A 57,671-nucleotide genomic window follows, 5' to 3' on the forward strand; every position below is an offset into this window, starting at 1 on the left:
GGGGCCAGCGTGGCGGCAGGGCACTTGCACTGCTAATGTCTGGGAACGACTGGTGCTGTGTAGGTTCGTACCCATAAGAACGCTGCCTTTTGAGCCGCGCCCAGGGAGATTGACGGTATGCCGGACACTTCAACTGCAACTGCTGAAATTCGCCTGCTCAACAGCGGCTATTCCCGCGAAGCCCGTTCCTTGCTGTACCAGGCTTATCGGCATGAGCCGACGTTCGCCTACATTTTCGAAGCCGAGCGCCCGGGTTATGAACAACGGGTGCGCGCTACCGTGCGGGAGCTGGTCAAGCAGCACTTTTTTCAAAAACTGCCGGCCATTGGTCTGTTCGTCAATGATCGGCTGATCGGCATTGCCCTGATAGCACCACCGCAGCGGCGACTGGGGATTACCGAAAGCTGGGCCTGGCAGTTGCGCATGTGGCTGAGCACGGGCGTGCGCGGGACGCGACGTTACCTCGACTACCATCACGCCGTGCTGGCGTGCCTGCCCAGTGAGTCGGTGCACGTGCTGCCGTTGTTGGGCATTCATCCGCAATTCCAGGGCAAACATTTCGGCGAGCAGTTGCTGGAGGCCGTGCACAACTGGTGCGCCGAAGACCCGCATTCGTCCGGTGTGGTACTGGACACGGGCAACTCACGCTATCTGGAGTTCTATAAGCGTCAGGGCTATGAGGAAATCGGCGAAGTCGCTGTAGGACCTGTCCTGGAGCACGTGTTTTTTCACCCCAATCCTCAGTCGTTACATGCTGCAACGCCTTAGTACAGAATTATTCAGACATTTCCGAGTTCAAAGAGGCTCCCCAGGTCGTGTAGCATCCGCGCCTATGAAGTTTCCAGGAAGATTTACCAGCGGCTTGATTCTGCTGTTCACAAGCTGCGGCGCCTTGGCGCAAAGCGAATTGGACGTGCGGATCAAACCCTCAAACGACGCGTTGAAAGCCAACATCGAAGGCTATATCGGCGGGGTGGGCGATCGTGATGAAGAAGCCTTGCTGCGGTTCAGCCGTGGCGCCGAGGAGCAGGCGCGTAAAGCTGCCCAGGCCCTGGGCTTCTATCAGCCACGGATAGAGAGTGACGTGAAGGGCGGCAAGAACCCGCGCCTGATCCTCACCATCGACCCCGGCGAACCGGTGCATCTGCGTAACGTGACCATTCGGGTCGACGGCCCTGCCGCCGATCTCAAGACGTTTCGCGTGCCCGTCAGCGACGACCTCAAATCCGGCGCCGTGCTCAACCACGGCCATTACGAAGATGCCAAGCGTCTGATCCAGAACCAGGCCTCGCGCTACGGCTTTTTCAGCGGGCGCTTCACAAGCCAGAAACTTGCGGTAGACCCCCAGGCCGGGGTCGCCGATATCGAACTCATCTACGACAGCGGCCCGCGCTACACCCTTGGCAAAGTCAGCTTTGCTGGCGATACGCCGTTTGACGAAGAATTGCTGCAACGCATGGTGCCGTTCAAAAGCGGCACGCCCTACGACTCCGAACTGATCGCCGAACTCAACCAGAACCTGCAAGGCAGTGGCTTCTTTGAAGGCGTGCGTGTGGACGCCGCACCGGCCGCCTCAACCAATGACATCATCCCGGTGGCCGTGCGCCTGGAAACCCGCAAGCCGCGCACCATGGGCCTGGGCTTGGGTTTTTCTACCGACGTCGGCCCGCGCGGCAAAGCCAACTGGACCCGCCACTGGGTCAACCCACAGGGCCACAGTTATGGCTGGGAGGCCGAGCTGTCGGCGCCCCGGCAAAACGTTGGCCTGTGGTACGACATCCCGCTCGATCCGCCACTGACCGACAAGCTGCGTTTTGCGGGCGGCTACCAGAACGAAGAAATCGCCAACACTGATACGGTCAGTAAATTGCTGACCCTCGGCCCTGAATGGCACAGCAAGTTGCCCAGCGGCTGGACCCGTGTGATTTCGCTCAAATACCAGCGTGAGGAGTATCGGCTGGGCAACGACTCCGGCCTGAGTAACCTGGTGATGCCGGGCGTCAGCTATTCCTACCTGCGCAGCGATAACCGCATCGACCCGCACAATGGCTACCGCCTGCAGTTCGACACCAAGGTCGCCAAAGAAGGGCTGGGTTCCGACACCAACCTGCTTTATGGCACGGCCATGGTCAAAGGCCTCACCACGTTGTGGGACAACCACCGCTTCCTCGCCCGCGCCCAAGTGGGCGGCAGTGCCACCAACGGCTACAAATCGGTGCCGCCGTCGCTGCGCTTCTTTGCCGGTGGTGACCAAAGCGTGCGCGGTTACGAGTACCAGACGTTATCACCCGAGAACGACCGGGGCGATCGCATCGGTGGTCGCTACATGGTGGCCCTGAGCGCTGAGTATCAATATTCCATTGCCGAGAAGTGGCGGATTGCAACCTTCATCGACCAGGGCAATTCCTTTAACAACCTGGACCTGCCCAGCCTGAAAACCGGCGTCGGCGTCGGTATCCGCTGGGTTTCGCCGGTCGGTCCGATCCGTCTCGACCTGGCCCATGCCCTCGAAGATCCGGGCGGCATTCGATTGCACTTTTCCATGGGGCCTGAGCTGTGATGCGTGGTGTAAAAATAGCGGGGCTGGCCGTGGTGGCCATTCTTGCCGTGCTGGTACTGGCCCTGTGGACGGTGCTTGGCACCCAGGCGGGCAGCCGCTGGGCGTTGGGCCGTGTTCCGGGTTTGACGGTAGAAAATTTCCAGGGGCATCTGGGCGGCCGGTGGAGCGCCGACCATGTGTTGTGGCAGCAGGACAACAGTCGCGTCGAACTCCAGGCGCCCCAGTTTGATTGGTCGCCAGCGTGCCTGTTGCGCATGACCCTGTGCATCAATCAACTGGACGTGGAGCAGGTCAGCCTGCAATTGCCGCCGAGTGCCGAGGAAAGCAGCGGGCCAATTCAACTGCCCGACTTGAAGCTGCCGCTAGCCATCCAATTGGGCGACGTTCGCGTTGGTAGCCTGCTGTTCAATGGCAGTGAAGAACTCAAGGGCCTGCAATTGGCAGCGCACTGGACGGCCGCCGGCCTGCAGATCGACTCGGTGCACCTGCAACGGGACGACCTGGTACTGGACCTCGCCGGCCTGCTGCAACCGACTGGCGACTGGCCGTTGAGTGCCACCGGTAACCTGAGCCTGCCCTACGCACCGGGCGGCGCACCGTGGAAGGTGGCGCTCAAGGTTGACGGCGACCTGCTCAAGACCCTCAAGCTCGACGCCGACAGCAGCGGCTATCTGCCCGCAAAACTGACCGGAGAACTGCAGCCCCTGGCGGAAAACCTTCCGGCCCAGGTGCACATCACCGCCGACGGCTTTAAACCCAGCGCCGATCTGCCAGATACCCTGCAACTCAATCAACTGGACCTCACCGCCAAAGGTGACTTGAGCCGCGGCTACCAACTGCTGGGCAAGGCCGTGTTGCCAGCAGAGAAAGGCCCGGTTGACTTGCTGCTGCAAGGCCGGGTCGACGCCAAGGGCGCGCAGATCGCAGGCCTGGACCTGAATGCTGGTGACCAACAAAGCCTCAAGTTGACGGCCCAACTGGATTGGCAGCAGGGTTTCAGCGCCGACGCCAAGATCGACTGGCTGGACTTCCCCTGGCATCGCCTCTACCCGGTGATCGACGAACCGCAAGTCGCGCTGCGTACCTTCAATGGTGAGATTTCCTACAAGGACGGCAACTACCTGGGTAACCTCAAGGCCGACCTCGACGGCCCGGCGGGCAAGTTCAATGTGGTCACGCCGTTCAGTGGCGACCTCAAGCAGATCTTCCTGCCTGAGCTGAAACTCACCGCCGGCCAGGGCAAGGCCGAAGGCCACCTGAACCTTCAGTTTGCGGACGGCATTGCCTGGGATACCGCGCTGGACCTGTCCGCGTTGAACCCGGCGTACTGGGTCGCAGAACTGCCGGGCACCCTGGCCGGACCGCTGCGCAGCAAGGGTGAGTTCAAGAACGAGCAACTCAAGCTGAACGCCGACCTCGACCTCAAGGGCCGCCTGCGTGGGCAAACCGCCGTATTGGCGGCCAAGGCCGAAGGCGCGGGCGAGCAGTGGACCTTGGCCAACCTGGATATCCGCCTGGGTGACAACCGCATCAACGGCAGCGGCAGCCTGCAACAACGGTTGGCTGGGCAGATCGATATCAAGCTGGCGCGTCTGGCCCAGCTCTGGCCGCAACTGCGTGGGCAGGTCAACGGTCGACTCGACGTGGCCGGCAGCCTCAACGCCCCCCAGGGCAAGCTCGCTCTCAAGGGCCAGCAACTGGCATTTGCCGACAACCGCCTGCAAAACCTCACCCTCGACGCCAACCTGGACAGTGCCCAGCGCGCCAAGATCGACCTGAAAGGCAGCGGCATTCAATCCGGCGACACCCAGGTCGGCACCCTGACCGCCAGCGCCCAGGGCGATATCAAGAACCAGAAAGTCCAGCTGGACCTGGCTGGTCCGCTGGTCAAGCTCGCCCTGGCGTTGGATGGCAACCTCGACAAAGGCAACTGGCGCGGGCGCCTGGCCAGCGGCGATGTCCAAGCCGGCGGCCAGGACTGGAAGCTGCAAGCCCCCGCGAAGATCGAACGCATGGCAGATGGCAAGCTGACATTTGCTGCGCACTGCTGGGTATCCGGTCCTGCCAGTTTATGCGGTGAAGACCAGCGGCTGATGCCTGAGCCGAAGCTGCGTTACCACCTCAAGCAATTCCCCATCGACAGTCTGGCGGCGTTCCTGCCCAAGGACTTTGCCTGGCTGGGCAAGCTCAATGCCGACCTGCAACTGGACCTGCCCGACAGCGGCCCCAAAGGCGTGATTGCGGTGGACGCCAGCGGCGGCACCTTGCGCGTCAAGGACAAGGACCAGTGGCTGGATTTCCCCTACGACACGCTCAAGCTGGAAACCACTCTCAACCCCAAGCGTATCGACACCCAGCTGAATTTCCATGGCGGCAAGCTTGGCGAATTGATGTTGCAGGCGCAGATCAACCCGCTGCCGAAGAACAAGCCGATTACCGGCAACTTCAGCCTGGTCGGTCTGGATCTTGCGGTGGCGCGGCCGTTTGTACCGATGGTGGAAACCCTCAGCGGCAAGCTCAATGGCAACGGGCGCATCTCCGGTGGTCTCTTGGCACCCCAGGTCAACGGCAACGTGAATCTGGTGGGCGGCGAGATTTCCGGTCCGGAACTGCCCATCAGCCTGGAAGGTTTGAATGTGCAGGCGCTGATCGCCGGTGAAAGCGTGCAGCTCAACGGTGGCTGGCGCAGTGGCAAGTCCGGGCAGGGCAGCCTCAAGGGCCAGATCGACTGGGGTCAGGCCCTGGCGGTGGATCTCAGCCTGCAAGGCTCGCAACTACCGGTCACGGTGGAGCCCTACGCGGTGCTGGAAGTGGCGCCCGACCTGAAAATCAGCCTGAAGAACGACAAGCTGGCCATCGCTGGCAAAGTGCATATCCCGCGTGGCGATATCACCGTACGCGAACTGCCGCCGTCCACCGTCAAGGTCTCGGACGACACCGTGATCATCGGCAGCCAGACCGAAGAGGGCAAGCCGCCGATGGCGATGGCCATGGACATTGACGTGGTGGTGGGCGAAGACAAGCTCAACTTCTCGGGCTTCGGCCTCACCGCCAAGGTGCAGGGCCAGGTGCATATCGGCGACAACATGGACACCCGTGGCGAGCTGTGGCTCAACGATGGCCGTTATCGCGCCTACGGGCAGAAGCTGGATGTGCGCCGTGCGCGGTTGCTGTTTGCCGGGCCGTTGGACCAGCCGTATCTGGACATTGAAGCGATCCGCAAAACCGATGATGTGATCGCCGGCATTCGCTTGAGCGGCAGCGCCGAACAGCCCACCACGCAAATCTTCTCGGAGCCGGCCATGAGCCAGGAACAGGCGCTGTCCTACCTGGTGCTCGGGCGGCCGCTGAGCACCACCGGTGAAGACAACAATATGCTAGCCCAGGCCGCGTTGGGCCTGGGGTTGATGGGCAGCGCCGGGGTGACGTCGGATCTGGCGAAGAATCTGGGTATCCAGGACTTTGAACTGGATACGCAAGGTAGCGGGAATAACACTGCCGTGGTGGCGAGTGGCAAGATTACCGAGAAACTCAGTCTGCGGTATGGGGTTGGGGTGTTTGAGCCGGCCAGCACTATTGCCTTGCGGTATTTGTTGAGCAAGAAGGTGTATCTGGAAGTGGCCAGTGGTGTGGCCAGTTCGTTGGATATCTTCTACAAGCGGGATTTTTGAGTTCGTCCGTTATTGGGGAACGGCTGGTATGGGTTCCGCCCTTACGGCGGCTCACTTTTGATAGAGCGCAAAAGTAAGCAAAACGCTCTTGCCCCAACACTCGGCACCTCGCTTAGGCTCGGTGTGCCCGAACGAAGGCTTGAATACGTGGGCCACGGATTCAAGCCTGCGTTCGGCCAGCGTGTTTGACGGGGCGCCTGAGATCAAAAGCCAGATCAAGAGCGACTCGCTTCGCATCGTGGTTAGCGTTGGTTGCTACGAAGTTGTGTAGATACTTAGGGCGCGCAGGTCAATGCCACTCGCTCATAGTTCAGCGCCTTGTTGGGTTCGCCCAGCGCATAGGGCGCCTGGCAGTGCTGGTCGCCCCATTTGATCACCAGCGTCCCGGTCTCTTCTTCCACCAAGGCCAACGCCTTGCCACTCGGGTCGGCGATTGCAATCTGCTTGCCCGCCATGTTTTCCAGCGATGCGCCAAACGGGATCGGTCGGTGCTGGGCGTCGAACAAGGCGAACTGTACGCGGCGTCCGGTCTTGCTGGCGTAGCGGGCCAGGACCACGGCGCCGCGTCGAGGCACGACTTGCTGGGTGGCGTTATCGATTTCGATCTCTGCGCCCAGGTCGCGGGTGTCCAGGCTGATCCAGTTGACCCGGTAAGGCTGGGCATTGGGGATCACGGCATAGCCGTTGCTGCCGGTTTTTGCGCCGGAGAAACTGCCAATCTTCACACCGGGCACGCCTTCGACTTGCGCCAATGCAAAGGTCTCGCCCACGGTCTGTCCCAGGTTGATACCACCCGCGTGGGCCACCACTGACCCGGCCACGTTGAGGTTCTGCGCGCTGTAGCCACGGCCCTGGCTGTAACCGCCGCTGATGTCCATCAGCGAGGTGCGGGTGCTGAGGTTGGCCGAGCCGGTGCTGCCGCCCGTGCTGCTGTTGCCGGCTTGCAGTGAGTAATAGGTGTCGCTGTCGTCCGTCAGGTAACCGTTAACACCCATTTGCGTGGTATCGCTGTCTTTTTGCGTGCTGGCGGAGACAAATGCTCTCGGCGCGCGTGGCTTAGAGCCCAGTGGAAACGACAGGGACAGGTTGATCAGCGTGTCATTGTTCGACGGCCCGTAGTTGCCCACATCCTTGGTATGGGTGGCACTGACGTTGTAGCTCACGTCGCCCCAGTAATTGCTGTAGCCCGCTGACAGGCTTTGCGCGCCGCCGCGTCCCCAGTAGCGCTGATCGCTGGCGTTTACGTACACACTGCCGAACTGCTGGTTGCGCCCCAGGCTCTGGTTGACGGTCAGGTCGGTGCGGGTTTTAGAGCTGCCCAGGCGTGTGCGGCCGTCGCTGCTCAGTTCCTCGACATGCTCGGTGAGGGTGCGATAACCCTCGGTGGAATACCGGTAGGCAGCCAGTGTGAAGTTGGTGTCGGTGCCGGTAAACGTCTTGGCATACAGCGCGCGCAGGCTGTTGCCCGTGACCTGCCGGCCAAAGGTGCGGCTGGCGGAGTGGGTCATGTCCAGCGACACCGCACCGATCGACGTATTGCGCCCGGCCCCGATGGATAGCGCCTGGAAGTCCTGCGTGGCCTGCACCCCGACGATTCCCGACAGGTTGCTGCTGATGCCATACGCCAGGGTGCTGCTGACAAACTGCGGGGTCTTCTGCGCGTCACTGTTGCTGTTGTACTTGCCCGCCGAGACGCTGTATTTCAGTTGGCCTTCACGCACCATGATCGGCAGGCTGGAAAACGCCTGCACCGTGACCCGGCGACGGCCGTCCGCTTCGATCACCGTCACCTCAAGGTCGCCGTTGGAGCCGCTGGGGTAAATGTCGCTGATCTCGAACGGACCCGGCGGCACGTTGGCGGTATAGAGGATGTAGTTGTTCTGGCGGATCTCCACGGTGGCGCTGGACTGCGCAATGCCGCGGATGATCGGCGCGTAGCCGCGCTCGCTGTCAGCGCGCATGCCGTCGTCGGAGGCCAGTTTCAAGCCTCGATAGCGCACGCTGTCGAACAGGTCGGCATCCGAGAAAATGTCCCCGGCACTGAACTGGCCCTTCAAGGCGGTCACGTCATGTTGCAGGTAGCTGCGGTTGCTCTTGAACGTGCTGGGGCGGCCGGTGTTGCTGCTGAAGTTCGACTCGTTGCGCAAGCGCCACGCACCCAGGTTGATACCGTTGCGCAGGCCCAGGTTATTCGAGAGTGTGGTGTCGGCGTCGGTGCTGCTGCGGTTGCTGCTCAACTGGTAGTTGATGAACGCGGCGGGTACGCCGTCGTCCCACAAGGCCGGATCGACATAACCGCGGCGTCCGCGCTCCATGGCGCGTTGCGGCACACTGACCAGCAGGCGCAGGCGCGGGACGTCGTAGCGCACTTTGGCGTGTTCGATCAGCGCAGGCAGGTCGAGGCAGGCATTGGGATCGGTGTCGACGAGTTTGCCGCTGGACTGCAAGGCGCCGATATCGACGCCCACTTGTTGCAGCATCTCCAGGGTCAGGCAGGCTTCGACTCGGCCGTTTACAGGGTTGCGGCGAAAGTCGATATCGCGTCGGCCCACCAGGGTGTCGTTGCCATACAGGTCAACCCGGTAATTGCCGGGGAGCACGCTGCTGCTGGCGAGCAATGACTGAAGGTCGACCGACGCTGCGGCGCCTTGCAAAAACGACGTGTTGAACTGTTCATCGCCGTCGGCCTGGCAGACCGAACTGAAGCCCACGGCAATCAAAAATGGCGCCAGACTATCGCGCTTGAATAAAAACATGCAGGAACCCTATATCACCTCCGATACGAACTAACGGAGCGAAGAGAAATACAGTGAAAGTGCGGCTGCGCGAACGGCAGGCGCGTTATGGTGACTCTTTGTTCAAACTGGCGCTGGTTTGAGCACGGTCAGAAAGTTGCGCGCTATAAGGGTCTTGTGCGCCATAGTCGTTGATGCTGCTGAACTTCAAGAGCGCGGAGTTAATGGAGGAAAGTTGCTTGAGTTGGAACTCTTTTTGTTCGCCTGGCGCAATCATCATCGAATCAAATGGATGTTCGCTGACGGCACCGGATTGCAGGGTGATGTCGGCAATCGACACGTGATAAACCCCGGGGTTGCTCACCCGCAGCACGCGTTTACCGGCGTGTTCGGCCAACTGCCAGAGCAGCTCGGTCGGCGCCAGGTAGGCGTTGTTTTTCAACGCGGGCGGGCGGAAGAACACCTTGATGCGCTGGCGCACGGCAAGCTGCAAGGTGTTCTCGGTTTTTGAGGCCTTGGGGATTTCCTGCACGTTGAGCCATACGACCGACTCGCGGTCGCTGGGCATGCCCGTGCCTTCATAGATCACGCGCAACAGTTGTTGCTCATTGCCGGTGACCCGCGCCAGCGGCGGGGTGACGGCAAACGGCACCGAAGTCGCGTCGTCGGCGTCCGTGTCGACCCAGGACTGGATCAACACGTCCTCACCGCTGTTGCGTACGGTGATTCCGGCTTCTTTGTGTTGGCCGTCGAACACCAAACGCGTGCTGCTCAACGAAATCCCGGCTGTGGCTTGCCCGACTGCCAGCAGGCCGAGCAGGCCCGCGCACAGGGACAGTGTATGGCGAAAAAACATAATGGCTACCGCTACGTTCGAGAGGTGTGCGAGGCCCGCAGGCCCCGCATCGGGTTGGGGTTATTCGTACTGCAGGGTGAACGGCAGGGTGGCATCGCCGCGACCGGCCACGGCAGACGCAGCGTCGATGGTGGTGACGTAGGCGGCCGAGAATTTCAGCGTGGTGTTGCTGTCCTGCAAGGTGTTCTCGATCTTCGCGGTGGTCGGCGAGCTCAGGTCGATCAGTGCGCCATTGGCATCCAGCAGGGCGATACCGATGTTCTTGGCGGCGCCCAGGCCGTCGATCAGCTTCAACACTTTGGTGCCGGTCACGATGCCTGAGCCGGCGCCTTTGGTCGGTTCGAAGATCATCGCCACCTTGGTGCCGGCGTTGCAGCTGATCTTCATGTCAAAGTTCTCGGCGCTCAGGGTGCCGTTGCCTTTGGGGGCGGTGGCGGTGCCCATGTCCTTGATCGACACTTCGCCCATGTTGATCGAGATGGTTTTGTTTAAGCCGATGCCTTCAACGGAGCAGGCGTCATTGTTGATACTGCCGGTGAAGTTGATGGTGCCGCTGCCGGCCTTGGTCGGTGTTACCGGTGGGTCGACGGCAAAGGCATTGCCCGCGGCGAAGATCGACAATGCCAGAAGTGTGCGAGACAGCTGTTTCATGTTGTTTTTCCTTGGTGGGGTTAAAACAACACGATAGAGCGGCGGTGGTTAGTGGAACATCAGACGATCCCTAGAAACGGGTGTTAGTTGAACAAGTTGCGCTCTATGCAATAAGCCAGCAAGTCTTGGTCGCTGTTGACTTCCAACTTGCGCATGGCCGCAACTTTTTGTGTGCTGATGGTTTTGGCACTGCGGTTCAACCCTCGTGCAATTTCATTGACGCTTTGTCCTGATACAAACAAACGCAGGATCTCATGCTCCTTGGGCGACAGCCGGGTGAAGCGCTCATCGAGGTCGGACGATTCCAGTACCGAGGTCGGTTGCGGGCCCTTGCTGCGAACCGGGTTGCCACGGGCGATAGCCTTGAGCGCGGCCTGGATCTCATTGTGCAGTTGGTTTTTCTGGATCACGGCCAGCACGCCCAATTCCTGCAAGCGCGTCAGGATCAGTGGATTGGAGATCATCGTCAGCACCAGCACGCGCACCTTGGGAAAGTGCCGCACCAGGTACTCCACCAACTTCAGGCCATCGCCGTAGGGCGAGTCCGCCGGCATGTTGAAGTCGGTGATTACCAGGTCCACGGCGGTGTTTTCCAGCAGCGTCACCAATTCGTTGGAGCACACGGCTTCGCCCACCACGCGAAAACGCTCATCGCGCTCGACCAGTTCCCGTACTCCGACCAGCACGATGGGGTGATCGTCTGCAATGACTACGTTGAGGGTTTCCATGGGGTGATTATCCAGAGTGAGGTTATTCAAAGGTGTCGAGCAATGCCGTGAGGCCAGCCAGCTTGCGCCGCACTTCCAGGGCAAGGGCGGGCGTGACGGCCATGCCGGTCAGGCGCAGTTCCAGCTCGACGAAGGCGCTGGCCATGTCACCGAGCTGTACCGCGCCGAGGGCGCCGGCCATGCTGTGCAATTGTTGCGCCGCGCCATTGGCGTCCTGGTTGTCCAGCGCGGCCAGGGTGGCCTGTACATCCTGACGCAGGGTGGTGACAAACAGTTCGCGCATTTTGGGCGACAGCGGCGGCATCTCGACGACGGCGGGCACCTCGATCTTGCAGTACTTTTCCAACTTAGTACGCAAGGTGGCGAGGTTCAGCGGCTTGACCATCCACGCATTCATGCCGACGGCGGTGCAGTGTTCGCCTTCTTCACGCATGGCATTGGCGGTCACCCCGATAATGGGCAGCGCGGCATCTTGCTGGCGCAACGCCTTGGCCAGCTGGTAACCGTTCATCACCGGCATGTTCACGTCGGTCAGCACCAGGTCGAAGCGCCCCGGTAGCCATTGCATGAGCGCCTGTTCGCCGTTGGCGGCCAGCACCACCGAGCAGCCCAGGGCTTGCAGTTGTTCCTGGATGATGGCGGCGTTGATCACATTGTCTTCGGCTACCAGCACTTGCAGGTTGAGTGGGCGCGCGTTGACGGTGGGCGCGGGGCGGTTGCCGGCCTCGGCACCCTGCTGTGCCAGGGAGATGGCCCAGGCAATGGCGCGTACGTCGTCGGCGTCGACGGCCCAATCGCTAGCACACCGCTGCGCTGGGTTCGGCCCACCGGCTGTGGCGATGATCCGCGTGCCGGGCCAAGCCGGTTCTCGGGTGAAGTCCACTAGCAGTGCAGAGGACGGCGCATCGGGTGAAACCGTGCGGCTGTCGAGCCCTAGGCGCTTGAGCCAGTCGATCATGTGTTGCGCCCGTTCAAGTTCCGGCGCGCGCACATAGACCGTCGGCATGCCGGGGCTGAAGGCGGGGCAGTCACTCAGGGCGCCGGGGACTGACTCCAGCGCGAGGTGCAGGGTAAAGCTGCTGCCCAGGCCGGGTTCGCTGACGACGTTCAGTTGGCCGTGCATCAACTCGCACAACCATTTGCAAATCGCCAGGCCCAGGCCTGCGCCGGCCTGGCTAGTGGCATCTTCGGCCTGGTAGAACGGGTCGAACAATTGTTGCTGTTGCGCTTGGGAAATGCCCACACCGGAGTCGCTGACTTGCCATTGCAGGTCTACCTCGCCGTCGGTGTTCTCCGACGCGCGCAGGCGCAGCACCACACGCCCGTTGTCGGTGAACTTGATCGCATTGCTCAGCAGGTTATTGAGGATCTGGCGGATGCGCAGGGGGTCACCGCGCAATCGATCCGGTAGGCCCGCGTCGATGCAGGCATACAGCTGCAGGCCCTTGGAACGGGCGAACGCGCTGTAGGTGCGCACGCAGTCTTCGGTCAGTTCCAGTGGGCAGAAATCCTGGAGTTCGAGGGTCATTTGCCCCGCTTCGATTTTGGAGACATCCAGCACGTCGCTGATCAGTTGGAACAGCGTGGTTGAGGAACGCTGGATGGTCTGCAGGTAATCCTGCTGGCGCGGCGCGAGCGACGTGAGGCCGAGCAGCTCCAAGGTACCCAGCACGCCATACAGCGGCGTACGAATTTCGTGGCTCATGGTCGCGAGGAAGCGGCTTTTGGCTTCGCTTGCCGAGTCTGCGGCTTGGCGCGCTTCTTCCAGGGCCGCAGCGTCTTCGATATGCCGGGTCACGTCATGCACCGCACACAGCCACGCGTCCTGGCCCTGGTAGCGGGTGGGCACAAAGGCCACGTGCAGGTGGCGGCCTTCGCTTTCCAGGTCGGCCTGGCCCGGTGCAGCATGCGTCTGTTGCTTGAGCAAGTCGAACAGCGGGCGAGCGTCGCGCCACTCCAAGGCGCGCTGGTTCTGCAGGAGTACGTGATGGTCGCTGCGCCGGATCACACACAGGCCGGTCGGTGCGGTGTCGATGACCGCTCGGGCGAATGCCGAGCTTTCGGCAATGCTGGCATGGGCTTGGTGCGCAGGCAGTACTACCCGTGCGGTGTACCAGCGATTGAACGCGCGACTGCACCCCAGCATCATCAGCACCACGCCCACCAGGCACAGCAAAGGCCACAGCGCATAGTCGAGGAAGCGTTGCAGGCTGATCACGTAGATCGCCGTCCAGGGCTGCTCGCCCTGGCTTGTCAGCTTGAACACCAGGCCGTCGCGGTTGAAATTTACACCTTCATTGAGCACCTCGCCGGGCTTGACGGCCCCGGTTAGCACCACGCCACCTGGAGTGATCAAGGTGAAGTCGTCGTAGATCGACCACTGCATCAGCCGCTCGATGTTATTGACCTTGGACAGGTCCAGCAGCGAGGCCACCACCACCCAGGTGTTGGCGCCGGTGACGGTCAACGAGGTGGAGGCCAGGTTGATATCGACATAACCCAACAGTATCGGAGCTTCCTTGCCATCGGGGGCAGTGTCGTAGGGTTCCCAGTGCACGGTGTGAAGGGTCTGGGAGGTATTCTGTAGGTGCAGGCGCTCGTTGAGTTGGGTCATCACGTCCACCAACATACCTATATGCACGTGGCCGCCATCGCGCAGCCGGCCGGAGGAGGGCACGGCGATGTCGAAATTGTCCGGGCCGTTCACCACGACCACTTGAGGAGCCTGGTAATGGGAACCCGCCCAAAAGGCGCTGTAGTAAGCCGACAGGTAGATGCCCAGGGCGAAAACCTTGGGGTATTGGTCAGCGGCTATTTTGTCGGGGTTGATTTTCAAACTGTAGGGCAGGGAGAACGGCAAACCGCGGCCTTCATAGGTGTTCGGTCCTTCCTCGGGCAGCGGCTTTTGCACAAAAGGCGGCGGCAGGCCAATGGACTTGTACTTAGCGTTGGTGCTGCCCCGTGAGATATCGATCAAGAACACTTCCTGCTCGTGGATGTTCTCCATCAGCCGGGCGAAGTGGAACTGCAAGGTGTCGCGCTGTTCGTGAACCATGCGCTGCACCCCCAGGTAGCTGATCCCCAGCAGCAACAGCACCAAGGCCCCCAGCACCAGCAAGCCTTTGTTCAGGCGCAGCGAACTGCTGGTGAGTTTCTCCAGGAAGGCGTTGGGGTGATGCATGACGCGGTGACCTCGCAAGCTAACGGCGTTCGTTCGCACCCGGCCAGCGGGTCAATAGGCGCTCGCCGGCCCGTCGTGGGTCAGCAATTGCTGGAACTGATCCGAAGACACGGCGTGGGAGATCAGGAAACCTTGGACCTGAGTGCAGTCGATCTTACGCAACAGCGCAAGTTCTTGCGCGGTTTCTACGCCTTCAGCCACCACGATCAAGCCCAACTGACGCCCCAGGCTGACAATGCTGGTGAGCGCCTGGGCCAGTTCCTCGTTGGCGTTGCAGCCTTGCACCAGTGCGCGGTCGATTTTTACCTCGGTAAACGGCGCCGACACCAGGTTCATGTACGAGCTGTAGCCCTTGCCGAAATCATCCTGGGACAAGCCAAAGCCCTTGATGCGCAAACGGCAGGCCCCGGCGTAGAAGTTGCTGATGTCATCCGGCACCGAACACTCCATCAGCTCGAAACAGATGCGTGCGGGCAAACCCTGGTGTTCCAGCACGAACGCCAGGATGCGATCGGGCAGGTCGTGGCTGTTAAGCAAGTGGGTGGGCAGGTTGATGGATACCGGGATGTCATAGCCGTGTTGGCGCCACGCGGCTTGGGCGGTCATCGCTTGTTTCAGCACGCACCACAACAAGCGTTCTTCGAGGTTGCAACTGATCAATGCCGGCAGGAACATGCCGGGTAACAACAGGCCATGCTCGGGGTGAACCCAGCGCACCAAGGCTTCGGCCGCGACGATGCGACCATTGCTCAGGGCTTTCTTGGGTTGGAACCAGGCTTGCAGCTCGCCATTGACCAGGGCATTCATCAGGCTTTGGCAATCAATGCCGGGCTGGGTCTCGGCCGGTTCGGCCTGGCGCAGCGCCAGCAATTGATCGGTCAGGCAGCGCAAGGCCGCGGCATTCACCGGCTTGGAAATCAGCCCGATCACCTTCACTTGCAGGTTGCTCGCCACCAGGCTCGCGCCCATCAACATGCGCCGTGAGGCGGCGCTCATGATCGCCAATGCTGGGCGCGACGGTTGCGCGGCCAGGCCTTGGATAAATTGCACGCCGTCCATGCCTGGCATCAACAGGTCAGTGAGCACCAGGTCGAAGTCTCGTTGCTTCAGGCAGGCCAGCGCCTCCTCGCCGTCGCGGGCGCACACCAGATCGAAATCACCCAACTCGCTGAACAGGTTCTGCAAATACAGGTGCTGAAAGGGATGGTCTTCGACAATCAGAATGCTACAGGGCTTCATGGATGGCTCGTTCGTAGGGAGCCAGGACAGAGGACAAGGCTCGCAGCGTAAAGGGTTTGACCAGGCAGTGATTCATGCCGGCCGCCAGGCACAAGGCTTCTTCACCGCGCAGGGCGTTGGCGGTTGCGCCGATGATCGGGGTGGTGCAGCCCAGGCGTCGAAGCGCTTCGGTCAGTTCGTAGCCGTTGAGCCTGGGCATGTTGACGTCGGTGAGCACAATGTCGAAGGTGCCCTCGTGCCAGCGCGCCAAGGCCTCTTCGCCATCGCTGGCCAGTTCCACGCTGCACCCGAGTTCTTCAAGCTGGTCGCGCAGGATCAACTGGTTGATGACGTTGTCTTCGGCCACCAGGATGTGCAGGTGCAAGGGGCGCAGGTCGCGCACTTCGCAGCGCGCCTGGGGCGGCACCACCTGGCCGTTCTGGGCGTGGCGGACGGCTTGTTGGATCGCGTCCAGGTCGTTGAGGTTGACCTGCCAGCCATCGCCGCTGAACTGCGGTTCGTGCGCGCCGTCATTGCTGGCCAGTACCCGTGGCCCGTGCCAGGGCAAGTCGAGGCGGCGTTCGATAAGTTCAAGCAATACACCGGGCCCCGCCAGCTCTGTGCTGGTCGGCAGGCCAACCTGCGCGCGCGCCCCCCAGCGGCGCAGCCAGCCGCAGAGGCTGTCGGCCAGTTCGCGGATTGGCGACAGCACATACACGATTTCCGCTGCCAATGGCTGCAAGGCCGGCGTCGCGTTGCCGGACGGTTGCTCCAGCGGTACGGTCAGGGAAAAGCTGCTGCCCAGTCCCGGCTCGCTGACCAAGCGCAGGGTGCCGTTCATCAAGTGGGTCAGGCGCAGGCAGATCGCCAGGCCAAGGCCGGTGCCGGCGATCACATGGGAGTTGCCTTCGCTCTGGTAGAACGGCTCGAAGATAAACGCCTGGTCGGCAGGGGCGATGCCTTTGCCGGTGTCGGAGATTTGCCATTGCAGGCACACCCGTTCGCCTTCGCGACTGAGCTTTTTGACCCGCAGCACCACGCGGCCGGAGTCTGTGAACTTGACCGCGTTGCTCAGCAGATTGTTGAGAATCTGGCGTACGCGGCTGGCGTCGCCGATCAGGCGCCGGGGCAGTTGCGGATCGAGGCAGGCATACAACTGCAAGCCTTTGCTGTGTGCCGCTGCCGCATAGCCTTGCACCACTTCCTGTACCAGGGTCGGCACACAGAATTCGCTCAGTTCCAGGGCCAGTTGCCCGGCTTCGATTTTTGACACGTCGAGCACATCGCAGATCAGTTGCAGCAACGTCGCGGACGATCCCTCGATGGCGTGCAGGTAGCTTTTCTGCTGGGCATCCAGGCGGGTGCGGGCGAGCAGTTCCAGGGTGCCGAGCACGCCATACAGCGGCGTGCGGATCTCATGACTCATGGTGGCCAGGAACAAGGTCTTGGCTTCGTTGGCGGCGTCTGCGGACTGGCGTGCCTGTTCCAGCGCCGCTTCGATCTGCCTGCGTGCGCTGATGTCGCTGAAGGCGCAGAGCAACACGTCTTCGCCTTTGTAGCGGGTGGGCGCGCAGCTCAGGTACAGATGGCGGCCGTCGGCGGCTTCGAAATAGTCGGTGAGGCAGGGGGCTTCGGGGTCGAAGGCCTGACGGATCCAGCCGGGACCAAGTTGTGCGCCACACTCACCGAGCCACTGTTGGGCGAGGGTGTTTTTCAGCACCACCGTGCCATCGGTGCGACGCAGTACGCACAGCGCCACGGGGGCGGTCTGGATCACGTCGCGGCTGAACAGCTCGCTTTCCACCAGCGCCTGGATGCGGTGGATCGCCGGCGTGATGAAGCGGTGTTCGAGGCGACGGGTGAGCAGGCACACCAGGCTGATGGTCAGCAGGCAGAACAGCAGGGCGCCGAGCATCTGTGGCCAGAGCGCCCACAGGACCGCGCGCAGGTCGATGGAGTAGGTGAGTTGCCAATCTGAAGACTTCAGTTGTTTGCGCAGCACCAATTGTTCGGGCAGCCAGCCATCGCCGACAAAACCGAAGAAGTCCTGCTGGTGCAAGTGCGGCAGGTTTTGCCCTGGCGGTGGTTTATGGCTGTTGCTGAAGAGCGGCATGCCTTGGGCATTGAACATGGTGAACTCGCCAGCGCTGTGATCGCTCAGCGCGTTGGAGACTTCACGGTCATCCATTTCCAGGCCGAGCCAGCCGGAGTCCAGGTCGCGTTCATCCAGGCGAATGAAGATGTACAGCTGTGAGTGGCCGTCCGTGGCGTGGGTCAGCCAGAGTTCCTGCAGGGTTTTCTGCTGTTTGAGGGCGTGCAGTTGCTCAAGCATGGTCGCGGGGAAATCGGCCGCCACGGGTGAAGCATCGTACAGCCGCAGCACCTGGGCATCCGTGCTGACATACAGCAGGTTGAGCTGCTTGGCCCTCAAGAAATCACGCATGCGCTGGGTCAGCCAAATGCTCCATTGCTTGCCCTGGGTATTTCCCAGCAACAGGCGGATTTCTTCATCGGAGACCGGCAGATTCAATTCGGCCTTGCGTGTCGCTGACAGACTGAGGCTTTCCAACAGCGCTTCACGGGTGGTGAAAAAGGTATGCGCCTCGGCGATGGCGCTGCTCATGTAGCTGCGCCGCTGGGAGATCTCATTGTTGAAAGTGAACAGCAGGAAGCTGTACACGCCGCCCAGCATGCCCACCAGCAGTACCAACGCAAAAATACGCAACAGGCGGCGCGCGGCATGGGGCGTGGACAGCACGGGGCTGATCTGGTGCAGGTAGCTCTTTAATCTCATCCCGCCACTTTATGGATGGCCAACCGTGGGAAAAATCAGACGATCCTTAGAACCCGCCACTCACCCGCCAGATACCAAGCAAGCTAATAATTCCATTTGACATTCGCTGCCTAAGCAGTAACATCTTGTCATACATTCACTGCCTAGGCAGTAATAAGGTGACTTCCGATGTCTCACTTCACTCCTGACAGTTTTCGCAACTGCCATCTCGGCCTGCTTCTGGGCCGGGCGGCGCTGCTCAAGGACCGCATTATCGATACCCATATGGAACCGCATGGCGTGACGGCCGCGCAGTTCAAGGTGTTGATCATCATTGCCCAGTTCGACGTCGATACCCCGGCGGAACTGTGCCGCAACCTGTCCCTGGACAGCGGCTCCATGACCCGCATGCTCGACCGCCTGGAACAGAAGGGCCTGCTGGCGCGCCAGCGCTCCGAGCAGGACCGGCGCCAGGTGCGGCTGGTGCTCACCGAAGACGGCCAGCGCCTGGCGGACATGCTGCCGCACATCGGCGCGCAGTCGATGAACGAGTTGGCCGGCGCCCTGGAGCCTGGCGAGTTGCAAACCCTGGAACGGATCCTCAAGAAAATTCTGGTAGCTGCCGGTGACGCCATCGTCATCCAGCGGGTAGGTAATGAATGAACAGACGCGCACTTAGCCTGGTGCTGGTGGCCATGAGCATGGCCGGTTGCGCCAACTACAGCGGCCTCGACACCCAAGGCAAACGCCTCGACGCCGGCAGCCTGCAAACCGGCAAGACGTTGAGCGGCGTGACATTATCGAGCGCGGCCTGGCCCAGCGCCGATTGGTGGAAAAGCCTCGGCGACCCACAGCTCGACGGCCTGATCCAGGAAGCCCTGCAAAACAGCCCCGATATGCAAGTTGCCAGCGCCCGTTCCCACCAGGCCGAGGCCGCTGCCTATGCCGCCAACGCCGAGCGCATGCCGACCCTGGATGTCAGCGCGGGCGTGAGCCGTTCGCGCCTGGCCAAAGACCAGGACCCACGCGGGGAGGGCGATGCCTATTCCACCGTGCGCAACATCGGCGCCAGCTTCAACTACAACTTCGACCTCTGGGGTGGCCAGCGGGCCGCCTGGGAAGCCGCGTTGGGCGAGGCGCGCGCCGCCCAGGTCGATCAACAGGCCGCGCGGCTGACCCTGGCTGCCAACGTGGCCAAGGCCTACAGCGACCTGGGTCAGGCCCACATCGTGCGGGACTTGGCCGAAGACGACCTCAAGCGCACCCGGCAGATGCTCGACCTGGGCAAGCGTCGCCTGAACTCGGGTATCGACAGCCACTACCAGTACCAGCAGACCGAAAGCCTGGAAGCCAGCTCCCAGTCGCAACTGATCGATGCGGAAAAACAACTGCAAAGCGCCAAGATTGCCTTGGCGGTGTTGCTCGGCAAAGGCCCGGACCGGGGCAGTGAACTGGCCCGACCCAACGTGCTGAAACCCAGCGCCGTCGCCGTGCCCTCGGTGTTGCCCGCCGAGCTGCTGGGCCGTCGTCCGGACCTGATCGCCGCGCGCTGGCGTGTCGAGGCAGCCGGCAAGAATATCGATGCGAGCAAGACCCGCTTCTACCCCAACCTCAACCTGAGCGCGAGCGCTGGGGCCGAGTCGTTGCTGGGGGATGCAATGTTTGGTTCGGCCAGCCGCTTCTTCAACATTGCGCCGACGATTTCACTGCCGATCTTTGACGGCGGCCGCCTGCGCGCCGACCTCGATGCCCGTGACGCTGACTACGACCTGGCCGTGGCGCAGTACAACAAGACCCTGGTGCAAGCCCTGGGCGATATCGGCAACACCCTTTCACAACTGCGCGACACCGGCCGGCAGATCCAGGCCCAGCAACATGCCGCGGACATTGCCCAGCAGTCCTACGACACCGGCGTGCAGCGCTACAGCTCCGGCATCGGCAACTACCTGGATGTGCTCAGCATCGAGCAGCAATTGCTGCAAGCCCAGCGCCAACTGGCGACGCTGAATGCCGCGCAGATCGATCTGTCGATTCAATTGATGCAGGCCCTGGGTGGCGGATACGACGCCAGGAACATGGCCGCGACCACCCCCGCCCGCTCGGAATAATTTGAGGTATTTGTCATGGCCACTGCCGAAAACACCAACGCAACTGAACAACCCAAGGACAGCAACCCCCGCAAACGCAAAGTGATGCTGATCGGCCTGGCGCTGATCGTCATCCTGGCGGTGGTGGGCGTGTGGGGCTGGTATGAACTCTATGGCCGCTTCAATGAAAGCACCGACGATGCCTATGTGAATGGCAACGTGGTGGAAATCACCCCACTGGTCACCGGCACGGTGGTCAGCATCGGTGCCGACGATGGCGACCTGGTCCACGAAGGCCAAGTGCTGGTCAACTTCGACCCGAACGACGCCGCCGTCGGCCTGCAAAGCGCCCAGGCCAACCTGGCCCGCACCGTGCGCCAGGTGCGCGGCTTGTACAGCAACGTCGACGGTATGAAGGCGCAGGTCAATGCGCAGAAAGCCGACGTGCAAACCGCCCAGGATAACTTCAACCGCCGTAAAACCCTGGCCCAGGGCGGGGCGATTTCCCAGGAAGAACTGTCCCACGCCCGTGACAGCCTGACCGCCGCTAAAAACGCGCTGACCAACCTTGAGCAGCAACTGAAAACCACCAATGCGTTGGTGGATGACACCGTGATCTCGTCCCACCCCGACGTGCAGGCCGCCGCTGCGCAATTGCGCCAGGCCTACCTGACCAATGCGCGCAGTACCTTGATCGCACCGGTCACCGGCTACGTGGCCAAGCGCACTGTGCAACTGGGCCAACGCGTGCAACCGGGCACCGCGTTGATGGCCGTGATTCCGCTGAACCAGCTATGGATCGACGCCAACTTCAAGGAAACCCAACTGCGCGACATGCGCATCGGCCAGCCGGTGGACATCGAGTCGGACATCTATGGCAGCGACGTGAAATTCAGCGGCACCATCGATAGCCTGGGTGCAGGTACGGGTAGCGCATTTGCCCTGCTGCCGGCGCAGAACGCCACCGGTAACTGGATCAAGATCGTGCAACGGGTGCCGGTGCGCATCCATATCAATGCTGACGAGTTGGCCAAGCACCCGCTGCGGGTGGGCTTGAGTACCCTGGTCAACGTGGACCTGCACGACCAGAGCGGCCCGGTCCTGGCGCAGCAGGCGCCGCAGAAAGCCTCGTTCACCACCAACGTGTATGACCGCCAACTCGCCGAAGCGGATGCCATGATCACCCAGTTGATCCATGACAACAGCCTCGCCGCACCCAAGGCTGTGCAACGCTGATGAGCAATAACGCCTCCTTCACGCCACCCAGCCTGTTGATGGCCACCATTGGCCTGTCGCTGGCGACCTTCATGCAGGTGCTCGACACCACTATCGCCAACGTGGCGTTGCCGACCATTTCCGGCAACCTGGGCGTGAGTTCGGAGCAGGGCACCTGGGTCATCACCTCGTTTGCGGTGAGCAACGCGATTGCCTTGCCACTCACCGGCTGGTTGAGCCGCCGTTTTGGCGAAGTGAAGCTGTTTCTATGGGCGACCATGCTGTTTGTGCTGGCGTCGTTCCTCTGTGGTATTTCCACGTCGATGCCCGAGCTGATCGCCTTTCGGGTCATACAAGGCCTGGTGGCCGGGCCGTTGTACCCGATGACCCAGACACTGCTCATTGCGGTCTACCCGCCGGCGAGGCGCGGCATGGCCCTGGCGCTGTTGGCGATGGTCACGGTGGTGGCGCCAATTGCCGGCCCCATCCTCGGTGGCTGGATCACGGACAGCTACAGCTGGCCGTGGATCTTCTTCATCAACGTACCGATCGGCATTTTTGCGGTGATGGTGGTGCGTTCCCAGCTGAAGAAACGCCCAGTGGTCACCAGCCATCAACCGATGGACTACGTGGGGCTGTTGAGCCTGATCGTCGGTGTCGGCGCCTTGCAGATCATCCTCGACAAGGGCAATGACCTGGACTGGTTCGAATCCAACTTCATCATCATCGGTGCGGCGATTTCGGTGATTGCCCTGGCGGTGTTCATCATCTGGGAACTCACCGACAAACACCCGGTGGTCAACCTTAAGCTGTTCGCTTACCGTAACTTCCGGATCGGCACCATTGTGTTGATCCTGGGCTACGCGGGCTTCTTCGGTATCAACCTGATCCTGCCGCAATGGCTGCAGACCCAGATGGGCTACACCGCGACTTGGGCGGGGCTGGCGGTTGCGCCGATTGGTATCTTACCGGTGCTGATGTCGCCGTTTGTCGGCAAGTACGCGCACAAGTTCGACCTGCGTCTGTTGGCGGGCCTGGCATTCCTGGCGATTGGTCTGAGTTGTTTCATGCGCGCAGGTTTTACCAATGAGGTGGACTTCCAGCATATCGCCCTGGTGCAGCTGTTCATGGGGATCGGCGTGGCGTTGTTCTTCATGCCGACCCTGAGCATCCTGATGTCCGACCTGCCGCCGCACCAGATTGCCGACGGCGCGGGTTTGGCAACTTTCCTGCGGACCCTGGGCGGTAGTTTTGCGGCGTCGCTGACCACCTGGATCTGGATCCGCCGGGCGGACCAGCACCATGCTTACATGAGCGAAAACATGACCACCTACGACTCCGCGACCCGCGATGCCTTGCAAGCGCTGGGCGGGGCAGGGCAGAAGGCCTACACGCAGCTGGATCAGATCCTCACCAGCCAGGCGTACATGATGTCCACCGTGGATTACTTCACGTTGCTGGGGTGGATGTTCATGGGGTTGATGTTGCTGGTGTGGCTGGCGAAGCCGCCGTTCACCGCGAAAGCGGGTCCAGCGGCCTCCGGTCACTGATCCGCAAGGGCTGGAATGCAATCAACTGTGGGAGGGGGCTTGCCCCCGATAGCGGTGGGTCAGCCAAAAATATGCTGACAGATCCACAGTCATCGGGGGCAAGCCCCCTCCCACATTTTGATCTCCTTTCACAGGGGATCAGGGGTGTTGGTGGCTCAAGCCCCAGGCAACGCCAGCTGCGGATTGATGAAATCAAACGCCGCCAACTGAAACCCTTGCTCATCCACCTGCAACGCCCAGCCCTGCTTGTCCCAATCCCCCAGCACGATGCGCTTGGCCGCCTGGTCACCAATCTGCAACTTGTGAATGGCGGGGCGGTGAGTATGGCCGTGGACCAGGGTGCGCACGCCGAACTGCTGCATCACCCGCGGCACTTCCTCGGGCGTCACATCCACAATGTCGTTGGCTTTCATGCGCGTCTGCGCCCGGCTTTCACTGCGCAGCTTGCGCGCCAGCTTATGGCGGGTGCTCAAAGGAAGGTGGCGCAGGATAAACAACACAATCGGGTTGCGCAGGATGCGCCGCAGCTTCATATAGCCGACGTCGCGGGTACAGAGGCTGTCGCCGTGCATCAATAGCACGGGCTCGCCATGGAGCTGCACGACACTCGGGTCCTTGAGCAAGGTGGCACCTGCGGCTTTGCAGAACGCCTTGCCGATCAGGAAATCACGGTTGCCGTGCATGATGAAAGTCGGGGTGCCGCTGTCGCTCAGCTCGCGCAACGCTGTGCAAATCGAACGCTGGAAGGGGGTCATCCCATCGTCGCCAATCCAGGCTTCAAAGAAGTCCCCCAGAATGTACAACGCCTGGGCGCCACGAGCGCGGTGGTGGAGCAGATCCAGAAACGCCCGGGTAATATCCGGGCGCTCCTCTTCCAGATGCAAATCTGAAATCAGCAATATCACCCAACGATCTCGGCTTTCTCGACGATAACGTCTTCTACCGGAACGTCCTGGTGACCGGCTTTACTGGTGGTCTGCACGCCTTTGATCTTGTCAACGACGTCCTGGCCTTCGGTCACTTTACCGAATACCGCGTAGCCCCAACCCTGCACGTTCTTGCCGCTGTGGTTCAGGAAGGTATTGTCGGCGACGTTGATGAAGAACTGCGCGGAGGCCGAATGCGGCTCCATGGTACGGGCCATGGCGACGGTGTACTTGTCGTTGGAGAGGCCATTGTCCGCTTCGTTCTGGATGCTTGGACGCTTGTCTTTCTTTTCTTTCATGCCAGGCTCGAAACCGCCGCCCTGGATCATGAAGTTGCCGATAACACGGTGGAAAACGGTGTTTTCGTAGTGGCCGGCGTTCACGTACTCGATGAAGTTGGCGACGGTGTTCGGCGCTTTCTCGGCGTTCAGCTCGATGACGATGTCACCGTGGTTGGTGGTCAGTTTGACTTGAGTCATGTTCACTACTCTTTTCAGGGAATTCGTGGGTTTGGGTGCCTGGGCACCACGACCGGTATGGCGAAACTGCGGCCAAGGCGCGCAGTTTAGCGTGCCCTGCAGGAATTTCGAGGTGGTTTTTCACCGCCGATGCAATAAATGCTGCAGTTTTCGGTGCTGCGCTGTCAGGTGCTTGACAGCATCGGCTATGATATCGCCTTTGTTTTATCTGGCCTCACCCGGCCACGAACCTGTCTGTTCAAGGATCCTATGAGCAAGCCCACTGTCGACCCTACCTCGAATGCCAAGGCCGGACCTGCCGTCCCGGTCAATTTCCTGCGCCCGATCATCCAGGCGGACCTGGATTCGGGCAAGCACACGCAGATCGTCACCCGCTTCCCGCCAGAGCCCAACGGCTACCTGCACATCGGTCACGCCAAGTCGATCTGTGTGAACTTCGGCCTGGCCCAGGAGTTCGGTGGCGTCACGCACCTGCGTTTCGACGACACCAACCCGGCCAAGGAAGACCAGGAATACATCGACGCCATCGAAAGCGACATCAAGTGGCTGGGCTTCGAATGGTCCGGTGAAGTGCGCTATGCCTCCAAATACTTCGACCAGCTGTTCGACTGGGCCGTCGAACTGATCAAGGCCGGCAAGGCCTACGTCGACGACCTGACCCCGGAGCAGGCCAAGGAATACCGTGGCACCCTGACCGAGCCGGGCAAGAACAGCCCGTTCCGCGACCGTTCGGTGGAAGAGAACCTGGACTGGTTCGCCCGCATGCGCGCCGGTGAGTTCCCGGACGGCGCCCGCGTGCTGCGTGCCAAGATCGACATGGCCTCGCCGAACATGAACCTGCGCGATCCGATCATGTACCGCATCCGCCATGCCCATCACCACCAGACCGGTGACAAGTGGTGCATCTACCCGAACTACGACTTCACCCACGGTCAGTCCGACGCCATCGAAGGCATCACCCACTCCATCTGCACCCTGGAGTTCGAAAGCCATCGCCCGCTGTACGAATGGTTCCTGGACAGCCTGCCAGTGCCGGCGCACCCGCGTCAGTACGAGTTCAGCCGCCTGAACCTGAACTACACCATCACCAGCAAGCGCAAGCTCAAGCAACTGGTCGATGAAAAGCACGTCCATGGTTGGGACGACCCGCGCATGTCCACGCTGTCGGGCTTCCGCCGCCGTGGCTACACACCGGCGTCGATCCGCAACTTCTGCGACATGGTCGGCACTAACCGTTCCGACGGCGTGGTCGACTTCGGCATGCTCGAATTCAGCATCCGCCAGGACCTGGACGCGAATGCTCCGCGCGCCATGTGCGTGCTGCGCCCGTTGAAGGTCGTGATCACCAACTACCCGGAAGACAAGGTCGACAACCTCGAACTGCCGCGTCATCCGCAGAAAGAAGAACTCGGCGTGCGCAAGCTGCCGTTCGCCCGTGAAATCTACATCGACCGCGATGACTTCATGGAAGAGCCGCCAAAGGGCTACAAGCGCCTGGAGCCGAACGGCGAAGTGCGCCTGCGCGGCAGCTACGTGATCCGTGCCGACGAAGCGATCAAGGACGCCGATGGCAACATCGTCGAACTGCGTTGCTCCTACGATCCGGACACCCTGGGCAAGAACCCTGAAGGCCGCAAGGTCAAGGGCGTGATCCACTGGGTGCCGGCCGCGGCCAGCATCGAGTGCGAAGTGCGCCTGTACGATCGCCTGTTCCGCTCGCCGAACCCTGAAAAGGCCGAAGACAGCGCCAGTTTCCTCGACAACATCAACCCTGACTCCTTGCAAGTACTCACTGGTTGTCGTGCCGAGCCATCGCTTGGCGACGCACAGCCGGAAGACCGTTTCCAGTTCGAGCGCGAAGGTTACTTCTGCGCGGATATCAAGGACTCGAAACCCGGTCAGCCGGTATTCAACCGTACCGTGACCTTGCGTGATTCGTGGGGCCAGTGATTCTCTAAGGAAGCCGTTGTGCTAACGATCTACAACACACTCAGCAAGACCAAAGAAGTCTTCAAGCCGCTGGATGGCAACAAGGTGCGCATGTACGTGTGCGGCATGACCGTGTACGACTACTGCCACATCGGCCACGGCCGCAGCATGGTTGCCTTCGACCTGGTGACCCGCTGGTTGCGTTTCAGCGGCTATGACTTGACCTATGTGCGCAACATCACCGACATCGACGACAAGATCATCAACCGCGCCAATGAAAACGGCGAGTCGTTCGACGCGCTGACCGAGCGCATGATCGCCGCGATGCACGAGGACGAGGCGCGCCTCAATATCCTCAAGCCGGACATGGAACCGCGTGCCACGGACCACATCCCTGGCATGCACGCGATGATCCAGACCCTGATCGACAAGGGTTACGCCTACGCCCCAGGCAACGGCGACGTGTACTACCGCGTCGCCAAGTTCATGGGCTACGGCAAGCTGTCGCGCAAGAAAATCGAAGACCTGCGCATCGGCGCACGTATCGAAGTCGACGAAGCCAAGCAGGACCCGCTCGACTTCGTGCTGTGGAAGGCAACCAAGCCGGGCGAGCCAAGCTGGGAATCGCCATGGGGCGCCGGGCGTCCGGGCTGGCACATCGAATGCTCGGTAATGTCCACCTGCTGCCTGGGCGAGACCTTCGACATTCATGGCGGCGGCAGCGACCTGGAGTTCCCGCACCACGAAAACGAAATCGCCCAAAGCGAAGCCGCCACCGGCAAGACTTACGCCAACGCCTGGATGCACTGCGGCATGATCCGCATCAATGGCGAGAAGATGTCCAAGTCCTTGAACAACTTCTTCACCATCCGCGACGTGCTGGCAAAGTACCATCCGGAAGTGGTGCGTTACCTGTTGGTGTCGAGCCACTACCGCAGCGCCATCAACTACTCGGAAGACAACCTCAAGGACGCCAAGGGCGCCCTGGAGCGTTTCTACCACGCGTTGAAAGGCCTGCCAGCCGTGGCACCGGCCGGCGGCGAAGTCTTCGTCGCACGGTTTACCGAAGTCATGAACGACGACTTTGGTACACCGGAAGCCTGCGCGGTGCTGTTCGAGATGGTGCGCGAGATCAACCGTTTGCGTGAGAGCGATCTCGACGCCGCGGCGGGTCTGGCAGCGCGCTTGAAAGAACTGGCCAGTGTGCTGGGCGTGTTGCAGATGGAAGCGGATGACTTCCTGCAAGCCGGCGCCGAAGGGCGTGTGAATGCGGCGCAAGTGGATGCGCTGATCCAGGCGCGTCTTGCAGCGCGTGCCAATAAAGACTGGGCGGAATCCGACCGTATCCGCGACCAACTGACCGCAATGGGTGTGGTGTTGGAAGACGGGAAAGGTGGGACGACGTGGCGGTTGGCTGATCAGGCTTGATTGGTAAACGCCGAATGAAAAACGCCCCGACTGGTTCGGGGCGTTTTTTAAATGAGGCTTGGCTTGGAGGTGAGGTGTGTATGAGATTGCCTTTTTACGTTGTTGACTATGTTTCTGGGCTCTCTATTGAGGGGATGGTGTTCCCCCATCGCCAGTGAGAACTGTGTTTCTTGTATTGCCCCTCGGCATTTTTATAATTCGGCCGCTATCGGTGTGAATGTAATAATAGTCTTTTGATTGTGCTTTGCTTTCTGAACCCTCTTTTACAGCGGCTTTGACTTTGTCCAATTCTGACTGAAGCCTTACGAGGTTTGTAGTGGCCTCTGCATTTAATTGTTTTGCGGCTGATAGTTGAGATACTAGAGCCTGCATTTTTTCAATGCTTTGGTCGCGATCTTTGTTGGCATTGGATACGCGGTGGTCTATTTCGTCAAATTCGCTGTTCAGGCTTTTAATAAAACCTCCGAGCTCGTCTGCGCTGCCAGCTAATCTATTAAATATTTTTAAGATTGACTCAATTTGTTTGTTTTCTGAAAAGTTCGGATATCTGACTTTGTGATCTATTTCGCTCCACGCTTCCTCAAAAATTGTTCTTACCTGAACTTCAATTAATATCTCAGTATTTCCAGGTCTCATTTTCAGTACGTAATGAACGGATCTGTAGCCGGCCGGGTGAATTTTTGGGGTTATTCCGCATTGCTTGAAGGCAGTTACCAGGTCTTGCGGATCACCCTCTCTTATATATGAAACTGCCTTTTCGTCAAGGCCCCACATTTCTGTAACTTTTTCGTGGATATTAAATACTTCATCTTTAAATAAGTGTAGTGCTCGCACGCCAACTAGGTCTGAAACGATTTTGTGATAGTTATTTTTCGAAATTGATAAGTATTTTTTCGTAGGTTTCTCTACGGATTGCTTTCGTATTATCTTTTCAATGAGATGTTCTGGGTCTTTTACTCGCCAGCGGACGGAATGAACTCCGCTAAATGATTGTATTGTTTTAACAACGAACTCTGCTGCGTCTTCTAATTGTCGAATTCTACCGCTGTAGTCTGTGTGTATTTCTAGAAGCTCCTCCCAACTTATAGATACTTTTGCCCATTCTTGGTCTGAAACTCTGTTTCTAGAAAGAAAGCTCGCTCTGTCCATAATGTCATCCTGATCTATAAACACTTAGCAGTGAGCTATAAAACCTGAATTTTGGTCAAAATGCCACTATGTGATGTCGTCAGTGAGAGGAGCGATCCTACTGCTCGGATGAAATCGCCCCTTTATGGGTCTACTTTCGGACTGCGATCTCCTTGTGATCCATGATCTTCGCAACCAATAACTGAATCCCATCCAGTATCCGGCAAACTCCCAGCGCCACGCTACGTGGGGCGCCATCAATCTCAAAAGCCAAATGACTTGCCAGCGCTTGAGCCGACTCAAGATCCTCCGACGCGTTTACCAGAAGCGTTTCAATGTCTATTCCTTCGCGCACGGTAAACAAGCCATGGTCCCCAACTGGAAGCCTTGGTTTTTCTAACGGGTTCAGATAGTGATTAATTGCTCGATGAGCGGCATTGTGAGGCGCGGTTGCATCTGACGGCGGATTCGGATTGTCTTTAATCATCGCGAAGCTCCTAGAGTATGGGAGCCACCACCCATCGCTGCGAAACGATACCCGGGTGGCAGCTGTGCGCAGGTTCGCAGACCGGGACTCTAGGCACCCGGCATACCCGAAGGTATCCCGCGCACAGCCGCCATAACATCAGGCATAAAAAAGCGCCCGCTATCTGAGGTGGACGCTGTGCGTCTAGAGTTTAACCGGGCTGCGAAACCCGGTCGCTGAATTTGCAGCGACCACCGAAGATTAGGCAGCCATTTTCCGAGCGACAACCCTAAAACGCTGTCGGAAATTTCCTTGCTGCGCTTACCTGCCTGAAGTTTGCAATACCTGTGCTAGGTATGGGGGCCTTGTACTGACTTTATAGGCGCTATTAGCTGCGTCGTTATAGATGGTCTCGTGATACTCGCCGTCCTTGAAGTGCAAAGCGACGCCATCATCGACCGCGTAGGCGGGTTGTATCCCCTCAAGCTGAACAAGCTCGACAAACGAGATTTCCCTTCCCGCTTCTGAGCTGAAATGCGGACACAGCGCTCCTGGCAGCAATCCCAGGCCGTCAATCAGCGCGAACGCTCCCCCTGAATCGGAATGCCCGTGCTCGAACCAGCAAATGGCGCCTGCACTGACACCACACAGGACTTTGCCGTTTTCCCAGGCCCTCTTCAGATGGTCCACTACAGCAAATTCGCGCCAGATCGCCAACATGGCGCGGGTATTTCCGCCTGGTACGTAAATAATGTCGGCTTGCTCAAAGAGTGATGAAACATGATTGGCGTTGGGGAAGGGTGAAATGAAAAATGCCAGCGTGGTTACACGGCAGCCAGCGCTTTCATATTTGGCGGTGAAATCGGAAATCTTGATTCGGTCATCGCCATTGGCGGTGGAGATGTAGAGCACAGTAGGGTGCGTTTTGCCAGATGACGCGACGATGTGTTTATCGATACGCGTCATACGCTGCATGTCTTCGGTGGACTCGCCGCCGATAACAATAATGTGCTTAGTCATCCTGACCTCCTGTCCGTCTTGCGCGATATGAGTGTCTGCCGCCGCTATGAAGATTGCATCACTTGATACCGACTTTGAACAAAACCATTGTCCGACTCATGCGTGCCGATATGGCGAAGCTCAAGTTCTCGACCGATCTGGCTGAAGAGTGGGATCCCTTGCCCGAGTAAAACCGGGATACGCGTGATGATCAGCTCATTGACCAGGCCCGCTTCAAGAAACGCCTGGATCGTCTGGCCACCGTCGATATAGAGGTGCTTCATACCGCGTTCGGCCAACGTTGCCACGAGTGAGGTGACGTCGCCTGCCATGACCTCGACCTTGCCCTCCAGATGCGCAGGGATTTGCAGTTGCTGATAAGAGAGCACAATGACCGGCGTACCTTCATAGGGCCATTCGGGAAAGGACAGGACCTTCTCCAGGGTTTTGCGGCCCATCACCAGCGAATCCACCGTGGCAATGAAGTTTTCATAGGTCACACCCTTCAACTCGGCGGTTTCATACGCGGGTTGGTGCAACCATTCGATATCACCGTCCGGACGGGCAATGAAGCCGTCCACGCTGGCTGCGATAAAGACTGAGCATTTGACATCCATTGCGAAAACTCCTTTTCGTGCGCTTGAGCGCTAATGTTAATTTAATCCGCCGATGCAAAAACCGAATGTCGAAGAAATAACCCTGACGCCCCTTTCTGCAGTGCGAGGATGTATGCGAAGTTGGTTGATCCGTTACCGTTACGCCATCATTTTCTGGGTGTGCTTCGGCGTTTTTCGCACCTCCCTGGCCGATTGGAATCCCATTCCCTCTGGCTCCATGCGCCCGACCTTGCTGGAGGGTGATGTGGTGCTGGTCAACCGCGTGGCCTATGACCTCAAAGTGCCGCTCACCGATATTTCCCTGGCCAAAATCGATAGCCCCCAGCGCGGCGATGTGGTGACGTTCTCGTCGCCCAAGGACGGCATGCGCCTGATCAAGCGCATCGTTGGCATTCCCGGTGACACCCTGGAGATGAAAGATGAGGTGTTGTGGGTCAACGGCGTGCCGGCTACCTACAGTGATGCCCAGGACATCAGCGAACCCATCGTGCCTGGTCATACGGTGCCGGGGATCAAGTTGAATGAGTGGGTGGCCAACCGACAGCACACGGTGCAGTTCATGCCGACCGTGCGGGCGTTGCGCAATTTCGGCCCGGTGGTGGTGCCGGCCGACAGCTATTTCATGCTGGGGGACAATCGCGATAACAGCGATGACTCCCGGTACATCGGTTTTGTGCCGCGCCGGCTGTTGATCGGACGGGCGCATCATGTGCTGGCGTCGGCGCAGATCCTGGATCACTGGATGCCACGCCTGAACAGGTTTGGCGCGCCGATCCTGTAAGGACAAGCCCCAATACACTGTAGGAGCTGGCTTGCCAGCGATGGCTACTACAGTTGGGTGTGTTACGAGGGCCCCTGAATCCAGACACTCACTTTTGGGTTAGCCCATTACCTTTTCGTGCGTTCTTGTGGGCTGTCCGCCCGGTTCCTATCCTGCGGTCTTCGTTTACCCAGGAGTAGGTTCCATGAGCTTTGATCTCGGACTAAAAGGCCTTCGTGCGCTGGTCACCGGTGGCACCAAAGGTATCGGCGCCGCCGTGGTGGCGGTGTTGCGTGAGCAAGGCGCCCTGGTGATTTCGGTCGCGCGTTCGGCGGCGGATTCGACGCCAGAAGGCGTGCATTTCATCGCCGCCGACCTGGGCACTGCCGCGGGTTGTGCGAGTGCTACCGAGGCGGTGAAGGAGCGGTTTGGCGGCGTGGATATCATCGTTAATGTACTCGGCGGCTCTAGCGCGCCTGGCGGTGGTTTTGCGGTACTGGACGATGAGCAGTGGTCGAGTGCCCTGGGCCAGAACCTGATGGCGGCGGTGCGGGTGGATCGGGCGCTGCTGCCGGGGATGCTCGAACGTGGGGCCGGGGTGATTATTCATGTCACTTCGATCCAGCGGGAGTTGCCGTTGCCGGAGTCGACCACTGCGTATGCCGCAGCGAAGGCGGCGTTGGCGACCTACAGCAAGAGCCTGTCGAAAGAAGTGACGCCCAAGGGTATTCGGGTGGTGCGGGTTTCGCCTGGCTGGGTGGAGACGGACGCGGCGGTGGCACTGGCGGAGCGCCTGGCGGAGCAGGCGGGAACGGATTACGAGGGGGGCAAGCAGATCATCATGCAGGCGCTCGGCGGTATTCCGCTTGGACGGCCGGCCAAGCCCCAGGAGGTGGCTGACTTGATCGCCTTCCTGGTCTCGCCCCGCGCCGCGTCGATCAGCGGCACCGAGTACGTGATTGACGGCGGTACCGTGCCCACGGTCTAACTTGTCGGCTTGGCGGCCTGCCATTTGAGCAGGCCATCCAGCACCGGGCACAGGCTCTGGCCCCACTCGGTCATGCGGTATTCCACCTTGGGCGGCACCACCGGGTAGACCGTGCGTTGCACCAAACCATCGGCCTCGAGCTGACGCAATTGCTGGGCGAGCATCTTCTGCGAGATATCCGGGATCAGCCGCTCAAGGTCGGAGTAACGCTGCACCTGGCCGCCGAACAGGTGGAACAGGATGATCAGCTTCCAGCGCCCGCCAAGCCAGGCGAGGGTGGTTTCGACGTCGGCGGCCGCGGTGGCAGGGGTGTAGGTTTTACTCATTGCATACGCCCTTCGGACATTTCGGAAAGTTGCCATTTGCTTTGACGTCCGCCGCAGCCTGGCTTTAGATGGTCGACACGACCAAACCCATGATGAAACCGGCGGTGATTCAAATGGATTGTATCTTCTGCAGCATTGTTCAAAAGACCTCCCCTGCGCACATTCTGTGGGAAGACGACCAGCATATGGCCTTCCTGTCGATTTTTCCCAATACACCGGGTTTCAGCGTAGTGATCCCCAAGCAGCACTACGGCAGCTATGCGTTTGCGCAGTCGGATGAGGTGTTGGCCGGGCTTGCGATAGCGGCGAAGAAGACCGCGTTGCAGATCGACCGGGCGTTTCCGGATGTGGCGCGTACGGGGATGATGCTGGAAGGGTATGGAGTGGATCATTTACATGCGAAGCTGTTTCCCATGCATGGGACGGGCGGGGACAGTACCTTCAAGCCCATCAGCTCCAAGGTGGAGAAGTTCTTCGAAGCCTATGAGGGCTATATCTCGTCCCACGATTTTGTGCGGGCGGATGATGCCGAGCTAGCGGAGTTGGCGGCGCATATCAGATCATTTGTCTAATGCAAAACCAAATGTGGGAGCGGGCTTGCTCGCGAATGCGGTGGGTCAGTCGCTGATGTGCTGACTGAAAAACCGCATTCGCGAGCAAGCCCGCTCCCACCTTTTTTACTGTGTTCGCTTGATGAATCAGCGGCGGCTGCTGACTTCGGCCGGTACGTCATCACCGGCCATGCGCTTGCGGAACAGCGCCGTACGGGCCAGCAGCAACGTGGTCACCGGCACCGTGATCGACAACAAAATCGGAATCAACCACCCATGCAACACCGGCCCGGATTTGAGCACCGAAAAATAAATGATCGACGCCAACGCCACACACCACGCCCCCAACGTCGAAGCCAATGCCGGCGGGTGCATGCGCTGGAAGAAGTCCTTCATGCGCAGCAAGCCGATCGCGCCAATCAATGCAAACACACTGCTCAACACCAGCAGCACCGCCACGACGATCTCCATCCATAACGGCATCATTCAATCACCTCCCCACGCAGCAGGAATTTGGCCAGGGCAAACGAGCCCACGAAGCCGAACAGCGCGATCAGCAGCGCCGCTTCAAAGTAGGTGTCACTGGCATAGCGAATGCCCAGCACCAGCATCATCAGCATCGCCAGGATGTACAGGTAGTCCAGCGCCAGTACCCGGTCTTGCGCGGATGGGCCTTTGAACAGGCGGACCAGGGTCAGCACCATCGCCAGCGAGAACAGGAACAGGCTGAACAGGATCGCATTGGAGAGCAGGGCGCTCATTCGAAGATCTCCATCAGGGGCCGTTCGTAGGTGGATTTGAAGTGCTCGATGAAGGGCGCTTCGTCCTCCAGATCAAACACGTGCAAGAGCAGGATGCTGCGGTCCAGTGCCAGTTCCGACCAAATGGTGCCGGGCACCACCGTGGTGATCATCGACAGCGCGGCCAGGCCGTTGGCGTCGCGCAGGTCCAGGGGGATCTTGATAAAGCGCGAACGCGGCGGGCGGGAGCCGCATATCAGCACGCCCCAGGCCACTTGCAGGTTGGAGATGATCACATCGCGGCCTACCAGGAAAAACAGGCGAATGATCACCCCAGGGCGGCGCATGCGGATTGGCAATGGCCGCAGCGGCGCCATCATCAGTGGCGCCAGAAAGCCCAGCAGCGCGCCCAGCAGCAGGTTGCCGGGGCTCACGGACAGGTTGAGCACCAGCCACAACAGCCACAACGCCAGCGACAACCACGGGGCAGGGAATAGGCGTTTCATGGCTGCACCTCCAGCGCGGCGGCCTTGGCTTCAGGGCTCGGCACCGGTCGCGTCGCCATCACCGCCATTACATAGTGCTCCGGGTTGTTCAGGCTGGCAGCCGTGTCCTGGGTGTAGCGCATCAGCGGCTCGGCCTTGAAGGTCAGCAGGATGCTCAAGCCGAGCAGGAAGAAGATCGGCAGGCACTCGTAGCGACGCAGCAGCGGCGAAGGGCGCTCTTCCGGGGTCCAGAAACGCTGGATGCCCAGGCGCGCAAAGGCGATCAGCGACGCCAGGCCGGAAAGAATCAGCAGCGCCACCAGGCCCCACGCGGCGGGACGAATCGGCTCGTCGACACTGACGCCCAGGCCCAGCGGATTGACCAGTGCACTCAACAGGCTGAGCTTGCCGATAAACCCGGAAAGCGGCGGCATGCCGATGATCAGCAGGGCGCAGGCGATAAAGCTCAGGCCCAGGAAGGCCATGGTCCAGGGAATCACCTGGCCGACCACGGCTTTCTGCTCGTCATCGAGGTTGACGCCAGGGCGCGGATGCAGGGACTCCATGGCCTTGGGCAGCGCATCGATCTCTTCATCCAGCGGCAGGTCGTTGGCCGAGCGCGAACGCTCGATCAACTCGGCCAGCAGGAACAGTGCGCTCAATGCCAGCGTCGAGCTGACCAGATAAAACAGCGCCCCCGCCGTCAGGCTTGGCTGAGCGAAACCAACGGCAGACAGCAAGATCCCCGCCGACACCAGGATGCTCAAGCTGGCCATGCGCTCCAGCCGCTGCGCCGCCACCATCGCCAGCGCCGCACAGATGATGGTTGCCATGCCGCCGTATACCAGCCAGTCACCGCCAAACAGCGCCGAGGCACCGGCCTGGCCGGAAAACAGCAGGGTCCACAGGCGCAGCACGGTGTACACGCCGACCTTGGTCATGATCGCAAACATCGCCGCCACCGGCGCACTGGCCGAGGAATAGGCGGGCGCCAGCCAGAAGTTCAGCGGCCACATGCCGGCCTTGGCCAGGAATGCGGTCGCGAGAATTGCAGCGCCAGCGTGCAGCAGGCCGCGATCAGCCTCCGGTACCAATGGGATTTTCAACGCCAGGTCGGCAAAGTTCAGCGTGCCGGTCACCCCGTAGATCATCGCCGCGCCAATCAAGAACAACGACGACGCCAACAGGTTGATCGCAATGTAATGCAGCCCAGCCGACACTCGCGCGCGGCCCGAGCCGTGCAGCATCAAGCCATAGGACGCCGCCAGCAGCACCTCGAAGAACACGAACAGGTTGAACAGGTCGGCGGTGAGGAACGCACCGTACAACCCCATCATCTGCACCTGGAACAACGCATGGAAACTGGTGCCCGCGCGGTCCCAGCGGGCCATGGCGAACAGCAACGCGCTCACGCCAATGATGCCGGTGAGCACCAGCATCAGCGCCGACAACTGATCCACCACCAACACGATGCCAAACGGAACTTGCCAGTTGCCCGGCAGGTACACGCCGATCGAGCCAGGGCCGCCTTTTTGCGTCCAGTACAGCAGCAAAATAGCGATGCCCAGGCCAATGACGCTGGAGAACAGGTTGATGCGCGCCTTCAGCGGGCGGTGCTTCTCGCCGAGCATCAGCATCAATGCGGCCGTCAGCAACGGCAACAGGATCGGCGCGACGATCATTTGATTCATCCACGTCATTCCTTGGGCTCCCGGCCGTCCACATGGTCCGTACCGGTCAGGCCGCGGGAGGCCAGCAGCACTACCAGGAACAAGGCGGTCATGGCGAAGCTGATCACGATGGCCGTGAGCACCAGCGCCTGGGGCAGGGGATCGGTGTAGTTGAGCAAGTCTTGCGGCACGCCGTCCTTGATGATCGGCTCCTTGCCGATAAACAGGCTGCCCATGCTGAAAATGAACAGGTTGACCCCGTACGACAGCAGGCACAGGCCCATCACCACCTGGAATGTCCGTGGCCGCAGGATCAGCCAGACGCCGGAGGCCGCCAGGACCCCAATGGCAATTGCGATGACTTCTTCCATCAGGCGGCTCCTTCCGTTGCGGCAACCACTTTGGCCTGGTTGCTCGGTTTGTGGGCCCGCACGGACTGGTGACCGAGGGCGGTGAGCATCAGCAGCGTCGAGCCGACGACCATGGCGTACACGCCGACGTCGAAGAACAAGGCGCTGGCGATATGGATGTCGCCGAGCAGCGGCAGGCTGAAATGCCAGGTGTGGGTGGTGAGGAACGGATACCCGGCAAACAATGCACCGAGGCCGGTCAGCGTCGCTGAGAACAGGCCAAAGCCCATCCAGCGCATCGGTCGCAGGCTCATCTGCGCCTCGACCCACTGCGTACCGGCGACCATGTATTGCAGGATAAACGCCACCGACATCACCAGCCCGGCGACAAACCCGCCGCCCGGTTGGTTGTGGCCGCGCATGAACAGGTAGAACGACACCACCAGCGCTATCGGCAGCAGCAGGCGCACCAGCACCGCCGGCACCATCATGAAGCCCAGGGCGGTGTCGCTGGCCTGGCGTGGGTTGACCAGGTCGGTGGCCACGTCCGGCGCCAACTGGCGCTGTTGCGCGGGCAGTTGCATGCTTTCCTTGGATGGACGGAAGCGGCGGAGCAGGGCGTACACGGTCAGCGCCACGGCGCCAAGTACGGTGATTTCACCCAAGGTATCGAAGCCCCGGAAGTCCACCAGCATCACGTTCACCACATTGCTGCCGCCGCCTTCGGGCAGGGCGCGGCTTAAGTAGAACGAGGAAATATCGTTGGGCGTCTGGCGCGTCAGCATCGCGTAGGACAGCAGTGCCATGCCGCCACCTACCACGGTGGACAACAGGAAGTCGCGCAGACGGCGAATGCGCGCCTTGCGCAGCGAACTCGGCAGTGGCGACACTTCCTCGATCCGCCGTGGCAACCAGCGCAGGCCGAGCAGGATCAGCACCGTGGTCACCACTTCGACCACCAGTTGGGTCAGCGCCAGGTCCGGCGCCGAGAACCACACGAAGGTCACGCAGGTCATCAGGCCGCACACGCTGACCATGGTCAGGGCCGCCAGCCGGTGGTACTTGGCTTGCCAGGCAGCGCCGAGGGCACAGGCAATCGCCAGCAGCCACAGGGTCACGAACACAATGGAACCCGGGATCTTCGGCCGGTCGCCCCAACTGAGGCCGCTGTTGAGCATCGGGATCATGCCGCCGATCACCGCCACCAGCACCAGCAGGAACAATTGGGTCTGCAGGCGCTTGGTGCTGATGCGTTTCTCGATCTTGCGCACACCGCGCATCATCACCACCAGGCTGCGCTCGAAGCCGCGCTTGCCGTTGAAGTAGCTGATGATGGGCGGGTATTTGAAGCGGCCACGCTTGAGTTGCTTGCGCAGCAGCAGATAGAGCACCACGCCGCCGGACATGGCCACCAGGCTCATGATCATCGGCGCGTTCCAGCCGTGCCAGATCGCCAGGCTGTACTCCGGCAGTACACCGCCGACCACTGGCAGGGCGGCAGCGGCGAGGATCGAACCCACCACCTGGGCCGGGAAAATCCCCACCAACAGGCAGGTGAACACGAGCAGTTCAACCGGTGCGCGCATCCAGCGCGGCGGTTCATGCGGGGTGTGCGGCAGGTTGGTCGCCGTCGGGCCGAAGAACACATCCACGGTGAAACGCAGCGCGTAGGCCACGCTGAACGTACCGGCGATGGTCGCGATCAACGGCAGGGCAAACTCCACCCAAGCGGTCGAGGTGATGAACACGGTTTCGGCGAAGAACATCTCTTTGGACAGGAAGCCGTTGAGCAACGGCACGCCCGCCATGGACGCACTGGCCACCATCGCCAGGGTCGCGGTAAACGGGATCAAACGCACCAGCCCGCTGAGCTTGCGGATATCGCGCGTGCCGCTTTCGTGGTCGATGATGCCTGCGGCCATGAACAGCGAGGCCTTGAATGTGGCGTGGTTGAGGATATGGAATACGGCTGCGACGGCGGCCAGCGGGCTGTTCAGGCCAAGCAATAAGGTGATCAGCCCAAGGTGGCTGATGGTGGAGTAGGCCAGCAGGCCTTTGAGATCATTCTGGAACATGGCGCAGTAAGCGCCGAGAAGCAGGGTAATCGCGCCGGCACCGCCGACGATATAGAACCATTCTTCGCTGCCGGACAGCGACGGCCACAGGCGGGCCAGCAGGAACACGCCGGCCTTCACCATCGTTGCCGAATGCAGGTACGCCGACACCGGCGTGGGCGCCGCCATCGCATGGGGTAGCCAGAAGTGGAACGGGAACTGCGCGCTTTTGCTCAAGGCGCCGATCAGCACCAGGGCCAGCATGACCGGGTACAGCGCGTGCGCGCGAATCTGATCGCCGGCCGCCAGCACCTGGTCGAGGTCATAGCTGCCGACGATATGCCCCAGCAACATCACGCCCGCCAGCAGGCACAAGCCGCCCGCACCGGTAACCATCAACGCCATATAGGCACCACGCCGTGCATCAGCGCGGTGGTGCCAGTAGCCGATCAGCAGGAACGAGAACAGGCTGGTCAGTTCCCAGAAGAACACGATCTGGACCAGGTTGCCGGAGATCACCAGCCCGAGCATGGCGCCCATGAACGCCAGGAAAAACGCAAAGAAGCGCGGCACCGGGTCGTCCGGCGACATGTAATAGCGCGCATACAACGACACCAGCGTGCCGATGCCCAGCACCAGCATCGAGAACAGCCAGGCAAACCCATCCATGCGCAGCACGAAGTTCAGCCCGAGGCTGGGCAACCACATGAATTCTTCGCGGATCACGCCACCGTGGGCGATCTGGGGGTAGAGCAGGGCGACTTGAATAGTGCCGCCCAGGGCCACAAGGCCGGCCAGCAGGGATTCGGTGTTACGTGCATTGTGCGGCAGCAAGGCCGCCAGACAGCTGCCAGCGAACGGCAGAAGCAGTAGAACTATCAGGGACATAGGCTTCTAATCTGCGGGAGTTTGGGATGCATCATACGTGCCGCTTTCTCGATCACCAAACGGCAAGATGTGGCAGGATCCTACAAGGTAGGTCGAAAACGCCCATTTGGCATTGTTTCAATGCTCCCTCAGCCCTGATGTTCCTGCTCCAGCTCATTGTCCACCGCCAGCGCCTTCTGGGCCTTTGTCTTCATCTCACTGACAATCACCGCCGCCACAATCAACACCGCGCCCAGCATCGCAATCGGCGGGAAGCGTTCCCCGGCGATCCGCCCCACCACGCCAGCCCACACCGGCTCACCGGCATAAATCAACGTGGCTCGGGTAGGCGAGACACTCTGCTGCGCCCAGTTCATTGCCACTTGTATCACCGCACTGGTCAAACCCAGGCCGACTGCACTGAACAGCAGCAACCACGAAAACCCCGGCAACGCCTCGCCCATCGGCACCACCATCAGGAACGACAATAACGACGCGGTGGCCAGTTGCACCACGGTCACCCGGCGGACATCTACCTGCCCGGCAAATGCACTGATCAAAATAATCTCCGCCGCAATCGCGACCGCGCCAATCAAGGTGGCGATTTCACCGGGACTGAAATTCAACGAAGCGCCCGCAGGCCCGGTCAACAGCATCAAGCCGGTAAACGCCAGCATGATGCCAATGCTCGGCATCAAGCCCGGACGGCGTCCCAGCACCAGCCATTGCAGCAACGGAACGAACGGTACATACAAAGCCGTGATAAACGCCGACTGGCTGCTCAAGATCGTCTGCAAGCCAATGGTCTGCAGGCCGTAGCCAAACATGATTGCCACGCCAATGAACACTCCCGCCTTTAACTCGAACAGCGTCAGGGCGCGCAGGGTGCGCAGGGAAAAGAACCCCACCACGATCGCCGCCGCCGCAAACCGTAGCCCGACGAAAAACATCGGCCCGCTGACGGTCATCGCGTGCTGCACCAGCAAAAAGGTGCCGCCCCAGATCATGGTGATCACCACCAGGATGCATTCGGCTTTACTGAAACGGTTGAAACGCGAGGGGGAGTTCGGGGTGGTCATGGCGGCTCGGTCTTGCAAGGGAAAGGCACGGACCGCACAATGCGCCGCACGCTGGGCAGTATACTGCGCACACCCACCCATTGAGCAATATAGTGCACAAAGAAAATCCACACCGGGCTTCGGTCCTGCAGCACGTCAGCCAGAACGTTCGTCGCCTGCGCCACGCCGCCGACCTGAGCCAGACCGCGCTGTCGGAAAAATCCGGGGTCAGCCGACGCATGCTGGTGGCCATTGAGGCGGGGGAGAAGAACGTCAGCCTGTCCACCCTCGACCGTGTGGCCGAAGCGTTGGACGTGGCCTTCAGCGACCTGATCCAGGCGCCGGATGTGCGTGACCATAGCCGCATCAACGAGCTGGCCTGGGCCGGTGAGATCGACGGCAGCAAGGCGGTGTTGCTGGCCAAGGCCACGGCGCGGCGGGAAGTCGAACTCTGGGAGTGGCGCCTTGAGCCCGGCGATCGCTACTGCCCGGACCCCGACCTTGAAGGCTGGAGCGAGCAGCTGTTTGTCTTTGAAGGTTGCCTGACCCTGGTGTTGGCAGGTGAAGACAAGACAATCGGTACTGGCGAGTTTTTCATGTTCGCCAGTCATCAGCCTCACACCTATCGCAATGATGGGGATGTCGCCGTAAAGTTTGTAAGGAATGTCGTTATTTAGTTTGTCAACTATCAGATTTCACAGCTTATTTCTTTTGAGTTGATTATTTATATTCGGTCGGCGCTCTAGTTTCACTGTCTTAGCTTTTTTGTGCGGTGATTTTAAAATCCATATTCATTTCGAATGCGGTGGGGGCGTGTTTTCAACTTTATTGAAAGAGGATTTAATAATGAATGGAATTTTAGTGTCTCGCTCAGCCTTACTACCTGCGCCCTCTATTGTGCCCTCTAGTGGCAATGTCATTTCTCGCGCAGTAGTCGCAGGTAACAAAGCACGGTACGCCGTCCCGCTATATCCAGGGATCGCAATTGGTGACGTGGTTGATGTTCAAGTCGATACTGACGGCCAATGGACTTTCTTCTCGCGTGCGACAGTCACGGATGTCGATACGATGCTTGAATTTACATTGTTTGATGCGCTCTTTGCTTCTCCCGCAACGGAAGCTACTGCCAGCTATATCGTCAACAACGAAAACCACTCAGCACAAGCGGTGTATGCAGTCGAGGATTAGACCCTCGAAAAGAGTGAGTTCTGCGTTGTAATCAACAACAGAAGGACTGTTGCTGGAGCAACACTCGTTAGACAGTTTGCTGATTTTAATTGTGTGTTGCTCCATTTTTTACCAGGAAACTAGCCGACTTTACGGGCAATCACATTCAGGCACGACTCCTGCAATCACTCCTGTATCCCATCGGAGCCTGGAGTCGGCCCATGTCTGCCCACCCTTTACACCCTGCCCATATCATCCGTTCGGACGCGGAAGCCATCGACGTCGCCACGCGCCTGGCCGCCCGCTTCGCCGTCGAGGCCAGTGAGCGTGACCGTGAGCGGCGCCTGCCCATTGCCGAACTCGACGAGTTTTCGGCGAGCGGCTTGTGGGGCATCACCATTCCCAAGGCCTACGGCGGCGCCGAGGTGTCCTATGTGACCGTGGCCGAGGTGATCAAGCTGATCTCCGCTGTCGACCCGTCTTTGGGGCAAATCCCGCAGAACCATCTGGGTGTCGTCGACCTCCTGCTGCAAACCGCCACCGAGGACCAAAAGCGCTATTACTTCGACAAGGTGCTGGCCGGCTACCGTTTCGGCAACGCCTTCTCCGAAGCCAAGAGCAAAAACGCCGGCACCTTCGACACCCGGATTCGCTTGCATGGCGATACCGCGCAAATCGATGGCGAGAAGTTCTACTGCACCGGCGCGCTGTTCGCCCACATCGTGCCTACGGTCGGCAACAACGAACACGGCCAGGCGTTTATCGCCTTTGTCGAACGTGATGCGCCGGGCCTTAGCGTGATCGACAGCTGGGACGGCTTCGGCCAGCGCACCACCGCCAGCGGCGGCGTGACCCTCGATGGCGTAACCGTGCCCCTCAGCGCGGTGATCCCCGCTCACCAGGCCTTCGACCAACCCACCGCCAACGGCCCGATTTCACAGATCATCCAGGCTGCCGTCGACACCGGCATCGCCCTCGGCGCCCTTGAACAAGCGAAGATTTTCGCGCGCCAGGCCCGCCCGTGGATCGACAGCCAGCAGGATCACGGCTGGCAAGACCCGTTCACCATCGCCGCCATCGGCGACCTCGAATGGCGCGTGCACGGCACCGAAGCGATTCTCGCCAAGGCCGGCAAGGCGGTCGACCACGCACTCGCCGAACCGAGCGAAGACAGCGTCGCCCACGCCTCGCTGGTGGTCGCCCAGGCCAAAGTGCTGTCGGCCGAAACCGCCTTGCTCGCCAGCAGCAAACTCTTCGAGCTGGCCGGCACCCGCTCGGTCACCGGCAAACACAACCTTGACCGCTTCTGGCGCAACGCGCGCACCCACACCCTGCACGACCCGGCCCGCTGGAAATACCACCTGATCGGCAATTTTGTGCTCAACGGTGTGAAGCCCGCGCGCCACGCCTGGAACTGAGGATCAACCATGACCGCACTGAACCTTGCACGCCAACTGCTGGACAGCACTCGCCGCCATGTCGAGAAAAGCGATGACCCCTATGTGATCAGCCGCTTCGGCGATCTGCAGATCCGCGTCGACGTGGCCGCCGCCTTGCTGGAACGCGCTGAAACCCACCCCAGCCCGGTGGCCGCCACCGAAGCGCAGATCGCCGCCGCCGAAGCCTTGATTGCCGCGAGCAACGCCGAATTCGAGCTGACCGGCCAACGCACTGAACTGCCGTCGAGCCTCGATGACCCGTTGCGCTGGAAATACCAGATCGTCGGCAACTATTACCTCAACGGAGTGCTTTGATGTCCCGTGAAATCCGCTTGAATGCCTTCGACATGAACTGTGTCGGCCACCAATCGCCCGGCCTGTGGGCGCACCCGCGTGACCGTTCGTGGCAGTACAAGGACCTGGAATACTGGACCGACCTCGCCAAGATCCTTGAGCGCGGCAAGTTCGACGGCCTGTTTATCGCCGACGTGCTGGGCATCTACGACGTGTACAACGGCAACGGCGACGCGGCGATTCGCCAGGCGGCGCAGGTGCCGGTCAATGATCCGCTGTCGTTGATCGCGCCGATGGCGTTGGTCACCGAACACTTGGGGTTTGGCCTGACGGCTTCGTTGTCGTTCGAACATCCGTACCCGTTCGCCCGCCGTCTCTCGACCCTCGACCACCTGACCAAGGGCCGCATCGGCTGGAACATCGTCACCTCCTACCTGGAAAGCGGCGCCAAGAACCTCGGCCAGAAAGCCCAGACCGAACATGACGCGCGCTATGACTATGCCGAGGAATACCTGGAGGTTTGCTACAAACTCTGGGAAGGCAGTTGGGAGGAGGGCGCCGTGCTGCGCGACCGCGAGCGGCGGATCTTCAGCGACCCGAGCAAAATCCACGAGATCCGCCATGTCGGCAAACACTTCCAGGTGCCCGGTATTCACCTGTGTGAACCCTCGCCGCAACGCACCCCCGTGTTGTACCAGGCCGGTGCGTCCAGCCGCGGCAAACAATTCGCTGCCGAACAGGCCGAGTGCGTGTTTGTCGCCGCGCCGTCCAAGGTCTTGCTGAAAAAGACCGTCGCCGACATCCGCCGCCGCGCCGCCGAAGCCGGGCGTGATCCGAAGAAGATCCTGATCTTCAACCTGCAAACGGTGATCGTCGGCGAGACCGACGCCAAGGCCAAGGCCAAGTTCGACGAATACAAGTCCTACGTCAGCTACGAAGGCGCGATGGCGCTGATCTCCGGCTGGACCGGTATCGACTTCAGCCAGTTCAAGCCGGATGAGCCGCTCAAGCATGTGCACACCAACGCCATCCAATCGGCGGTGGAAGCGTTCTCCACGGCGGACCCGAACAAGGTCTGGACGCCGAACGAACTGGCCGATTGGGTCGGCATCGGTGGCTTTGGCCCGCTGTTTGTCGGTGGCCCGGAAACCGTGGCAGACCTGCTTCAAGAGTGGGTCGAGGACACCGATGTGGACGGCTTCAACCTGGCCTATGCGCTGACCCATGAAACCTTCATCGACGCCGTGGACCTGCTGGTGCCGGAGTTGCAAAAGCGCGGGGTGTACAAGACCGAATACGCCCAGGGCACGTTGCGCGAGAAGTTATTTGGTGACGGTGCAAGGTTGGGCGCGAACCACCCGGGGGCCGGTTACCGCGATTTGGCGGCCTTGCACCATTCCAATGTGGGAGCGGGCTTGCTCGCGAATGCGGACTGACATTCAACATTTATGTCGACTGATTTGCCGCTTTCGCGAGCAAGCCCGCTCCCACAGTAGATCGGTGTCGATGCAAAAAAACCAGCCAGCGGACCACCGCACGCACATCACTTGAATAGGAGCATCACCCCTATGAGCGTGCACGAACTCAAACGTCCGCTGGCCCTGGAATGGCCCGCCGAGCTGCTCGGCAACCTGCCCAAGGCGTTGGAACAACTGCACCACTGGGCGCAGATCACGCCGCTGCACACCGCCTTGCGCCACAAGCGCCAGGGCCAGTGGTACGCGTGGCGCTGGATCGACGCCTTGCGGGATGTGGAACGCCTGGCCGATGGCTTGCGTCAGCAGGGCTTTGACGAGCAATCGCGCGTGGCCCTCAGCGGGGCGTTCGAGCCGAACCTGTTGCTGTTGGCTCTTGCGGCTCAAGCCATCGGCGGGCAAGTCCTGACCCTGGCCGATGACGTGGAGCCCGAAGCGCTGCAACAACAGTTATGGCGCATCCATCCCACCCATGCCTACACCCAGGACCGCCAGCAAGTGCGGCATTGGCAGTCGGCCAACCTGCTGGATTTTGCCCAGTTGCTCGGCCCGATCGACCCGGCGCAGCACCTCGTACGCTGGTGGCAACCCAGCGGCGAAACCGCGTTGTGGAGCGAAGAAGGCACCCACTGGCAGGGCGGCTTGGCGGTAGTGCTGGAGCAATGGCTGAACAGCGGCCATGGCCTGGCCTTTCCGGAAAGCCTGGCCTCGGCGCGGCGCGATCGCAGCGAAGTCGCCCCCACCGGCTTGCTGTTGTCGCCTGCACGTTTGCAGCACCTGGCCGACGAGATCGAAAGTCGCCTTGCACCCCATGGCACCTGGCGTCGACGCCTATGCGACTGGGCCATCGCCCACCCGCAAAGCGGCCTGCGCCGCCTGTTGAAAAACCGTGTGCGCAAGCTGCTCGGCTTTCAGCGCCTGGCTTACATCTGGCAACCCCTCAAATCCACCCCTTCGCCGGTGTGGCTGGCGCAATTCAAACGGGACATCGCATGAGCCAAGCCATTCTCCAAGTGCGGGATATCTCGCTGTCGTTCAAGGGCGTCAAGGCGATCAATGCCTTGTCCTTCGAGGTGGCGCGCGGCGAGATCTGCGCGCTGATCGGTCCCAATGGTGCCGGTAAAAGCTCATTGCTCAATGTACTTAACGGCGTGTATCGCTTCGATGCTGGCGAGATCGTCTTCGAAGACCAGCACTTCCATCGCATTGACCCGCTCGGCGCCGCGCGCCGGGGCATTGGCCGTACGTTCCAGAACAACGCGCTGTTCAAGAAGATGAGCGTGCTCGACAACATTCTCACTGGCCTGTCGCGGCATATGCGCAGCAGCGTTATCGAACAGGCCCTGGGCTTGCCTCGCGCACGTCGGGAAGCCGAAGCGTTCCGCCTGCGCGCCCAGGGCATTCTCGAATTTCTTGAGTTGCAAGCTCAGCGTGATGTGCTGGTGGGCAACCTCTCTTATGGCCTGCAGAAGCGTGTCGAGTTGGGCCGGGCATTGATCGCCGGGCCCAGCCTGCTACTGCTCGACGAACCCATGGCGGGCATGAACGCTGAGGAAAAACAGGAAATGGCGCGCTTCGTCGCCGACGTGAACCGCGACCTCGGCACCACCGTGGTGTTGATCGAACACGACATGGGCGTGGTCATGGGGCTGTCCGACCACGTGGTGGTACTCGATTACGGGCGCAAGGTCGGCGACGGCACGCCCGCCGACGTGCAGACCAATCCCGAAGTGATCGCGGCTTACCTGGGAGTGGTGCACGGATGACGTTTTTCTTTGAAACCCTGCTCGGCGGCCTGCTCGCCGGCACCATGTACTCCCTGGTCGCCATCGGTTTCGTACTGATCTACAAGGCCAGTGGCGTGTTCAATTTTGCCCAGGGCTCGATGCTGCTGTTCGCCGCGCTGACCTTTGTCAGCCTGCATGACCAGGGCGTGCCGTTTGCCCTGGCGCTGCTATTGACTGTGATCGTGATGATCGTCGGCGCGTTACTCATCGAGCGCCTGGTGTTGCGGCCGCTGGTGAACCGCTCGCAGATCACGTTGTTCATGGCGACGCTGGGCCTTTCGTTCATTATCGAAGGCCTGGCCCAGGGCTTGATGGGCTCGCAGGTGCGCGCCCTCGACCTGGGCATCGACGACGTGCCGCTCTTCATCGGCCCGCTGATGCTCAGCCAGTTCGACCTGATCGCTGCCGCCGCTGCCGTGGTGCTGGTGACAGTGCTGGCGCTGCTGTTCAACAAGACCCGCATCGGTGTGTCCCTGCGCGCGGTGGCGGATGACACCACGGCGGCGCTGTCCATTGGCATAAACCTCAACCGTATCTGGCAGATCGTCTGGGCGGTGGCCGGGATTGTCGGGCTGGTGGCGGGGCTGCTGTGGGGCGCGCGCCAAGGGGTGCAGTTTTCGTTGTCGCTGGTGGTGCTCAAGGCCTTGCCGGTGCTGATCATCGGCGGCTTTACCTCGATTGGCGGGGCGATTGTCGGCGGGTTGATCGTCGGCGCGGCGGAGAACCTGGCCGAGGTGTATATCGGCCCCTTGATCGGCGGCGGCATCACGCCGTGGTTCGCCTACGTACTGGCCCTGGCCTTCCTGTATATCCGTCCCGCCGGCCTGTTCGGCGAGCGCGCCATCGAGCGAGTCTGAAACCATGTCGATTCCCGTTGTTCAACACACCGCGCCGTTGCTGCTGATCCAGCGGCGCATTCCCTGGGGGCTGATTGGCCTGTTGGCGCTGGCCTTTGTCGTGGTGCCGCTGTGGGGCAATGACTATTGGCTCAATGCGATCCTGATACCTTTTTTAGTGCTCTCGTTGGCCGGGTTGGGCTTGAACCTGCTCACCGGCTACACCGGGCAAACCTCGGTGGGGGCCGCGGGTTTCATGGCTGTTGGCGCATTTGCCACTTACGGTTTTTTACTGCGCCTGCCCGAGCTGGGCTTGCCGGTGGCGCTGCTCGGCGGCGGGATTATCAGCGCGTTGGTTGGCCTGTTGTTCGGCCTGCCCAGCTCGCGGATCAAGGGCTTCTACCTGATGGTCACCACCTTGGCCGCACAGTTTTTCCTGGAGTGGCTGTTCGTCAAATTCCCCTGGTTCTACAACTACGGCTCCTCCGGGACCATCTCCGCGCCGAAGCTTTCGCTGTTCGGGCATGACCTCAATACCCCGCTGGGCCGTTACCTGCTGACGTTGGTCACCGTGCTGCTGCTGACCTGGACCGCGATCAACCTGGTGCGCAGCCAGGTCGGCCGCAACTGGATGGCGATCCGCGACATGGACACCGCCGCCGCCGTAGTCGGCATTCCGGTGGTGCGCTACAAGCGCCTGGCATTTGCGGTCAGCTCGTTCTACCTAGGCATAGCCGGCGCGCTGTGGGCCTTTGCCTACCTGGGCACGGCCAGCGCCAGTAGCTTCGATATCAATCGCTCTTTCCAGATCCTGTTCATCATCATTATCGGCGGCATGGGCAGCATCGCCGGCAACTTTGTCGGTGCGGCCTTCATCAGCCTGCTGCCGATCTTCCTCAGCCATGCCGGGCAGGCGCTGTTTGGCGGTTCGGTGGATGCGGGGCAGTTGCAGAACCTGCAGAAAATCATCTTTGGCGTGTTGATCATCGTGTTCCTGATCAAGGAACCCGAGGGCTTGATTCGCCTGTTGCACAACCTGCGTGACCGTGTGCGGCAGTGGCCGCTGCGTTTCTAACATTCCCTCAAGAGAATTCCCATGCGTGCATCCTTGAAACATTCCCTGGTCGGCGCTGCATTTGCGCTGGCCGCCCTGGCCGGTGCTGTTCCCCAGGCGATGGCCTCGCCGGACCAGCAATTCATTCCCCTGGCCACCTACCGCGTCGGCGCCTACGCGTCCAGCGGCGTGCAGGTGTGGGCCGGGATGATCGACTACCTGCGCTACATCAACGAGGTCGAAGGCGGCATTAACGGCGTCAAGTTGGTGTGGCAGGAGTGCGAGACCGAGTGGACGGCGGAGAAGGGCATCGAGTGCTACGAGCGCTTCAAGAATGGCCTGGATGGCGCGCCGGTCGCGGTGTACCAGCCCAACGGCGCACCGGCAGCCTATGCCCTGAGCGAGCGCGCGGAAGTGGACAAGATCCCGCTGATCACCCTCGGCTACGGCCGCACTGAAGCCACCGACGGCACGGTGTTCCCCTACAACTTCCCGGTGATGCTGACCTTCTACAGCGAGGCGTCGACCCTGGTGAACTACATCGCCCAGCGCGAGGGTGGTTTCGAGAAGCTCAAGGGCAAGAAAATCGCCACGGTCTACCACGACTCGGCCTATGGCCGCGAAACCCTCGGCCCGCTGAAATTGCTGGCGGAAAAGTACGGCTTTGAAAACATCCAGATTCCAGTGGCTGACCCCGGCAACGAACAGTCCGCGCAATGGCGCCAGGTCCGCCAGGCCAACCCGGACTGGGTGTTCCTGCGTACCTGGGGCGTGTCCACCCCGGTCGCGGTGAAAACTGCCGCGCGCTTCGGCTTCCCGGTGGACCACATCATCGGCGACATCTGGGCCAGTTCCAGCGAAGACGTCTTGCCCGCAGGCAGCTCGGCCAAAGGCTACCTGGCGCTCACCCCATACCCGGCGGGTGCCGACTTCGAAATCCACAAACGCCTCAAGCAATACATCCTCGACAAGGGCCACAGCGACCTCAAGGACCTGAAGAACTTCGGCAGCGTCTACTACAACTCCGGCCTGGTGAACGCCGCTGTGGCGGTGGAAGCGATTCGCACCGGCCAGGCCAAGTTCGGCAAGCGTCCGCTGAATGGTGAAGAGGGCCGCTGGGGCCTGGAACACCTGAACATCGACGACACTCGCTTGAAAGACATGGGCTACTTGGGGCTGATGCAGAACCTCAAGCTGTCGTGCCGCGACCACGAAGGCGGCGGCTCGGCGCGGGTGCAGCAGTGGGATGGCGCCAACTGGACGCTGATCAGCGAGTGGATCGCTGCCGACCGCGCGTTGCTGCGTCCGTTGATCGATGAAAAGTCCGCCGCTTTCGCCAAGGAAAAAGGCCTGACGCCACGCACCTGCACTGGGGATGAGTAAACCATGAGCCAGCCCGCTGCTAACCCCGCCAGCCCGTCGCTGCTGACGGTCAACGATATCGAAGTGATCTACGACGGCGCGATCCTCGCGGTGGCCGGGGTGTCGCTGCACGTACCCAAGGGCGCCATCGTCGCCTTGCTCGGTGCCAATGGCGCCGGCAAGAGCACCACGCTCAAGGCGATTTCTGGGTTGGTACGGGCCGAGCGAGCGGAGGTCAGCCGGGGCGTGATCGAATACTCGGGCCTGGACCTGGCCGGTGTCGATCCCAGCCAGCGCGTGCGAAAGGGCATGGTCCACGTGCTGGAAGGCCGTCATGTGTTCGGCCAACTCACGGTGGAAGACAACCTGCGCAGTGGCGGCTTCGTGCGGCGCTTGAGCCGCAAGGACATGGAACAGGACCTGGAGCGCCTCTACACCTGGTTCCCGAGGCTCAAGACCAAGCGCCACACCCGCGCCGGGCTCACCTCGGGCGGCGAGCAGCAGATGGTCGCCATCGGCCGGGCGTTGATGACCCGTCCTACTTTGGTACTGCTCGACGAGCCGTCCATGGGTTTGGCGCCTATGATCGTGCAGGAGATTTTCGAGATCATCGCGCAGCTCAATCGTGAGCAGCAGGTGAGCTTCCTGATCGCCGAGCAGAACATCAATGTCGCACTGAACTATGCGTCCCACGGCTACGTATTGGATACTGGCCGCGTGGCCTTGAGTGGCAGCGCCGCTGAGCTGTTGGCGCGGGGCGACTTGCATGACATTTACCTGGGCAAACAGTAAGGGCGACTCTGCATGACTGAATCCATCCGCAACGCTGATGTACTGATCATCGGCGGCGGCCTGAGCGGCACGATGCTGGCCGTGCAACTGCTGCGCCTGCCGGGTCGGCGCCGGATCCTGGTGATCGAGCCGCGTGGCGAACTCGGCCGGGGCGAGGCCTACAGTGCTGTCGAACTGGGCCACACCCTGAACGGCAACGCGGCGCGCATGAGTGTCGACCCTGACAATGCCGACGATTTGACCCAGTGGCTCACCGAGTACATCGGCGCAGGCGGCTGGCCGGAGTCGCGCCAGCAGCACGTGCCGATCAGCGAATTGTTCCCGCCGCGCGGGATATTTGGCTTGTACGCCCAGCAACGCTTGGCCGAGGCGAAGGCGCGGTCTGCCTCCAGCGTCGAGCATGTGCGTGCTGAGGGGGTCGACCTGCAGGTGGACGAAGGTTCAGCACTGCTCACCCTGGATGACGGCCAACAATTGCGCGGCGGTTTTGCGGTGCTGGCCACCGGCATGTTCCCGGCGGCGCGCACACCGCAGACCGAGTCCAGCGGGTTGAACGCGGCGGCGGTAGATCCCTGGGATGTGAAAGCCATGACCGCGATTGACCCGCAAGCGCCGGTGCTGATCATCGGTTCCGGGTTGACCATGGTTGATGCCGTGGTGTCCCTGGAACAGGCCGGGCATCGCGGGCCCATCGAGATTTTCTCGCGCCACGGCCTGTTGCCCCATGTGCGTCGGCAGCCGCCGAGCTGGGCGGATTTCCTTGGCGAAGATCACCGCCTGCGTAGCCCTCGGCAATTACTACGCGAGGTGCGTCGGCAATGCACTATGGCGCAAGCACAGGGCATCGATTGGCAGGCGCCGCTGGACACGGTGCGTGCGCATATCGGCCGGCTGTGGAGCCAGGCCAGTGAACGCGAAAAACGTCAGTTCGTGCGCCATGTGCGGCCGTGGTGGGAAAGTCATCACCACCGTTCGCCGCCGTTGAGCGCGCAGTTGGTGGCGCGGTTGCATGAAGAAGGACGGTTGCGGATTCGGGCGGCGTCGTTCAAAGGCCTGGAACCTTCGGTCGAGGGCGTGACCATTGGTGTGCGTCACCGAGGCGAGCAGGCGGTGAAGCGGGTTTGCGGCGCGGCCCTGATCAACTCCAGCGGTATCGAATACGACTGGCGCCGCGTGGCCCGGCCGTTGCCCCAGCAATTGCTCAAGCGTGGGCTGATCCAGCCTGGGCCCTTGGCGCTGGGGATTGCGGCGGATACGTCGGGGGCAGTGGTGGATGCCCAGGGGCAGGTCAGCCAGCGCTTGTTCGCCATGGGCCCGCCGTTGCGGGGGATGTGGTGGGAAAGTACGGCAGTGACGGATGTGGCGCTGCAAGCCAAGGCGCTGGCTTCAAAGCTGACAGAGATCTAAATGTGGGAGGGGGCTTGCCCCCTCCCACATAGGGTTTCCATTTATCTTGAGGTCTTTACAAGGCCGGGCTTTAGGCCGAACACCTCCACCCCCTGGGCCGTCGCTTGCCCCGTGGTCACCTTCACCCGCTCCACCGGCTTATCCATCGCCTCACGGTATTCAACCGTCATATCCGGCCCTATCGCCTGGCTCGGAATCACCATCGCCTGCGCATTGTTGTAAGTCACGATGGTCAATCGCGCGCTCATCCCCAGGCGCACCCGTTGCAACTGCTGCGGCGTGAGCTTGGGGATCGACAAGGTCACCGGAAACTGCGCACTGCCCTGGCCGTCACCGGCCATCGCCAGGCCGCTCACCACGCTGACCGACCCGTTCAGTCGCTCGCCGTCAAACCCATCCCCCAGCACTTCCACCGCCTGGCCCTGATGCAACTGGTTGATGTCCAGCTCTGAGACCTTGGCGACGATTTTAAGCCGTTCGATGTTCGCCAGGCCAAACAGCACCTGACCCTGGCTGACCTTGCTGCCGGCTTGCACCGGGGCCGTGTTGTTGCCGCCGCCCTGAGTTGAAGTATTGCCGGGCGGCGGCACCACGATGCCGGAGAACGGCGCCTTGACTTCCTGGCCGTCGAGCAGCTTGTGCAGGGCGTCGTATTTGACCGTGGCATTGGTCAGTTCCATGTCGGCGATCTGGCGGTATTCACCCTTGCCCTGGTCGAGGGCCTGCTGCAGTTCGCTGCGCGCGGAGGCAAGGTCCAGTTGTTGCTGCTGGGTCTGCTGCTTGAGGTCGTCCAGCTCATTGCGCGGGATGATGCCGCGCTGGAACAGGTTTTCGCTCTCGGTGAGTTTGCGCTGGGTATTGCCGGCGGTCATTTGCGCCGTGCGCAAGCTGCGACGTGCACGGCTGACGGTGGGGCCGTTGTCCCAGTCCTGCATTTCCTGCACGGTGCGCCGGGCCTTGAGTTGGGCGGAAAGGGCCTCGCGCAGTTGCACCTCCAGGGTGGCCGGGTCCATGCGCAGTAGCACCTGGCCGGCCTCGACCCGCTGGCCTTGCTCCACCAGGTTGGCTTGCACGTTGCCGTCGAACGGCGCGGTGAGGGTGATGGTGGTGTCGGGTTCGATCTTGCCCACCAGGCCGATCTGGTGCACCAGCGCGTCGGGCTTGATGGCCAGCCACTGTTCGGTGGTGCCAGCGGGATCGGAGGCCGGGCTGCGCAAGGCCAGGCCCGCGCCGCCCAGCAACAGGATAAGTACAGCGCCCAGCAGGCGTTTCTGATTAGTAGTCATTGAGGGCGATTTCCCAACTTTCCAGCGTCATGCCCAGGGTCAAGTCAAGCTGGGTCTGGGCGTTCAAATAAGCGATCAGCGCATTGAGCTGCGCGTTCTCGGCGTTGCGCAGGTCGGTCTCGAAACTCAGCACCTGGAAGTTGGTGGAGCGTCCGGCGCTGAGTTTTTCCCGCTCGATCTCGATCTTGCGCCGCGACAGCTCCACGGCGCGCTGGGAGATTTCATATTGGCGCCAGCGGGTGCCGAGGTCGCGCACCACATTGTTGACGCTGCGCTCCAGCTCCTGGCGCGCATCGGTGATACGGATCTCCTGATCCTCCACATTCACCCGCGCACGCACTTCGGCCTGGCGCGTGCTGATGTCGCCGATGGGGATTTGCACCTGCACCCCAGCGTAGCTGTCCCAGGTGCGGTTGGTGGAGCGGCCGGCGTCGTTATCGGTGTTGGCGCGTATCTGATTGGCACCGGCTACCAGGTCCACCTGCCAGCGCCCGGAATCCTTGGCGATCACCAGGTTGAGGTCGGCCTGTTGGCTGCCGAGCAGCGCGGCCAGGTATTCCGGCTGCTGGGTCTGCGCGAGGTTGAAGGCCTGGCGCTTGTCGACCTGCACGGGCCGGGCCTCCAGGGCTTCGGTGGCGCGAATCGGCGTGGACAGGTCAAGGGCCAGCAGACGCAGCAGGGCCAGGCGGCTGGTGTCCAGTTGGTTCTGCGCTTCTTCCACGCCGAGTTGCTGGGTGGCGATATCGGCTTCGGTCTGCACGATTTCGAACTCAGCCATGCGCCCGGCATTGATCAGCGCTTTGTTCACCTCCAGCAAGGTGCCAGAGCGCTTGAGAGCGTCCTGCACGATGCTCAGTTGCTGCTGGGCGCGCAGCAGTTCGCGGTAGGTGGCGATGATCTGGCTGATGGTTTGCGCCACGGTGGCCTTGAGGTTCAGGCGGTTGGCCTGTTCCGACAACCGCGACAGGCGCAGCGGCGCGGTGGTGGCGTCCCAGCCAGCGCCACGCAACAGCGGCTGGATGATCGCCAGGTCGAGGCCGTCGCTGCGGTAACGGCCGGCGCGGTCAGCGGTGTTCAGTTGCTGGGTCCAGGCCATGCTCAGGCGCGTGCCGTATTCACTGAGCAGGCTGGTGGCCGGCGCGAGGTTGGCATTGCGTGTGTTGTCGGCGGAGCCACGGTTGGTGCGGTAATAACTGTTGAGGGTGAGCTTGGGGTTGAACACATCTTCGGCCACCCGCAGGTCGAATTTCTGCGCCACCCGTTGCAGGTAGGCGCTGCGGATCGCCGGGTTGTTGCGCAAGCCAAGGTACACCGCATCGCCCAGTGTCAGGCTGGTGACCTGAGCATTCAACGAGACGCTGCGTTCATAGCCGCTGCGGGTGCTACTGGGCGCCGAGGGTTTGATCACCACGTCGGCGGCCGTGCCGGGCAGGCTGACGAATGCGAGCAGCCAAAGCCATTTATTCATCGCGCAGGGCCTCCACCGGCTGCAAGCGTGAGGCCGACACCGCTGGGTAGATGCCGAAGAACAACCCTACCAGCAAGGTACTGCCCACCCCCAGCGGCAAGGCGAGCACCGCCAGCGCAAACGCCCAGCCCGACAGCCAGGCGTACAACCAGGCAGCGGTCATGCCCAGCACCGCGCCGCAGAGGGCGCCGACGGCGGTGAGGGTCACGGCTTCGAGCAGGAACAGGTTGCGGATATCCCGCTGGCGGGCGCCGAGGGCCATGCGGATGCCGATCTCGCGGCGGCGCTCAGAGACGTTCATCAGCATCACGTTCATCACCCCCACACCACCGCCCACCAGTGAGATCGCGCCCAAAGCCAGCAGCAGGTAGGCGAATGTGCGGCTTTGCCGGGTCATGCCGTCGATCATTTGCTGGGGCACCTGGATGTCCACATCGTGGTCGGGGAGTTGGGGTTTCAGCGCGGCGACCGCTTCTTTGGCGACGCGCTCCATGTCCTGGCCGGGCGCTGCACGAATGATCAGGTTGCCGATCTGCGGTGTTGCATAGATGCGGCGCATGCCTTCAGCGGGAATGAACAGCGACTCGTTGGCCTGTACGGGCATCAGCATCGCCCTTGGCTGGCTGCGCAGGATGCCCACGATCAGGAACAGGTAGTCGTTGATGCGCACGCGATCGCCCACTTGCAAGGGGTCGCCCGGCGCACTCAGTGACTGGGCCACTTGGTCACCGATCACACCGTAGGTTTCGTTGGCATCGAAGCTCGACAGGAAACGCCCCCGTTGCACCACCAGGCGCATCGCATCCTTGATGTCCGGTGTACTGCCCACGAAGTTGGCGTTGGCGGTACGGCCATGGAACACGATGGGCCCGCTGAACAGTGTGAGAGCACCGATATGGGCTATGCCAGGCACCGTCTGGCGCATGGCGTCGAGGTCGAGGCGGGCGGGCATCGGCACAGTGCTGGCGCCCTTGGGGGGGAACTGAGCGATCAGGGTGTCGGTGCCCATGTCCTTGAAGATCATCGCGGCATCCACCGACGCGTTATGCCCGATATTGATCAGCGCCACCACCGACGAACTGCCGATCACGATACCCAGCAAGGCCAGAATCGAGCGCTTGCCCAGGGTGCGCAGACTGACGAACGCTTCATGCAGCACTTGGCTGAGGTTCTGTTCAACCCGCAGGCTGCTCTTTACCCGCTCGATCATGGGCGCCCGGCCTCTTGCACCACGCCGTTACGCACCAGGATCTTGCGGTCCAGGCGCTCGGCGATGTGGGGGTCGTGGGTGACGATGATCAGGGTGACTTGTTGTTCACGGTTCAGCGCCAGCAGCAGGTCCATGATGTCCTGGGCCGTGGTGCTGTCGAGGTTGCCGGTGGGTTCGTCGGCGAGGATCACCGAGGGTTTGCCCACCAGTGCCCGGGCAATGGCAACCCGCTGACGTTGGCCACCGGAGAGGTCGGCGGGGCGATGGTGGGCGCGGTCGGCCAGGCCGACTTGTTCGAGCATGCGCAGGGCCTGCTCCACCGACTCATGACGCGATACGCCGCGATAACTCAGGGGCAGGGCGACATTGTCGAGGGCGCTGAGGCGTGGCAACAGGTTGAAACTCTGGAACACAAAACCGATCTGCTGGTTGCGGATCGCCGCCAGTTCATCGGGCGTGGCGTTGAAGATATCGTGGCCGGCAAAGTGGTACTGGCCGCAGTTGGGCAGGTCCAGCAGGCCAAGGATATTGAGCAGCGTGCTTTTGCCAGAGCCGGAGGCGCCGAGGATGCCGCAGCTGTCGCCGCGGGCAATGGACAGGCACACATCATTGAGAATGGACAGGTGCTGCCCGGCCAACTGATAGCGTTTGCCGATGCCGTGCAGGGAGATCAAGCTTGGGTGCGCGGGGGTATCTGTCATGAATACGCCTTCAGTCTCGACGCCGTCGTCATCGTCCCCAGTAAAGCCTTGTAACAAGTTAGGGGTCGCCTCAGGGTGCGCCATGGACCGGTTTTTGTTTCTTGTTTTTAAAATATTGTTTGAATACTAACCGCCTTCCAGCCGCTTCGCCAGCCGTCGATGTAGAGCGGTTTCAGCTTGGGAAAAGGCCTGCCCCACGGGGGCGGGAGGTTGAGCAAAACCCGCTTGCCCGCCTCCGACGAGCCCGTCGGCCAAGGCTTTCGATCATATGGCGGTGTGTCACTACTTGCTTTCGAACGAGGGCCCCGGTATAAAAAATCAAATTATTTTTTTAAACAATATTTCCT

The 57,671-nt window shown here is 61.1% G+C and carries 49 protein-coding genes; 24 read left to right on the top strand and 25 right to left on the bottom strand.

The annotated features are described in order from the left end of the window. The first annotated feature begins 117 nt into the window (after positions 1 to 117). From WH299_RS02965 to WH299_RS02975, 3 genes are all read left to right on the top strand, one after another. Positions 118 to 768, top strand: coding sequence for a GNAT family N-acetyltransferase (locus tag WH299_RS02965; RefSeq protein ID WP_028616887.1), 651 nt, complete (start codon positions 118 to 120; stop codon positions 766 to 768). A gap of 64 nt (positions 769 to 832) precedes the next feature. Then, the gene (locus WH299_RS02970) at positions 833 to 2,560 is read left to right on the top strand and encodes an autotransporter assembly complex protein TamA (RefSeq protein ID WP_028616886.1); all 1,728 of its coding nucleotides are present in this window, start codon (positions 833 to 835) and stop codon (positions 2,558 to 2,560) included. Next, complete coding sequence (locus WH299_RS02975; protein ID WP_339549566.1) at positions 2,560 to 6,231, top strand: translocation/assembly module TamB domain-containing protein; 3,672 nt, start codon at positions 2,560 to 2,562, stop codon at positions 6,229 to 6,231. Before WH299_RS02970 ends, WH299_RS02975 begins: the two co-directional genes overlap by 1 nt. 275 nt (positions 6,232 to 6,506) lie before the next feature. On the opposite strand, the gene WH299_RS02980 is transcribed toward WH299_RS02975, so the two are convergent. The 7 genes from WH299_RS02980 to WH299_RS03010 form a co-directional block, all read right to left on the bottom strand. Then, entirely contained in the window at positions 6,507 to 8,987 is a 2,481-nt protein-coding gene (locus WH299_RS02980) for a fimbria/pilus outer membrane usher protein (protein WP_339549567.1), read from the bottom strand. An 85-nt stretch (positions 8,988 to 9,072) separates the two neighbouring features. Beyond that, positions 9,073 to 9,822 carry a fimbria/pilus periplasmic chaperone gene (locus tag WH299_RS02985; RefSeq protein WP_122729126.1) on the bottom strand — a complete coding sequence of 250 codons (750 nt, stop codon included), beginning with the start codon at positions 9,820 to 9,822 and terminating at the stop codon, positions 9,073 to 9,075. 60 nt (positions 9,823 to 9,882) lie between these two features. Then, on the bottom strand, positions 9,883 to 10,473 hold the full coding sequence (locus WH299_RS02990) for a fimbrial protein (RefSeq protein ID WP_068935134.1): 591 nt from the start codon (positions 10,471 to 10,473) through the stop codon (positions 9,883 to 9,885). Positions 10,474 to 10,556: 83 nt separating this feature from the next. After that, positions 10,557 to 11,201, bottom strand: coding sequence for a response regulator (locus WH299_RS02995; RefSeq protein ID WP_028616881.1), 645 nt, complete (start codon positions 11,199 to 11,201; stop codon positions 10,557 to 10,559). A gap of 22 nt (positions 11,202 to 11,223) precedes the next feature. Then, the gene (locus tag WH299_RS03000) at positions 11,224 to 14,382 is read right to left on the bottom strand and encodes a hybrid sensor histidine kinase/response regulator (RefSeq protein ID WP_339549568.1); all 3,159 of its coding nucleotides are present in this window, start codon (positions 14,380 to 14,382) and stop codon (positions 11,224 to 11,226) included. Positions 14,383 to 14,433: 51 nt separating this feature from the next. Beyond that, the gene (locus tag WH299_RS03005; RefSeq protein ID WP_126570854.1) at positions 14,434 to 15,621 is read right to left on the bottom strand and encodes an EAL domain-containing response regulator; all 1,188 of its coding nucleotides are present in this window, start codon (positions 15,619 to 15,621) and stop codon (positions 14,434 to 14,436) included. Beyond that, entirely contained in the window at positions 15,608 to 18,394 is a 2,787-nt protein-coding gene (locus WH299_RS03010; RefSeq protein WP_339549569.1) for an ATP-binding protein, read from the bottom strand. Before WH299_RS03010 ends, WH299_RS03005 begins: the two co-directional genes overlap by 14 nt. A gap of 168 nt (positions 18,395 to 18,562) precedes the next feature. Between WH299_RS03010 and WH299_RS03015 the strand changes: the two genes are divergently transcribed. Genes WH299_RS03015 through WH299_RS03030 form a run of 4 tightly spaced genes read left to right on the top strand, consistent with a single transcriptional unit; the run spans position 18,563 to position 23,225 of the window. Next, positions 18,563 to 19,036, top strand: coding sequence for a MarR family winged helix-turn-helix transcriptional regulator (locus WH299_RS03015; protein WP_016977433.1), 474 nt, complete (start codon positions 18,563 to 18,565; stop codon positions 19,034 to 19,036). Beyond that, the gene (locus tag WH299_RS03020; protein ID WP_339549570.1) at positions 19,033 to 20,481 is read left to right on the top strand and encodes an efflux transporter outer membrane subunit; all 1,449 of its coding nucleotides are present in this window, start codon (positions 19,033 to 19,035) and stop codon (positions 20,479 to 20,481) included. Before WH299_RS03015 ends, WH299_RS03020 begins: the two co-directional genes overlap by 4 nt. Positions 20,482 to 20,496: 15 nt before the next feature. Then, a complete protein-coding gene (locus WH299_RS03025; protein WP_028616876.1) occupies positions 20,497 to 21,696 on the top strand; it encodes an HlyD family secretion protein in 1,200 nt (399 codons plus the stop codon). Then, positions 21,696 to 23,225, top strand: a complete 1,530-nt coding sequence (locus WH299_RS03030; RefSeq protein ID WP_016977436.1) for a DHA2 family efflux MFS transporter permease subunit — start codon at positions 21,696 to 21,698, stop codon at positions 23,223 to 23,225. The genes WH299_RS03025 and WH299_RS03030 overlap by 1 nt, the downstream gene beginning before the upstream one ends. 155 nt (positions 23,226 to 23,380) lie before the next feature. Here the strand turns inward: WH299_RS03030 and lpxH are convergent, their stop codons facing one another. Both lpxH and WH299_RS03040 read right to left on the bottom strand, forming a co-directional pair. Continuing rightward, a complete protein-coding gene (lpxH, locus tag WH299_RS03035; RefSeq protein ID WP_339549571.1) occupies positions 23,381 to 24,130 on the bottom strand; it encodes a UDP-2,3-diacylglucosamine diphosphatase in 750 nt (249 codons plus the stop codon). Beyond that, positions 24,127 to 24,630, bottom strand: coding sequence for a peptidylprolyl isomerase (locus WH299_RS03040; protein ID WP_339549572.1), 504 nt, complete (start codon positions 24,628 to 24,630; stop codon positions 24,127 to 24,129). The genes lpxH and WH299_RS03040 overlap by 4 nt, the downstream gene beginning before the upstream one ends. 249 nt (positions 24,631 to 24,879) lie before the next feature. Here WH299_RS03040 and WH299_RS03045 point away from each other — a divergent pair, with 249 nt between their 5' ends. Further along, positions 24,880 to 26,580 (top strand): glutamine--tRNA ligase/YqeY domain fusion protein, encoded by a 1,701-nt coding sequence (locus WH299_RS03045; protein ID WP_339498658.1) that lies wholly within the window; start codon positions 24,880 to 24,882, stop codon positions 26,578 to 26,580. Positions 26,581 to 26,598: 18 nt separating this feature from the next. Further along, complete coding sequence (gene cysS / locus WH299_RS03050; RefSeq protein WP_339549573.1) at positions 26,599 to 27,987, top strand: cysteine--tRNA ligase; 1,389 nt, start codon at positions 26,599 to 26,601, stop codon at positions 27,985 to 27,987. A gap of 123 nt (positions 27,988 to 28,110) precedes the next feature. Here the strand turns inward: cysS and WH299_RS03055 are convergent, their stop codons facing one another. The 4 genes from WH299_RS03055 to WH299_RS03070 form a co-directional block, all read right to left on the bottom strand. Beyond that, positions 28,111 to 29,136 carry a hypothetical protein gene (locus WH299_RS03055; protein WP_339549574.1) on the bottom strand — a complete coding sequence of 342 codons (1,026 nt, stop codon included), beginning with the start codon at positions 29,134 to 29,136 and terminating at the stop codon, positions 28,111 to 28,113. Positions 29,137 to 29,266: 130 nt separating this feature from the next. Further along, on the bottom strand, positions 29,267 to 29,602 hold the full coding sequence (locus tag WH299_RS03060; RefSeq protein ID WP_339549575.1) for a DUF6124 family protein: 336 nt from the start codon (positions 29,600 to 29,602) through the stop codon (positions 29,267 to 29,269). A gap of 300 nt (positions 29,603 to 29,902) precedes the next feature. Next, entirely contained in the window at positions 29,903 to 30,601 is a 699-nt protein-coding gene (locus WH299_RS03065; protein WP_339549576.1) for a Type 1 glutamine amidotransferase-like domain-containing protein, read from the bottom strand. Positions 30,602 to 30,645: 44 nt separating this feature from the next. After that, positions 30,646 to 31,197: a dihydrofolate reductase family protein gene (locus tag WH299_RS03070; RefSeq protein ID WP_339549578.1), complete on the bottom strand. Its 552-nt coding sequence runs from the start codon at positions 31,195 to 31,197 to the stop codon at positions 30,646 to 30,648. A 112-nt stretch (positions 31,198 to 31,309) separates the two neighbouring features. On the opposite strand from WH299_RS03070, the gene lepB reads away from it, so the two are divergent. After that, a complete protein-coding gene (lepB, locus tag WH299_RS03075) occupies positions 31,310 to 31,978 on the top strand; it encodes a signal peptidase I (RefSeq protein ID WP_339549579.1) in 669 nt (222 codons plus the stop codon). A 184-nt stretch (positions 31,979 to 32,162) separates the two neighbouring features. Further along, positions 32,163 to 32,945: an SDR family oxidoreductase gene (locus tag WH299_RS03080; protein ID WP_323624323.1), complete on the top strand. Its 783-nt coding sequence runs from the start codon at positions 32,163 to 32,165 to the stop codon at positions 32,943 to 32,945. On the opposite strand, the gene WH299_RS03085 is transcribed toward WH299_RS03080, so the two are convergent. Further along, positions 32,942 to 33,271 carry a winged helix-turn-helix transcriptional regulator gene (locus WH299_RS03085; protein WP_122729091.1) on the bottom strand — a complete coding sequence of 110 codons (330 nt, stop codon included), beginning with the start codon at positions 33,269 to 33,271 and terminating at the stop codon, positions 32,942 to 32,944. The genes WH299_RS03080 and WH299_RS03085 overlap by 4 nt on opposite strands. A 113-nt stretch (positions 33,272 to 33,384) precedes the next feature. Between WH299_RS03085 and WH299_RS03090 the strand changes: the two genes are divergently transcribed. Continuing rightward, positions 33,385 to 33,843, top strand: a complete 459-nt coding sequence (locus WH299_RS03090) for an HIT family protein (RefSeq protein WP_122684094.1) — start codon at positions 33,385 to 33,387, stop codon at positions 33,841 to 33,843. Positions 33,844 to 33,969: 126 nt separating this feature from the next. Here WH299_RS03090 and WH299_RS03095 read toward each other — a convergent pair whose 3' ends face one another. From WH299_RS03095 to WH299_RS03125, 7 genes are all read right to left on the bottom strand, one after another. Further along, positions 33,970 to 34,308, bottom strand: coding sequence for a Na+/H+ antiporter subunit G (locus WH299_RS03095; protein WP_028616866.1), 339 nt, complete (start codon positions 34,306 to 34,308; stop codon positions 33,970 to 33,972). After that, a complete protein-coding gene (locus WH299_RS03100; protein ID WP_003211751.1) occupies positions 34,305 to 34,583 on the bottom strand; it encodes a K+/H+ antiporter subunit F in 279 nt (92 codons plus the stop codon). Before WH299_RS03100 ends, WH299_RS03095 begins: the two co-directional genes overlap by 4 nt. Further along, positions 34,580 to 35,068 carry a Na+/H+ antiporter subunit E gene (locus WH299_RS03105; RefSeq protein WP_122729088.1) on the bottom strand — a complete coding sequence of 163 codons (489 nt, stop codon included), beginning with the start codon at positions 35,066 to 35,068 and terminating at the stop codon, positions 34,580 to 34,582. The genes WH299_RS03100 and WH299_RS03105 overlap by 4 nt, the downstream gene beginning before the upstream one ends. Then, positions 35,065 to 36,747, bottom strand: a complete 1,683-nt coding sequence (locus tag WH299_RS03110; protein WP_339498640.1) for a monovalent cation/H+ antiporter subunit D — start codon at positions 36,745 to 36,747, stop codon at positions 35,065 to 35,067. Before WH299_RS03110 ends, WH299_RS03105 begins: the two co-directional genes overlap by 4 nt. Beyond that, positions 36,744 to 37,088 (bottom strand): Na+/H+ antiporter subunit C, encoded by a 345-nt coding sequence (locus WH299_RS03115; protein WP_003192163.1) that lies wholly within the window; start codon positions 37,086 to 37,088, stop codon positions 36,744 to 36,746. Before WH299_RS03115 ends, WH299_RS03110 begins: the two co-directional genes overlap by 4 nt. After that, complete coding sequence (locus WH299_RS03120) at positions 37,088 to 40,009, bottom strand: monovalent cation/H+ antiporter subunit A (protein WP_339549580.1); 2,922 nt, start codon at positions 40,007 to 40,009, stop codon at positions 37,088 to 37,090. Before WH299_RS03120 ends, WH299_RS03115 begins: the two co-directional genes overlap by 1 nt. Positions 40,010 to 40,137: 128 nt before the next feature. Next, on the bottom strand, positions 40,138 to 41,067 hold the full coding sequence (locus WH299_RS03125) for a DMT family transporter (RefSeq protein WP_323624325.1): 930 nt from the start codon (positions 41,065 to 41,067) through the stop codon (positions 40,138 to 40,140). Between the two features lie 92 nt (positions 41,068 to 41,159). On the opposite strand from WH299_RS03125, the gene WH299_RS03130 reads away from it, so the two are divergent. The 12 genes from WH299_RS03130 to WH299_RS03185 all read left to right on the top strand — a co-directional run bounded on the left by WH299_RS03130 (position 41,160) and on the right by WH299_RS03185 (position 52,659). Continuing rightward, positions 41,160 to 41,723, top strand: coding sequence for a helix-turn-helix domain-containing protein (locus WH299_RS03130; protein WP_323624326.1), 564 nt, complete (start codon positions 41,160 to 41,162; stop codon positions 41,721 to 41,723). Positions 41,724 to 41,892: 169 nt separating this feature from the next. Next, positions 41,893 to 42,234, top strand: a complete 342-nt coding sequence (locus WH299_RS03135) for a hypothetical protein (protein ID WP_323624327.1) — start codon at positions 41,893 to 41,895, stop codon at positions 42,232 to 42,234. Positions 42,235 to 42,434: 200 nt separating this feature from the next. Next, complete coding sequence (locus tag WH299_RS03140) at positions 42,435 to 43,631, top strand: SfnB family sulfur acquisition oxidoreductase (RefSeq protein ID WP_323624328.1); 1,197 nt, start codon at positions 42,435 to 42,437, stop codon at positions 43,629 to 43,631. Positions 43,632 to 43,640: 9 nt separating this feature from the next. Further along, positions 43,641 to 43,967: an acyl-CoA dehydrogenase gene (locus tag WH299_RS03145; RefSeq protein WP_123475842.1), complete on the top strand. Its 327-nt coding sequence runs from the start codon at positions 43,641 to 43,643 to the stop codon at positions 43,965 to 43,967. After that, positions 43,967 to 45,382, top strand: coding sequence for an LLM class flavin-dependent oxidoreductase (locus WH299_RS03150; RefSeq protein WP_123475844.1), 1,416 nt, complete (start codon positions 43,967 to 43,969; stop codon positions 45,380 to 45,382). The genes WH299_RS03145 and WH299_RS03150 overlap by 1 nt, the downstream gene beginning before the upstream one ends. A gap of 132 nt (positions 45,383 to 45,514) precedes the next feature. After that, a complete protein-coding gene (locus WH299_RS03155; RefSeq protein ID WP_122729070.1) occupies positions 45,515 to 46,417 on the top strand; it encodes an AMP-binding protein in 903 nt (300 codons plus the stop codon). Then, positions 46,414 to 47,187 carry an ABC transporter ATP-binding protein gene (locus tag WH299_RS03160; RefSeq protein WP_339549581.1) on the top strand — a complete coding sequence of 258 codons (774 nt, stop codon included), beginning with the start codon at positions 46,414 to 46,416 and terminating at the stop codon, positions 47,185 to 47,187. Before WH299_RS03155 ends, WH299_RS03160 begins: the two co-directional genes overlap by 4 nt. Further along, entirely contained in the window at positions 47,184 to 48,065 is an 882-nt protein-coding gene (locus WH299_RS03165; RefSeq protein WP_339549582.1) for a branched-chain amino acid ABC transporter permease, read from the top strand. The genes WH299_RS03160 and WH299_RS03165 overlap by 4 nt, the downstream gene beginning before the upstream one ends. A 4-nt stretch (positions 48,066 to 48,069) precedes the next feature. Further along, positions 48,070 to 49,119, top strand: a complete 1,050-nt coding sequence (locus tag WH299_RS03170) for a branched-chain amino acid ABC transporter permease (RefSeq protein WP_323624330.1) — start codon at positions 48,070 to 48,072, stop codon at positions 49,117 to 49,119. Between the two features lie 21 nt (positions 49,120 to 49,140). Further along, on the top strand, positions 49,141 to 50,481 hold the full coding sequence (locus tag WH299_RS03175; RefSeq protein WP_339549583.1) for an ABC transporter substrate-binding protein: 1,341 nt from the start codon (positions 49,141 to 49,143) through the stop codon (positions 50,479 to 50,481). Positions 50,482 to 50,484: 3 nt separating this feature from the next. After that, a complete protein-coding gene (locus WH299_RS03180; protein WP_339549584.1) occupies positions 50,485 to 51,252 on the top strand; it encodes an ABC transporter ATP-binding protein in 768 nt (255 codons plus the stop codon). Between the two features lie 12 nt (positions 51,253 to 51,264). Continuing rightward, complete coding sequence (locus tag WH299_RS03185; RefSeq protein WP_339549585.1) at positions 51,265 to 52,659, top strand: FAD/NAD(P)-binding protein; 1,395 nt, start codon at positions 51,265 to 51,267, stop codon at positions 52,657 to 52,659. Positions 52,660 to 52,700: 41 nt separating this feature from the next. Here WH299_RS03185 and WH299_RS03190 read toward each other — a convergent pair whose 3' ends face one another. From WH299_RS03190 to WH299_RS03205, 4 genes are read right to left on the bottom strand one after another with little or no spacing between them, the layout of a single operon-like run. Then, positions 52,701 to 53,945, bottom strand: coding sequence for an efflux RND transporter periplasmic adaptor subunit (locus WH299_RS03190; protein ID WP_339498622.1), 1,245 nt, complete (start codon positions 53,943 to 53,945; stop codon positions 52,701 to 52,703). Beyond that, positions 53,935 to 55,413: a TolC family protein gene (locus WH299_RS03195; RefSeq protein ID WP_339549586.1), complete on the bottom strand. Its 1,479-nt coding sequence runs from the start codon at positions 55,411 to 55,413 to the stop codon at positions 53,935 to 53,937. Before WH299_RS03195 ends, WH299_RS03190 begins: the two co-directional genes overlap by 11 nt. Then, on the bottom strand, positions 55,406 to 56,623 hold the full coding sequence (locus WH299_RS03200; protein WP_339549587.1) for an ABC transporter permease: 1,218 nt from the start codon (positions 56,621 to 56,623) through the stop codon (positions 55,406 to 55,408). Before WH299_RS03200 ends, WH299_RS03195 begins: the two co-directional genes overlap by 8 nt. Further along, positions 56,620 to 57,324, bottom strand: a complete 705-nt coding sequence (locus WH299_RS03205) for an ABC transporter ATP-binding protein (protein WP_122729345.1) — start codon at positions 57,322 to 57,324, stop codon at positions 56,620 to 56,622. Before WH299_RS03205 ends, WH299_RS03200 begins: the two co-directional genes overlap by 4 nt. Between the last annotated feature and the right edge of the window lie 347 nt (positions 57,325 to 57,671).

The sequence above is a fragment of the Pseudomonas sp. MYb541 genome, assembly GCF_037479595.1.
Lineage (GTDB): Bacteria > Pseudomonadota > Gammaproteobacteria > Pseudomonadales > Pseudomonadaceae > Aquipseudomonas > Aquipseudomonas canadensis.

Bases quoted from the DNA above. Each gene is read 5' to 3' on its own strand.
- WH299_RS02990 (WP_068935134.1), bottom strand. From the start codon at position 10,473: ATGAAACAGCTGTCTCGCACACTTCTGGCATTGTCGATCTTCGCCGCG.
- WH299_RS03030 (WP_016977436.1), top strand. From the start codon at position 21,696: ATGAGCAATAACGCCTCCTTCACGCCACCCAGCCTGTTGATGGCCACC.
- WH299_RS03040 (WP_339549572.1), bottom strand. From the start codon at position 24,630: ATGACTCAAGTCAAACTGACCACCAACCACGGTGACATCGTCATCGAG.
- WH299_RS03115 (WP_003192163.1), bottom strand. From the start codon at position 37,088: ATGGAAGAAGTCATCGCAATTGCCATTGGGGTCCTGGCGGCCTCCGGC.
- WH299_RS03160 (WP_339549581.1), top strand. From the start codon at position 46,414: ATGAGCCAAGCCATTCTCCAAGTGCGGGATATCTCGCTGTCGTTCAAG.
- WH299_RS03005 (WP_126570854.1), bottom strand. From the start codon at position 15,621: ATGAAGCCCTGTAGCATTCTGATTGTCGAAGACCATCCCTTTCAGCAC.
- WH299_RS03095 (WP_028616866.1), bottom strand. From the start codon at position 34,308: ATGATGCCGTTATGGATGGAGATCGTCGTGGCGGTGCTGCTGGTGTTG.
- WH299_RS03085 (WP_122729091.1), bottom strand. From the start codon at position 33,271: ATGAGTAAAACCTACACCCCTGCCACCGCGGCCGCCGACGTCGAAACC.
- WH299_RS03185 (WP_339549585.1), top strand. From the start codon at position 51,265: ATGACTGAATCCATCCGCAACGCTGATGTACTGATCATCGGCGGCGGC.
- WH299_RS03025 (WP_028616876.1), top strand. From the start codon at position 20,497: ATGGCCACTGCCGAAAACACCAACGCAACTGAACAACCCAAGGACAGC.
- WH299_RS03010 (WP_339549569.1), bottom strand. From the start codon at position 18,394: ATGAGATTAAAGAGCTACCTGCACCAGATCAGCCCCGTGCTGTCCACG.
- WH299_RS02975 (WP_339549566.1), top strand. From the start codon at position 2,560: ATGCGTGGTGTAAAAATAGCGGGGCTGGCCGTGGTGGCCATTCTTGCC.
- WH299_RS02965 (WP_028616887.1), top strand. From the start codon at position 118: ATGCCGGACACTTCAACTGCAACTGCTGAAATTCGCCTGCTCAACAGC.
- WH299_RS03175 (WP_339549583.1), top strand. From the start codon at position 49,141: ATGCGTGCATCCTTGAAACATTCCCTGGTCGGCGCTGCATTTGCGCTG.
- WH299_RS03070 (WP_339549578.1), bottom strand. From the start codon at position 31,197: ATGGATGTCAAATGCTCAGTCTTTATCGCAGCCAGCGTGGACGGCTTC.
- WH299_RS03120 (WP_339549580.1), bottom strand. From the start codon at position 40,009: ATGTCCCTGATAGTTCTACTGCTTCTGCCGTTCGCTGGCAGCTGTCTG.
- WH299_RS03205 (WP_122729345.1), bottom strand. From the start codon at position 57,324: ATGACAGATACCCCCGCGCACCCAAGCTTGATCTCCCTGCACGGCATC.
- WH299_RS03105 (WP_122729088.1), bottom strand. From the start codon at position 35,068: ATGAAACGCCTATTCCCTGCCCCGTGGTTGTCGCTGGCGTTGTGGCTG.
- WH299_RS03100 (WP_003211751.1), bottom strand. From the start codon at position 34,583: ATGAGCGCCCTGCTCTCCAATGCGATCCTGTTCAGCCTGTTCCTGTTC.
- WH299_RS03015 (WP_016977433.1), top strand. From the start codon at position 18,563: ATGTCTCACTTCACTCCTGACAGTTTTCGCAACTGCCATCTCGGCCTG.
- WH299_RS03190 (WP_339498622.1), bottom strand. From the start codon at position 53,945: ATGACTACTAATCAGAAACGCCTGCTGGGCGCTGTACTTATCCTGTTG.
- WH299_RS03000 (WP_339549568.1), bottom strand. From the start codon at position 14,382: ATGCATCACCCCAACGCCTTCCTGGAGAAACTCACCAGCAGTTCGCTG.
- WH299_RS03065 (WP_339549576.1), bottom strand. From the start codon at position 30,601: ATGACTAAGCACATTATTGTTATCGGCGGCGAGTCCACCGAAGACATG.
- WH299_RS03150 (WP_123475844.1), top strand. From the start codon at position 43,967: ATGTCCCGTGAAATCCGCTTGAATGCCTTCGACATGAACTGTGTCGGC.
- WH299_RS02980 (WP_339549567.1), bottom strand. From the start codon at position 8,987: ATGTTTTTATTCAAGCGCGATAGTCTGGCGCCATTTTTGATTGCCGTG.
- WH299_RS03145 (WP_123475842.1), top strand. From the start codon at position 43,641: ATGACCGCACTGAACCTTGCACGCCAACTGCTGGACAGCACTCGCCGC.
- WH299_RS03155 (WP_122729070.1), top strand. From the start codon at position 45,515: ATGAGCGTGCACGAACTCAAACGTCCGCTGGCCCTGGAATGGCCCGCC.
- WH299_RS03125 (WP_323624325.1), bottom strand. From the start codon at position 41,067: ATGACCACCCCGAACTCCCCCTCGCGTTTCAACCGTTTCAGTAAAGCC.
- WH299_RS03140 (WP_323624328.1), top strand. From the start codon at position 42,435: ATGTCTGCCCACCCTTTACACCCTGCCCATATCATCCGTTCGGACGCG.
- WH299_RS02970 (WP_028616886.1), top strand. From the start codon at position 833: ATGAAGTTTCCAGGAAGATTTACCAGCGGCTTGATTCTGCTGTTCACA.
- WH299_RS03195 (WP_339549586.1), bottom strand. From the start codon at position 55,413: ATGAATAAATGGCTTTGGCTGCTCGCATTCGTCAGCCTGCCCGGCACG.
- WH299_RS03060 (WP_339549575.1), bottom strand. From the start codon at position 29,602: ATGATTAAAGACAATCCGAATCCGCCGTCAGATGCAACCGCGCCTCAC.
- WH299_RS02985 (WP_122729126.1), bottom strand. From the start codon at position 9,822: ATGTTTTTTCGCCATACACTGTCCCTGTGCGCGGGCCTGCTCGGCCTG.
- WH299_RS03080 (WP_323624323.1), top strand. From the start codon at position 32,163: ATGAGCTTTGATCTCGGACTAAAAGGCCTTCGTGCGCTGGTCACCGGT.
- WH299_RS03200 (WP_339549587.1), bottom strand. From the start codon at position 56,623: ATGATCGAGCGGGTAAAGAGCAGCCTGCGGGTTGAACAGAACCTCAGC.
- lepB (WP_339549579.1), top strand. From the start codon at position 31,310: ATGCGAAGTTGGTTGATCCGTTACCGTTACGCCATCATTTTCTGGGTG.
- WH299_RS03135 (WP_323624327.1), top strand. From the start codon at position 41,893: ATGAATGGAATTTTAGTGTCTCGCTCAGCCTTACTACCTGCGCCCTCT.
- WH299_RS03165 (WP_339549582.1), top strand. From the start codon at position 47,184: ATGACGTTTTTCTTTGAAACCCTGCTCGGCGGCCTGCTCGCCGGCACC.
- WH299_RS03045 (WP_339498658.1), top strand. From the start codon at position 24,880: ATGAGCAAGCCCACTGTCGACCCTACCTCGAATGCCAAGGCCGGACCT.
- WH299_RS02995 (WP_028616881.1), bottom strand. From the start codon at position 11,201: ATGGAAACCCTCAACGTAGTCATTGCAGACGATCACCCCATCGTGCTG.
- WH299_RS03170 (WP_323624330.1), top strand. From the start codon at position 48,070: ATGTCGATTCCCGTTGTTCAACACACCGCGCCGTTGCTGCTGATCCAG.
- WH299_RS03180 (WP_339549584.1), top strand. From the start codon at position 50,485: ATGAGCCAGCCCGCTGCTAACCCCGCCAGCCCGTCGCTGCTGACGGTC.
- WH299_RS03090 (WP_122684094.1), top strand. From the start codon at position 33,385: ATGGATTGTATCTTCTGCAGCATTGTTCAAAAGACCTCCCCTGCGCAC.
- WH299_RS03020 (WP_339549570.1), top strand. From the start codon at position 19,033: ATGAACAGACGCGCACTTAGCCTGGTGCTGGTGGCCATGAGCATGGCC.
- WH299_RS03110 (WP_339498640.1), bottom strand. From the start codon at position 36,747: ATGACGTGGATGAATCAAATGATCGTCGCGCCGATCCTGTTGCCGTTG.
- WH299_RS03055 (WP_339549574.1), bottom strand. From the start codon at position 29,136: ATGGACAGAGCGAGCTTTCTTTCTAGAAACAGAGTTTCAGACCAAGAA.